The organism is Cedecea sp. NFIX57, from assembly GCF_900177785.1.
GTDB classification, from domain to species: Bacteria; Pseudomonadota; Gammaproteobacteria; order Enterobacterales; family Enterobacteriaceae; genus Cedecea; species Cedecea neteri_C.
In genome coordinates this window covers 1-57,671 of sequence record NZ_FXAS01000022.1, presented here as the reverse complement: position 1 = coordinate 57,671, position 57,671 = coordinate 1, and the positions used below count along the sequence as shown (strand labels likewise).

General features: G+C 53.7%; 43 protein-coding genes (1 of these 43 running past the window's edge). 16 read left to right on the top strand and 27 right to left on the bottom strand.

The genetic code is table 11. From position 1 onward, the window contains the following. Window positions 1–1,727: the 5' portion of a bifunctional 23S rRNA (guanine(2069)-N(7))-methyltransferase RlmK/23S rRNA (guanine(2445)-N(2))-methyltransferase RlmL gene (gene rlmKL, locus B9Y90_RS18145; RefSeq protein ID WP_085542102.1), read on the bottom strand. The gene continues 397 nt to the left of window position 1, outside the view; 1,727 of the gene's 2,124 nt are visible here — the first part of the coding sequence; it begins with the start codon at window positions 1,725–1,727; its stop codon lies beyond the left edge, outside the window. 103 nt (window positions 1,728–1,830) lie between these two features. On the opposite strand from rlmKL, the gene B9Y90_RS18140 reads away from it, so the two are divergent. Then, the gene (locus B9Y90_RS18140; protein WP_085542101.1) at window positions 1,831–2,946 is read left to right on the top strand and encodes a YcbX family protein; all 1,116 of its coding nucleotides are present in this window, start codon (window positions 1,831–1,833) and stop codon (window positions 2,944–2,946) included. Here the strand turns inward: B9Y90_RS18140 and zapC are convergent. Together zapC and pyrD are read right to left on the bottom strand one after the other, a co-directional pair. Further along, window positions 2,943–3,485 carry a cell division protein ZapC gene (zapC, locus tag B9Y90_RS18135; protein ID WP_085542100.1) on the bottom strand — a complete coding sequence of 181 codons (543 nt, stop codon included), beginning with the start codon at window positions 3,483–3,485 and terminating at the stop codon, window positions 2,943–2,945. The two genes, B9Y90_RS18140 and zapC, sit on opposite strands and share 4 nt — an antisense overlap. A 153-nt stretch (window positions 3,486–3,638) precedes the next feature. Next, the gene (gene pyrD, locus B9Y90_RS18130) at window positions 3,639–4,649 is read right to left on the bottom strand and encodes a quinone-dependent dihydroorotate dehydrogenase (RefSeq protein WP_039291554.1); all 1,011 of its coding nucleotides are present in this window, start codon (window positions 4,647–4,649) and stop codon (window positions 3,639–3,641) included. 247 nt (window positions 4,650–4,896) lie between these two features. Between pyrD and ssuE the strand changes: the two genes are divergently transcribed. From ssuE to ssuB, 5 genes are read left to right on the top strand one after another with little or no spacing between them, the layout of a single operon-like run. After that, window positions 4,897–5,472, top strand: coding sequence for an NADPH-dependent FMN reductase (ssuE, locus tag B9Y90_RS18125; protein ID WP_085542099.1), 576 nt, complete (start codon window positions 4,897–4,899; stop codon window positions 5,470–5,472). Then, window positions 5,465–6,442, top strand: coding sequence for a sulfonate ABC transporter substrate-binding protein (locus tag B9Y90_RS18120; protein ID WP_085542098.1), 978 nt, complete (start codon window positions 5,465–5,467; stop codon window positions 6,440–6,442). Before ssuE ends, B9Y90_RS18120 begins: the two co-directional genes overlap by 8 nt. Next, entirely contained in the window at window positions 6,439–7,584 is a 1,146-nt protein-coding gene (gene ssuD, locus B9Y90_RS18115) for an FMNH2-dependent alkanesulfonate monooxygenase (protein ID WP_085542097.1), read from the top strand. Before B9Y90_RS18120 ends, ssuD begins: the two co-directional genes overlap by 4 nt. 9 nt (window positions 7,585–7,593) lie before the next feature. Then, window positions 7,594–8,385 carry an aliphatic sulfonate ABC transporter permease SsuC gene (ssuC, locus tag B9Y90_RS18110; RefSeq protein ID WP_008461221.1) on the top strand — a complete coding sequence of 264 codons (792 nt, stop codon included), beginning with the start codon at window positions 7,594–7,596 and terminating at the stop codon, window positions 8,383–8,385. Continuing rightward, a complete protein-coding gene (gene ssuB, locus B9Y90_RS18105) occupies window positions 8,382–9,152 on the top strand; it encodes an aliphatic sulfonates ABC transporter ATP-binding protein (RefSeq protein ID WP_085542096.1) in 771 nt (256 codons plus the stop codon). Before ssuC ends, ssuB begins: the two co-directional genes overlap by 4 nt. 85 nt (window positions 9,153–9,237) lie before the next feature. Here the strand turns inward: ssuB and pepN are convergent, their stop codons facing one another. Then, window positions 9,238–11,850: an aminopeptidase N gene (gene pepN, locus B9Y90_RS18100; protein WP_085542095.1), complete on the bottom strand. Its 2,613-nt coding sequence runs from the start codon at window positions 11,848–11,850 to the stop codon at window positions 9,238–9,240. A gap of 215 nt (window positions 11,851–12,065) precedes the next feature. Between pepN and B9Y90_RS18095 the strand changes: the two genes are divergently transcribed. From B9Y90_RS18095 to B9Y90_RS18075, 5 genes are all read left to right on the top strand, one after another. Then, on the top strand, window positions 12,066–13,310 hold the full coding sequence (locus tag B9Y90_RS18095) for a hypothetical protein (RefSeq protein ID WP_085542094.1): 1,245 nt from the start codon (window positions 12,066–12,068) through the stop codon (window positions 13,308–13,310). A gap of 263 nt (window positions 13,311–13,573) precedes the next feature. Next, window positions 13,574–14,776, top strand: coding sequence for a nicotinate phosphoribosyltransferase (pncB, locus tag B9Y90_RS18090; protein ID WP_085542111.1), 1,203 nt, complete (start codon window positions 13,574–13,576; stop codon window positions 14,774–14,776). A gap of 177 nt (window positions 14,777–14,953) precedes the next feature. Next, a complete protein-coding gene (gene asnS / locus B9Y90_RS18085; protein WP_085542093.1) occupies window positions 14,954–16,354 on the top strand; it encodes an asparagine--tRNA ligase in 1,401 nt (466 codons plus the stop codon). 596 nt (window positions 16,355–16,950) lie between these two features. After that, a complete protein-coding gene (locus B9Y90_RS18080) occupies window positions 16,951–18,072 on the top strand; it encodes a porin (protein WP_085542092.1) in 1,122 nt (373 codons plus the stop codon). A 185-nt stretch (window positions 18,073–18,257) separates the two neighbouring features. Beyond that, window positions 18,258–19,448, top strand: a complete 1,191-nt coding sequence (locus B9Y90_RS18075; protein WP_039291536.1) for an amino acid aminotransferase — start codon at window positions 18,258–18,260, stop codon at window positions 19,446–19,448. A 58-nt stretch (window positions 19,449–19,506) separates the two neighbouring features. Here B9Y90_RS18075 and B9Y90_RS18070 read toward each other — a convergent pair whose 3' ends face one another. From B9Y90_RS18070 to cmoM, 7 genes are all read right to left on the bottom strand, one after another. Next, complete coding sequence (locus B9Y90_RS18070) at window positions 19,507–20,154, bottom strand: MBL fold metallo-hydrolase (RefSeq protein ID WP_085542091.1); 648 nt, start codon at window positions 20,152–20,154, stop codon at window positions 19,507–19,509. A gap of 39 nt (window positions 20,155–20,193) precedes the next feature. Continuing rightward, window positions 20,194–20,742, bottom strand: coding sequence for a peptidoglycan L,D-endopeptidase MepK (locus B9Y90_RS18065; RefSeq protein WP_038474005.1), 549 nt, complete (start codon window positions 20,740–20,742; stop codon window positions 20,194–20,196). Between the two features lie 184 nt (window positions 20,743–20,926). Beyond that, window positions 20,927–22,765 (bottom strand): L,D-transpeptidase, encoded by a 1,839-nt coding sequence (gene ldtD / locus B9Y90_RS18060; RefSeq protein ID WP_085542090.1) that lies wholly within the window; start codon window positions 22,763–22,765, stop codon window positions 20,927–20,929. 183 nt (window positions 22,766–22,948) lie between these two features. Continuing rightward, window positions 22,949–27,406 carry a chromosome partition protein MukB gene (gene mukB / locus B9Y90_RS18055; protein WP_085542089.1) on the bottom strand — a complete coding sequence of 1,486 codons (4,458 nt, stop codon included), beginning with the start codon at window positions 27,404–27,406 and terminating at the stop codon, window positions 22,949–22,951. Beyond that, window positions 27,403–28,119: a chromosome partition protein MukE gene (gene mukE, locus B9Y90_RS18050; RefSeq protein ID WP_085542088.1), complete on the bottom strand. Its 717-nt coding sequence runs from the start codon at window positions 28,117–28,119 to the stop codon at window positions 27,403–27,405. The genes mukB and mukE overlap by 4 nt, the downstream gene beginning before the upstream one ends. Beyond that, the gene (gene mukF, locus B9Y90_RS18045; RefSeq protein ID WP_039291524.1) at window positions 28,100–29,422 is read right to left on the bottom strand and encodes a chromosome partition protein MukF; all 1,323 of its coding nucleotides are present in this window, start codon (window positions 29,420–29,422) and stop codon (window positions 28,100–28,102) included. The genes mukE and mukF overlap by 20 nt, the downstream gene beginning before the upstream one ends. Before the next feature lie 3 nt (window positions 29,423–29,425). Then, window positions 29,426–30,202 carry a tRNA uridine 5-oxyacetic acid(34) methyltransferase CmoM gene (gene cmoM / locus B9Y90_RS18040; RefSeq protein WP_039301582.1) on the bottom strand — a complete coding sequence of 259 codons (777 nt, stop codon included), beginning with the start codon at window positions 30,200–30,202 and terminating at the stop codon, window positions 29,426–29,428. A gap of 132 nt (window positions 30,203–30,334) precedes the next feature. Here cmoM and elyC point away from each other — a divergent pair, with 132 nt between their 5' ends. Then, entirely contained in the window at window positions 30,335–31,114 is a 780-nt protein-coding gene (gene elyC / locus B9Y90_RS18035; RefSeq protein ID WP_085542087.1) for an envelope biogenesis factor ElyC, read from the top strand. On the opposite strand, the gene B9Y90_RS18030 is transcribed toward elyC, so the two are convergent. The 12 genes from B9Y90_RS18030 to serC form a co-directional block, all read right to left on the bottom strand. After that, window positions 31,091–31,984: a YcbJ family phosphotransferase gene (locus B9Y90_RS18030; RefSeq protein WP_085542086.1), complete on the bottom strand. Its 894-nt coding sequence runs from the start codon at window positions 31,982–31,984 to the stop codon at window positions 31,091–31,093. The genes elyC and B9Y90_RS18030 overlap by 24 nt on opposite strands. Before the next feature lie 137 nt (window positions 31,985–32,121). Further along, window positions 32,122–32,868: a 3-deoxy-manno-octulosonate cytidylyltransferase gene (gene kdsB, locus B9Y90_RS18025; RefSeq protein ID WP_085542085.1), complete on the bottom strand. Its 747-nt coding sequence runs from the start codon at window positions 32,866–32,868 to the stop codon at window positions 32,122–32,124. Further along, a complete protein-coding gene (gene ycaR / locus B9Y90_RS18020; protein ID WP_039291513.1) occupies window positions 32,865–33,047 on the bottom strand; it encodes a protein YcaR in 183 nt (60 codons plus the stop codon). Before ycaR ends, kdsB begins: the two co-directional genes overlap by 4 nt. 48 nt (window positions 33,048–33,095) lie before the next feature. Next, window positions 33,096–34,328 carry a winged helix-turn-helix domain-containing protein gene (locus B9Y90_RS18015; protein WP_085542084.1) on the bottom strand — a complete coding sequence of 411 codons (1,233 nt, stop codon included), beginning with the start codon at window positions 34,326–34,328 and terminating at the stop codon, window positions 33,096–33,098. Between the two features lie 43 nt (window positions 34,329–34,371). Then, window positions 34,372–35,355, bottom strand: a complete 984-nt coding sequence (gene lpxK, locus B9Y90_RS18010; protein WP_085542083.1) for a tetraacyldisaccharide 4'-kinase — start codon at window positions 35,353–35,355, stop codon at window positions 34,372–34,374. Then, on the bottom strand, window positions 35,352–37,100 hold the full coding sequence (gene msbA, locus B9Y90_RS18005) for a lipid A ABC transporter ATP-binding protein/permease MsbA (protein ID WP_039291506.1): 1,749 nt from the start codon (window positions 37,098–37,100) through the stop codon (window positions 35,352–35,354). The genes lpxK and msbA overlap by 4 nt, the downstream gene beginning before the upstream one ends. 37 nt (window positions 37,101–37,137) lie before the next feature. Further along, window positions 37,138–39,405 (bottom strand): ComEC family protein, encoded by a 2,268-nt coding sequence (locus B9Y90_RS18000; protein ID WP_085542082.1) that lies wholly within the window; start codon window positions 39,403–39,405, stop codon window positions 37,138–37,140. 203 nt (window positions 39,406–39,608) lie between these two features. Continuing rightward, window positions 39,609–39,893 carry an integration host factor subunit beta gene (gene ihfB / locus B9Y90_RS17995; protein ID WP_008461182.1) on the bottom strand — a complete coding sequence of 95 codons (285 nt, stop codon included), beginning with the start codon at window positions 39,891–39,893 and terminating at the stop codon, window positions 39,609–39,611. A gap of 115 nt (window positions 39,894–40,008) precedes the next feature. Then, complete coding sequence (gene rpsA, locus B9Y90_RS17990) at window positions 40,009–41,682, bottom strand: 30S ribosomal protein S1 (protein WP_008461180.1); 1,674 nt, start codon at window positions 41,680–41,682, stop codon at window positions 40,009–40,011. Between the two features lie 114 nt (window positions 41,683–41,796). Continuing rightward, on the bottom strand, window positions 41,797–42,480 hold the full coding sequence (gene cmk / locus B9Y90_RS17985) for a (d)CMP kinase (RefSeq protein ID WP_039291501.1): 684 nt from the start codon (window positions 42,478–42,480) through the stop codon (window positions 41,797–41,799). Between the two features lie 192 nt (window positions 42,481–42,672). Continuing rightward, window positions 42,673–43,956, bottom strand: a complete 1,284-nt coding sequence (gene aroA, locus B9Y90_RS17980; protein ID WP_085542110.1) for a 3-phosphoshikimate 1-carboxyvinyltransferase — start codon at window positions 43,954–43,956, stop codon at window positions 42,673–42,675. 77 nt (window positions 43,957–44,033) lie between these two features. After that, complete coding sequence (gene serC, locus B9Y90_RS17975; protein ID WP_039291499.1) at window positions 44,034–45,119, bottom strand: 3-phosphoserine/phosphohydroxythreonine transaminase; 1,086 nt, start codon at window positions 45,117–45,119, stop codon at window positions 44,034–44,036. A gap of 338 nt (window positions 45,120–45,457) precedes the next feature. Here serC and ycaO point away from each other — a divergent pair, with 338 nt between their 5' ends. The 4 genes from ycaO (at window position 45,458) to pflA (ending at window position 51,750) form a co-directional block, all read left to right on the top strand. After that, complete coding sequence (gene ycaO, locus B9Y90_RS17970) at window positions 45,458–47,221, top strand: 30S ribosomal protein S12 methylthiotransferase accessory factor YcaO (protein ID WP_085542109.1); 1,764 nt, start codon at window positions 45,458–45,460, stop codon at window positions 47,219–47,221. 402 nt (window positions 47,222–47,623) lie between these two features. Beyond that, on the top strand, window positions 47,624–48,481 hold the full coding sequence (focA, locus tag B9Y90_RS17965) for a formate transporter FocA (RefSeq protein ID WP_039291494.1): 858 nt from the start codon (window positions 47,624–47,626) through the stop codon (window positions 48,479–48,481). A gap of 51 nt (window positions 48,482–48,532) precedes the next feature. After that, complete coding sequence (gene pflB, locus B9Y90_RS17960; RefSeq protein WP_008461167.1) at window positions 48,533–50,815, top strand: formate C-acetyltransferase; 2,283 nt, start codon at window positions 48,533–48,535, stop codon at window positions 50,813–50,815. Window positions 50,816–51,009: 194 nt separating this feature from the next. After that, window positions 51,010–51,750 (top strand): pyruvate formate lyase 1-activating protein, encoded by a 741-nt coding sequence (gene pflA / locus B9Y90_RS17955; RefSeq protein WP_039291492.1) that lies wholly within the window; start codon window positions 51,010–51,012, stop codon window positions 51,748–51,750. A 120-nt stretch (window positions 51,751–51,870) separates the two neighbouring features. Here pflA and B9Y90_RS17950 read toward each other — a convergent pair whose 3' ends face one another. The 4 genes from B9Y90_RS17950 to dmsA form a co-directional block, all read right to left on the bottom strand. Continuing rightward, window positions 51,871–53,019: an MFS transporter gene (locus tag B9Y90_RS17950; protein WP_008461162.1), complete on the bottom strand. Its 1,149-nt coding sequence runs from the start codon at window positions 53,017–53,019 to the stop codon at window positions 51,871–51,873. Window positions 53,020–53,315: 296 nt separating this feature from the next. Then, entirely contained in the window at window positions 53,316–54,176 is an 861-nt protein-coding gene (locus B9Y90_RS17945) for a dimethyl sulfoxide reductase anchor subunit family protein (RefSeq protein ID WP_085542081.1), read from the bottom strand. Window position 54,177: 1 nt separating this feature from the next. Then, a complete protein-coding gene (locus tag B9Y90_RS17940) occupies window positions 54,178–54,795 on the bottom strand; it encodes a DMSO/selenate family reductase complex B subunit (protein ID WP_085542080.1) in 618 nt (205 codons plus the stop codon). Window positions 54,796–54,805: 10 nt separating this feature from the next. After that, the gene (gene dmsA / locus B9Y90_RS17935) at window positions 54,806–57,247 is read right to left on the bottom strand and encodes a dimethylsulfoxide reductase subunit A (protein WP_085542079.1); all 2,442 of its coding nucleotides are present in this window, start codon (window positions 57,245–57,247) and stop codon (window positions 54,806–54,808) included. Between the last annotated feature and the right edge of the window lie 424 nt (window positions 57,248–57,671).

Below are 57,671 nucleotides of genomic sequence, written 5' to 3'. Positions count from 1 at the left end.
AGATAGGTGCGGGACATATCTACCGTCGTGGTGCTTTTCGCTCCGCCCAGCCCCGCGTGCACCGTGGCACTACCGGTGTAGGAAAAGAGGTTCAGGAAGTCTTTGCCCTTGCTCATCTGCCCCAGCATGCGACGGGCAATACGGTGGTCGAGGAACAGACCGGTATCCAGATAGTCGGTCAGATTGACCCAAAGGCGAGCGTCGTATTCGCTCACTTCCATGAAATCGCCCTTCTCGCCCATCTTCTGGTACTGATTTTTGCCTTTCTGACGCTCGCGGGTTTTTAGCACCAGCTTGTTGGTCGGCAGCTCGAGCACCGCAAGCGTTGCCGCGATGACGTCAAACAGACGCTGGCGGGCTTTGTTTGGGTCGATGGTTTTCGGGGGCGCATACTCCTGCACCACGACCCAGTCGCCGTAGCGGTCAACCGCCACGTTGTAGTCAGGCAGATCGCCGTCGTACAGGCGATAACATTCGATGCCTTCCTGACGCGCCCACTTGTCGAGCTTCTTGACGTTTTTACGCAGGCGGTTGGCGTAATCTTCGGCAATCTGGCCACTGGCCGCGGCAACGCCAGCAGGGTTAGCCGCCAGCTGATAGTTTTTCTGTACGCAATCCAGCGGGCCGTTTTTCGCTTTAAACTGTCGGTCGGCGCGCAGCTGCAGGCAGCTCAGCAGTTCAGGGGAGGCGCTGAACAGCGACAGCTGCCAGCCACCGAACTGGTTTTTCAGGTGACGGCCCAGCAGGCTATGCAGGGCAATCAGCGCTGGCTCGCTTTCCAGACGTTCGCCGTATGGAGGGTTGCTGATAACCGTCCCCGCCGGGCCTTCCGGCAGTGGATTGACCAGGTTCGCCACATCTTTAACGTCGAAGCTAATCACGTCCGCCAGACCCGCACGGCGGGCGTTGGCACGGGCGCGTTCAATCACACGACTGTCGTTATCTGAACCATAGAAACGAGACTGATATTCAGTCAGGCCGCGACGGGCGCGAACCTGCGCTTCGGTTACCACCTCTTTCCAGACGTCAGCATCATGCTTCGCCCAGTTGAGGAAGCCCCAGTGCTTACGGTGCAAGCCTGGCGCACGATCGGTGGCGATCATCGCCCCTTCAATCAGCAGGGTGCCGGAACCGCACATCGGATCCAGCAGCGGGGTGCCGTGCTGCCAGCCGGAACGCATCACGATAGCCGCCGCCAGCGTCTCTTTAATAGGGGCCGCACCGGTTGCATCACGGTAGCCGCGCTGATGCAGGCCTTCGCCGCTGAGATCCAGGGCGATGCTGGCGGTATCTTTATTCAGCCAGACGTTAATGCGCAGGTCCGGCTGCTCGCGATCGACATCCGGACGCGGCAGGTTTTTACGGGTAAAGGAGTCAACAATCGCATCCTTTACCTTTAAGGCTCCATACTGGCTGTTGCGGATGGTTTCGTTCAGGCCACTGAAGTGCACGGCAAAGGTTGCACCCGGCCCGAACAGCGCCGGCCAGTCGATCGCCATCACCCCGAGATAAAGGTCGAGATCGCTGTAAACTTTGCATTCGCTGAGCGGCAGCAAAATGCGCGAAGCCAGGCGGCTCCACATCAGACTTTGATAGAGTAAACGAGTATCCCCCTGGAAATGTACGCCGCCCTGAACCACCTGGCAGCCCTGGGCCCCCAGGTTTTCTAGTTCAGTTTTTAACAGCTCTTCAAGCCCACGCGCCGTACTGGCAAACAGAGAATTCATATCGTCACTTATCAGGTAAAAAGAAAATTGTGGCGCATTATAGCTAATCCGCAACGCATGTCATAAAGTTGCCCTCTTATATTTACTTCCCACGGAGGGCGTCGTGATTACTCTGTCTCAACTTTATGTTCACCCGGTAAAATCCATGCGCGGCCTGGCTCTCTCCCACGCGCAGGCAGCCCCCAGCGGCCTGGCCTTTGACCGCATCTTTATGATTACCGAGCTGGATGGCACCTTTATTACCGCCCGCCAGCATCCGCAGATGGTGCTGTTCACTCCCGCATTCCTGCATGACGGCCTTTATTTATGCGCCCCGGACGGCAGCTCGGCCAGCATTCGCTTTGCTGATTTCGCCGCAACGCCGGAGCCCACCGAAGTCTGGGGCACGCACTTTACCGCGCTTATTGCTCCCGATGAAATTAATCAGTGGCTGAGCGGATTCTTCTCCCGTCCGGTGCAGCTGCGCTGGGTTGGCGAGCAGCCCACTCGCCGGGTGAAACGCCATGAAGAAGTGCCGCTCTCTTTTGCCGACGGTTTCCCTTATTTACTGACCAACGAAGCTTCGCTGCGCGACCTGCAAAACCGCTGCCCCGCCAGCGTTAAAATGACCCAGTTTCGCCCGAACATCGTGGTGACCGGTGCCTCTGCGTGGGCGGAGGATACCTGGAAAGTCGTGCGTATTGGCGGGGTGACTTTCGATGTGGCTAAACCCTGCAGCCGCTGTATTTTCACGACAGTTAGCCCGGAGCGCGGCCTGAAACATCCGAGCGGGGAACCGCTCAAAACGCTGCAGGGGTTCCGCACCGCGCAGGATAATAGTGGTGCAGTAGATTTCGGTCAGAACTTAATTGCCCGTAACAGCGGAGTTATTCGCGTGGGCGACGAACTGGAAGTCCTGGCCCACAGACCGGCGAATGTTTATGGCCCTGGCGAAGTGGTGGAAAACCTCGAACCTCAGAGCCAGCCTGAAAGCAGCGTCAATATTGACTGGGAAGGCACGACGTTCCAGGGCAATAACCAGCAAATTCTTTTGGAACAATTGGAAAACAAAGGGATCCGCGTCCCCTATTCCTGCCGGGCCGGGATCTGCGGAAGCTGTCGGATTCGGTTACTGAATGGCGAAGTGAAGGCATTGAAGAAAGGCGCGATTGGCGCGGACGGCACCATCTTATGCTGCAGCTGCGTGCCCGCAGGGAATGTGAGCGTGGCGCTGCGCTAAACGGCCTGATCGAGGCTGAGGCCACTGCTTAAAGGCTGCGGTTTCAGTCGGTCATTCATGACTTTAATGGCATCCCCTAGCTTCATGGTTCGGCCCGCTAACGTGAGCCCCTGCTGAGCAAGCAGGCAAAGCGCGGCGTTATCACCGGTTTCAACCACCAGCAGGTTAACCTGCTGCATATTTTCGCTTAGCCACACGCAGGCACCATCTCCGATACCCGGCTGCCAACAGTCCCCATGCGAGACAAAATGCCAGCTTTTCGGCATCTGCGGCTTGAGGAAGCGAATCGCGACCAGAGCGTTGAGCACCAGCTCGGCACGCTGTTCTTTCCCTAACGGTAAATCACGGCATTTTTCTTCAAAAGAAAAATAAAGTGCCGCATCATCCACACAAAAGCCTGAATTTTCAAAGGCATCCGGGGTTAGCATTTTGCGAGGAAAGCGCGAACGGAAAAGCATACCATTGGCCAAATCGAGCATCATTCGATCGTGCTCTTCATCGAAATACCAACGCCAGTTATCGTCCGGTTTTATTCGCATAATGCTTACCCTTCATTTATCCCGCTGCTGAATTGCTACTCAAATTCTCACCATATTAATAAAAGACCAATATGTTTAAATAAGCAACAGTAGCGGAATATAAAACAACCAGGGCTGAAAATAAAGCCCTGGTTGTCTGTAAAAGGTAAATGATCAGAGATGGGTAACGATTTCTTTAATCAGCGGTGGGCCTTTAAAAATGAAACCTGAGTATATTTGAACCAGTGAAGCTCCCGCTGCCATCTTCTCGCGAGCGGCGACGACTGAATCAATACCACCGACGCCGATAATCGGTAACCGACCATTTAATTCCTGAGACAGACGACGAATAATTTCCGTGCTTTTTAATTGCACAGGACGCCCGCTCAAGCCCCCGGTTTCATCGCAGTGCTTCATGCCCTGGACAAGGCTACGGTCTAAAGTCGTATTGGTTGCAATGACCCCGTCAATATTATGGCGAACTAAACTATCTGCCACCTGGATCAATTCCTCTTCAGAAAGATCCGGCGCGATCTTCACTGCCACAGGAACATATTTATGGTGGATCGCTTGCAGCGCTTGTTGCTTATTTTTAATGGCGCTTAAAAGATCGTCTAACGCTTCTCCGTATTGCAAGGTACGCAGCCCTGGCGTATTCGGTGATGAGATGTTGATCGCAATATAGCCAGCATATGGATAAATCTTATCCATGCAGATCAGATAATCATCTTTACCCTGTTCAACGGGGGTATCTTTGTTCTTGCCGATATTAATCCCGAGCACGCCGTCGAAATGCGCTTTTTTTACGTTTTCGACCAGGTTATCCACCCCGAGATTATTAAACCCCATGCGGTTAATCAGCCCTTCGGCTTCCACCAGACGGAAGATACGCGGCTTGTCGTTCCCCGGCTGCGGACGCGGCGTGACGGTGCCAATCTCAATGGAGCCAAAGCCCATCGCCCCGAAGGCATCAATGCATTCCCCGTTTTTATCCAGGCCCGCGGCTAAGCCCAGCGGATTCTTGAACGTTAACCCCATGCAGGTCACAGGTTTTGACGGCACGTTCTGACGCACCAGCCACTCAAGTGGCGTTCCGGTGACAAAGCGTAATTGCTGAAAAGTTAACTCATGAGCGCGCTCTGGATCGAGCTGAAAAAGGGCTTTACGAACGAAGGGGTAGTACATGAACTCTCCTGGATTCCCGGTGTGCAGACCGGGGCGTTATTATTCACGATCCCGGGGATGATTGGAATTGACCTGTCGCAAAAAAGCCTGAATAGAAGCAAACGTTTTCTTATCCGCCGCGCAATATGCGCTTTTTCGCAAATCTATCCCGGAAAAATCACTTAGCCACGGAAATCATCTCTGCGAGTATCACGCTAATTGTTATCAATGTTAGATAAAAGCAAACAATTAGTTATAAGGAGTCGTGATGCGTGTGATTACCCTGGCCGGAAGCCCTCGCTACCCGTCCCGTTCCAGCTCGCTGCTGGAGTATGCGCGGGAGAAGCTGAGCGCCCTGGATGTTGAAGTTTATCACTGGCACTTACAGAACTTCGCGCCGGAAGACCTGCTCTACGCCCGATTCGACAGCCCGGCGCTGCTGGCGCTCACCGAACAACTCAGCACCGCCGACGGCCTGATTATCGCCACGCCGGTCTACAAAGCCTCGTTTTCAGGGGCGCTAAAAACGCTGCTCGATTTGCTCCCCGAGCGTGCATTAGAGAAGAAGGTTGTTCTGCCTCTCGCCACCGGAGGTACCGTGGCGCATATGCTCGCCGTGGACTATGCCCTTAAGCCGGTGCTGAATGCGCTCAAAGCGCAAGAGATTCTGCACGGCGTTTTTGCCGACGACAGCCAGATAGCAGATTACCAGCACAAACCTCAGTTCACGCCCAACCTGCAAAAACGTCTGGACGAAGCGCTGGAAACCTTCTGGCAGGCTCTGCACCGCCGTGACTTTGCGGTCCCGTCGCCGTTTGACGCCCGGGGGGTGAGCCATGTTTAATCTGCTCAAACGCCGCTCTCCGTGGCTGGCATTTGCCGGCCTGCTCGCCTTTTCAACCTACAGCAATGCCTCAGACAGCAGCCCGGAACAGCTGCGCATTGGTTACCAAAAAGGCTCCGTCAGTATGGTGTTAGCCAAGAGCCACCAGCTCCTGGAGAAGCAATATCCGAACACCAAAGTCTCGTGGGTTGAGTTTCCCGCCGGGCCACAGATGCTGGAGGCGCTGAACGTCGGCAGCATTGATTTGGGGAGCACAGGTGATATCCCACCTATTTTCGCACAGGCCGCCGGGGCAGATTTGCTGTATGTCGGTGCCGAGCCGCCTAAACCGAAAGCGGAAGTGATCCTGGTCCCCGAAAATAGCCCCCTGAAAACCGTGGCGGATTTAAAAGGCCATAAGATTGCCTTCCAGAAAGGCTCCAGCTCCCACAACCTGGTTTTGCGCGCGCTGCAAAAAGCCGGACTGAAGTTTTCCGATATTCAGCCCGCTTACCTGACCCCCGCCGATGCCCGCGCGGCCTTTCAGCAGGGGAATGTCGATGCCTGGGCTATCTGGGATCCGTACTATTCGGCCGCACTGTTAAACGGCGGCGTTCGCGTCTTAACGGACGGCAGCGAACTGAACCAAACCGGATCGTTCTATTTAGCTTCCCGCCCTTATGCGGAAGCGAATGGCCCGTTTCTTCAACAGGTCCTGAAAACCTTTAGCGATGCCGATGCACTCACCCGCACGCAGCGGGCAGAAAGCGTCGCTCTGCTCGCCAAAACGATGGGCCTGCCGGAGGTGGTGATCGCCACTTATTTCGACCATCGCCCCCCTTCTGAAATTACGCCTGTCAGCGAGGCGACGGCCGCCAAACAACAAAATACCGCCGACCTGTTTTATGATAATCGCCTTGTTCCAAAGAAAGTCGATATCCGAACCCGCATCTGGCAACCCGCTGGCGCGACACAAGGAGCTAAGTCATGAGTCTTAACCTGTTCTGGTTTTTACCCACCCACGGTGATGGTCACTATCTTGGCAGCGATACGGGCGCGCGTCCGGTCGACTACGGCTATCTGCAGCAAATCGCCCAGGCCGCCGACCGCATCGGTTTCACCGGCGTGCTGATCCCGACCGGACGTTCCTGCGAGGATGCCTGGCTGGTCGCCGCCTCAATGATCCCGGTCACTCAACGACTTAAGTTCCTGGTCGCGCTGCGCCCGAGCGTTGTCTCCCCTACTCTTGCCGCTCGCCAGGCCGCCACGCTGGACCGCCTTTCCAACGGGCGGGCATTGTTCAACCTGGTGACCGGAGGTGACGCCGAGGAACTGGCTGCAGAAGGGGTATTTCTTGACCATGAAGAGCGCTATGAGGCCTCGGCAGAGTTTACCCGTATCTGGCGGCGCGTCCTCGAAGGCGAAACAGTCGATTACGACGGCAAGCACATCAAAGTGAAAGGCGCGAAGCTGCTCTATCCTCCGGTGCAGCAACCTCGCCCACCGCTATATTTTGGCGGTTCTTCCGACACCGCCCAGGATCTTGCGGCCGAGCAGGTTGACCTTTATCTGACCTGGGGCGAACCTCCCCATCTGGTAAAAGAAAAGATCGAGCAAGTGCGGGCGAAAGCTGAAGCGCAGGGGCGGCAGATTCGCTTTGGTATCCGTCTGCACGTTATCGTGCGGGAAACCAACGAAGAAGCGTGGCAGGCGGCAAACCGGCTTATTTCTCACCTCGATGACATCACAATAGCCAAAGCACAGGCCGCCTTTGCCCGCAGCGATTCGGTCGGGCAACAGCGTATGGCCGCCCTCCACGGCGGTAAACGAGACAAACTGGAAATCAGCCCGAATCTTTGGGCCGGTGTCGGTCTGGTCCGCGGCGGCGCAGGCACCGCGCTGGTGGGTGATGGACCCACCGTCGCGGCCCGCATAAACGAGTACGCCAACCTGGGTATCGACAGCTTTATTCTTTCCGGCTATCCGCACCTGGAGGAAGCCTACCGCGCAGGCGAGCTGCTGTTCCCCCACCTTGACGTGGCCATCCCTGAAATTCCTCAGCCGCGACAGGTTCAGGAAAAAGGCGAAGTTGTCGCTAACGACTTTATCCCGCGTAAAGTGGCGCAAAGCTAGGGAGGCACCATGCAAGCGTCCGTGCACAAAGTCTTGCTGCGCCTGGCCCCCTGGGCGCTGCCGGTGGCTATCGTTCTTCTCTGGCAATTAGCTTCGTCTGCAGGCTGGCTTTCCACCCGTATTTTGCCCTCTCCCGAGGGCGTAGTGCTGGCTTTCTGGAACCTCTCAGCCAGCGGTGAACTCTGGCAGCATCTGGCTATCAGTTCCTGGCGCGCAGTGATTGGTTTCAGCATCGGCGGATCGTTGGGTCTGATCTTAGGCCTGATCAGCGGCCTGTCGCGATGGGGAGAGCGCCTGCTGGACAGCTCTATTCAGATGCTACGCAACGTCCCACACCTGGCGCTGATCCCGCTGGTGATCCTGTGGTTTGGTATCGATGAGACGGCCAAGATCTTTCTGGTCGCGCTCGGCACGCTATTTCCGATTTACATCAATACCTGGCACGGCATCCGCAATATCGACCGCGGGCTGCTGGAAATGGCCCGCAGCTACGGCCTTTCCGGGTTTAGCCTGTTCGTGCACGTCATTCTGCCGGGCGCGCTGCCGTCCATTATGGTCGGCGTGCGCTTCGCTTTGGGCCTGATGTGGCTGACGCTTATTGTCGCCGAAACGATCTCGGCAAATTCCGGGATTGGCTATCTGGCGATGAATGCCAGGGAGTTTCTGCAAACCGATGTGGTGGTGGTGGCCATCGTGCTGTATGCGCTGCTGGGCAAACTCGCCGATGTCAGCGCCCGCCTGCTGGAACGCGTCTGGCTACGCTGGCATCCGGCTTATCAATTAAAGGAGGAGACGGTATGACAACTGCTCGTCTGAACCAGGGCACGCCGCTGTGGCTCAACGGCGTAAGCAAACGCTACGGCGATAAAATCATTCTCAATCAACTAGAACTGCGTATCCCTGCAGGGCAGTTCGTGGCGGTGGTCGGCCGCAGCGGCGGCGGCAAAAGTACGCTATTACGTCTGCTTGCCGGGCTGGAAAACCCTAATCACGGGGCGCTATTCGCAGGCAGTGCACCGCTGAGAGACAGTCAGGACGATACGCGGCTGATGTTTCAGGACGACAGGCTGCTGCCGTGGAAAACGGTGATAGATAACGTCGGACTCGGGCTTAAAAATAACTGGCGTGACGCGGCACTTCAGGCCCTTACCGCCGTAGGTCTGGAAAATCGGGCCAATGAATGGCCGGCGGCACTGTCCGGCGGGCAAAAGCAGCGTGTGGCGCTGGCGAGGGCGCTCATTCACCGCCCGCGTTTGTTGTTGCTCGACGAACCGCTGGGCGCGCTGGATGCCCTGACGCGTATTGAGATGCAGGAACTGATTGTTTCTTTGTGGCAGGAGCACGGTTTTACCGTACTTTTGGTCACCCACGACGTTAGCGAAGCCGTCGCCATGGCCGACCGCGTGTTGCTTATAGAAGAAGGAAAAATCGGCCTGGATCTCACGGTTGATTTACCGCGCCCGCGCCGCCTGGGATCGGTGAAGCTTGCGGAGCTGGAGGCTGAGGTGCTTGCCAGAGTGATGAAACGAGGTTCAGAGGAGCCGGCGCGCGCGGTGCGCACCGGCTGATTTTATACCCTCACCCCGTCCCTCTCCCTGGGAGGGAGAGGGGGAAACTTGCCGTTCCCTTCTGTCATTGGGAGAGGGACAGAACTTACGCCAGCGCTTTGGCGATTTTCTCGAACAGATCCCCGGACAAATTCTCCAGGCCTTTCAACTGCTCCAGCGCGGCACGCATCTTGGCCTGACGTTCTGCATCATAACGCTTCAGGCGAATCAGCGGCTCAACCAGACGAGAAGCAATTTGCGGGTTGCGGCTGTTCAGTTCGGTCAGCATCTCTACCATAAACTGGTAACCGCTGCCGTCTTTAGCGTGGAACGCGGCCGGGTTGGCTGAGGCAAACGCACCAATCAGAGAACGTACGCGGTTCGGGTTACCCAGACTGAAGGAACGGTGAGTCAGCAGCTCGCGAACCTTAGCCAGCGTGTTGCTGCCCGGGCTGGTTGCCTGCAGCACAAACCATTTGTCCATGACCAGGCCATCTTTGTGCCATTTCTCATCGTACTCAGCCAGCAACGCTTCACGGCATGGCAGTTGCGCGGCCACCGCTGCGGACAGCGCGGCGATAGAATCGGTCATATTGTCCGCCTGCTGATACTGCTCGCGTACCAGTTGCTCAGCAAGTTCAACGTCACCAAACGCCAGATAGCGCAGGCAAGTGTTGCGCAGCGCGCGCTTGCCGATATCACCGTGATCCACACGATAGCTGTCGAGCTTATTGGCGTTATAAATAGCCAGGAACTCATCAGCCAGCTCTGCGGCCAGGGTACGGGTCAGCGCCCCGTGAACCTCAGCAATGGCGATTGGATCGATGGTCTGGAACAGCTCGGCAATTTCATTCTGCGAAGGCAGCGTCAGGATCTCCGCGGCAAGCGCTGGATCGATCTTCTCATCCAGCAGAATGGCGCGGAATGCATCGGCCACGTGCAGCGGCAGAGAAAGCGGCTGCCCTTGCTGGCTGCGGTTCACGTTGATCTTGATGTAGTTGGCCAGCAGGCTCTGCGCCGCATCCCAGCGGGAGAAGTCGTTCCGTGCGTGGCGCATCAGGAACGTCAGCTGCTGGTCGCTCCATTTGTACTCGAGCTTCACCGGCGCAGAGAATTCACGCAGCAAAGATGGCACCGGCTGGAAGTAGACATTGTCGAAAACGAAAGTCTGCTCGGCCTGGGTCACGTTTAGTACGTGGTGCACCGGGTGACCGTCCTTCTGCAGCGGAATGACCTTCCCTTCGTTATCGTAAAGCTCGATATCAAACGGGATATGCAGCGGGTGTTTTTCCAGCTGTTCGGCGGTCGGCGGCGTCATCTGGCTGATAGTCAGCGTATAGTGCTCAGTTTCCGGGTTGTAGTCGTCGCGCACGGTGACAACCGGCGTCCCGGCCTGGCTGTACCAGCGGCGGAAATGAGACAGGTCAACGTTGGACGCGTCTTCCATTGCCTGCACAAAATCATCACAGGTTGCCGCGCTGCCGTCATGGCGTTCAAAGTAAAGCTGCATGCCCTTCTGGAAGTTTTCTTCACCCAGCAGCGTGTGCAGCATACGAATCACTTCTGAGCCCTTCTCATATACCGTCAGGGTATAGAAGTTATTCATTTCAATAACTTTGTCCGGGCGGATCGGATGCGCCATTGGGCTGGCGTCTTCGGCGAACTGCATCGCACGCATGGTGCGCACGTTCTGAATACGGTTAACTGCGCGAGACCCCAGATCGGAGCTGAACTCCTGGTCGCGGAAGACGGTTAGGCCCTCTTTCAGGCTAAGCTGGAACCAGTCACGGCAGGTGACGCGGTTGCCCGTCCAGTTGTGGAAGTATTCGTGGCCGATGACGCGTTCGATGTCGAGGTAGTCTTTGTCAGTCGCGGTTTCGGCTCGGGCCAGGACATACTTCGAGTTGAAGATATTCAGCCCTTTGTTTTCCATCGCGCCCATATTAAAGAAGTCAACGGCGACGATCATATAGATGTCGAGGTCATACTCCAGGCCGAAGCGGGTTTCGTCCCACTTCATAGACGCTTTGAGCGAGGTCATCGCCCAGTCAGCACGATCCAGATTCCCACGGTCAACAAACAGCTCCAGCGCAACGTCACGGCCAGAACGGGTTTTAAAGCTGTCGCGCAAGACGTCAAAATCACCCGCCACCAGCGCAAACAGGTAGCAAGGTTTTGGGAACGGATCCTGCCACTGCACCCAGTGACGGCCATTTTCCAGCTCGCCTTCGGCAATGCGGTTGCCGTTAGCCAGCAAATACGGATATTTGTTTTTGTCAGCGATGACTTTGGTCGTGAAGCGCGCCAGGACGTCCGGGCGGTCCAGGTACCAGGTGATGTGGTGGAAGCCTTCAGCTTCACATTGGGTACATAAGGCTTCGCCGGATTGATACAGTCCTTCAAGCGCGGTGTTGGTTGCCGGGCTGATTTCGTTCACAATCGTCAGCGTAAAGGCGTCAGGGACCTGCTCCAGAATGAGCGCGCCATCTTCCTGGCGATAGTGCGGCCAGGCGCTACCGTTTACGGCAATGGAAACCAGCGTGAGGTCTTCACCATCAAGATGCAGCGGGGCGCCCGCTTCGCCCTGACGGACAATTTTGCTAACTGCGGTGACCTGCGTTTTGGCGGCATCAAGGTCAAAGGTCAAATCGATATCGGTTATCGTATAATCCGCCGCGCGATAGTCGTGGCGATATTTGGCTTGTGGCTGTTGTGTCATAAAAAACCTTATACATCGTCCGTAAGATAACGAACTTCAGTCTATTCCTGTTGCCGGAATGTTGCTACGCAGAATCTTCATCTTTGGCGGCCGATAGCCCAAATTTTTTACCGCTTTATGCGGTATTACGCTTTTCTCTCCTGCACCTTCTGGCACGGAACTCTTCCATTTTCTCCGCCACTCAATGTCGCCCCTTCCTCCTGAGAGAGCTTAATATGCGTATTCCCCCTTCCGGCCCCATGGCTTTTCATCAGGCCGTTGCCCAAAACGATATTGCAACTATCCAAAAGCTAAGACAGCAGGGCTACAAACCTGTCGCCCTGGACCAGCACGGAAACTCGCCGCTGGATGCGCTGGCTAACCGCCGTGATATTGACGGCACTTCGCGGGCGCGGCTTTACCACAGCCTTTTGGCTTCGCTGAATCCCAGTGCGCCGCCGGGCTATATCAAGCCGGAAGCATTTCATGGCTCTCCCTGGGGCTTTGAAATATTACGCAGCGGCGCGCTGAAAGGCGGCGTGAACGATCCTAAAGGCGGTTCACAGTCGCTGGAGGGAAAAGTATTTTTCTCAGACAGGACGCGGGAATCGAGCAACAAATTTGAAACGCGTGAGAATCTTCGCCAGAAACCACGCGTGTACGCCAAAGGACTGGGCATTAAGCCCACCACCGTAGAGACGCGATCAAACCTGTATGTGCTGAGCAAAGCCATTAATCATACTTCTTCTGCCAGCCATTTCCCGGCCTCAACGTTGACGCTAAAAAGCAGCAATAATCTGGAAGAGGCGGTGTATGACAACCTGGTACGTCTTTTGTCGAATAGCGGTTATCGACTAAAAAAGGAAACACCGGAGCAAATCCTGCAGCAAACCGGCGTCCCGGCGCATATCAAATTCGTTGATAACAGCCATCCGCCTTCCGCGGAACAAACGCGGAAACTGATCGGTAGCGCCTTTCAGCGTATTGAAAACGAAATGGTGAGTGGGAAATTACCGTTCCTGAATCTGCTCAACGATGGGCAAACCCTGCCGCTGGTGTTTGGCTTCAGTAAAGTGAATAACCTGAAAACGCATACTATCCATAATTCGTTGAGCAACACCGCCTCGATGTTCAACTATCAGGCTGAAAATCATCCCCTGAGCGGGACGGCCAACGGCGGCAAGCTGAAAGAAATTGAAGTGAAATCCCTGGCCGATCTCGCCACGCTGACGCTTGCCTGTAAGGTACAAAACGTCGCGTTACCGAAAGACGCCCTGATTCGTATCAACCCCACCCCGAATGAAAAAAAACAGCATGGGCTGAAGGCTCTGTATCTGGATACATCCGCACTCGCCAGATTTAGTCACGCGCTGCTGGGGTCAGGCACAACGAATATGGGCAGAATGACGCTCGAACAACTTCAATCTCTGAATCACACCCTGCGTGAAAAAGCGGAGAACGGCAGTCTTCGCATTCGTTAATTGCCAGTACACATCGGCGGCCATTCACCGCCGGTGATTTCACTGAGAAAAGGATGTCGCACGTTTTGTTTAGTACTCTAAACACCATTTAATTCAAAGCATTGAACTACATTCTCGCGCTAAAGAGGCCATAAACCACTCCAGAGGCTGCCCCCCTATTGTTGTGATCCTGCTTCAATAAACAGATAATCAGGGTATACTCCCGCGTCTTAATTTGCCCGGACTGATGGAAACGCTCCTGTGAGAGGATGCTGAAACGCGCCATGACACGACACGCTTCCCCGATTTTGCAAACGCTTCTGGATACTGACGCCTATAAGCTTCATATGCAGCAAGCGGTTTATCGCCGCTATTACGACGTAGATGTCGCAGCGGAATTCCGCTGCCGCGGCGACGATCTGCTGGGCATTCATGCCGAGGCTATTCGTGAGCAGGTTGCGGCTATGCAGCACCTGCGCCTTAGCGACGAAGAATTTCACTGGCTTAAAAGCCTGCCCTTTTTCAAAGCCGATTACCTCGACTGGCTGCGTGATTTCCGCTATGACCCTTCCCAGGTTCAGGTGACCAATAATCATGGTCATCTGGATATCCGCCTCAGCGGCCCCTGGCGCGAAGTCATCATGTGGGAAGTTCCCCTGCTGGCGGTAATCAGTGAAGTCGTTCACCAGCATCGCGCCCCCGGCGTGACGCCAAAAATGGCGCTGGATCACCTGGAAAGTAAGCTGCAGGAATTTAACGCGCTGACTGACGGGCTCGATCTTTCACATTTCCGCCTGATGGACTTTGGCACCCGCCGCCGTTTCTCTCGGGAAGTACAGCAGGCCATTGTAGAGCGCCTCAAGCAGGAGCCGTGGTTTATCGGCACCAGCAACTACGATCTGGCTCGCCGCCTCGACCTTACGCCAATGGGCACTCAGGCCCACGAGTGGTTCCAGGCGCATCAGCAGATAAGCCCGGACCTGGCGAACAGTCAACGTGCGGCACTGCAGGCCTGGCTGGACGAATATCCCGATCAGCTCGGGATTGCTCTGACTGACTGCATCACCATGGATGCTTTCCTGCGCGATTTCGGCAAAGAGTTTGCCACGCTCTATCAGGGGCTGCGCCACGATTCAGGTGATCCCGTTGAGTGGGGAGAAAAAGCCATTGCCCACTACCAAAAGCTTGGTATCGATCCGTTAAGCAAAGTGTTGGTGTTTTCCGACAACCTGGATTTAAACAAAGCCGTGGAGCTATATCGCCGCTTCTCATCCCGGGTGAACCTCAGCTTTGGTATCGGCACCCGCCTTACCTGCGACATTCCGCAGGTTAAGCCGCTGAACATCGTGATTAAGCTCGTAGAGTGCAACGGCAAGCCCGTCGCGAAGCTCTCGGACAGCCCGGGAAAAACCATCTGCCACGATAAAGCCTTTGTGCGAGCCTTACGCAAAGCCTTTGACTTACCGTTGGTTAAAAAAGCCAGCTGATTCCGCGATAATCGGTGAATAGCGACCTCGCTATTCACCGCCCTTCTCTCTTTCCTTTATTTCTTCATAAGTAACGCGAATTCTGCTTGTCTGATGGCGCGCGACAGGTAACATAGATAACCCCCATCTGTGGGTTACTATTTTTTTTGTCATTGACCATTTAATAGAGAGAAAACTATGAGCGTTGTGCCTGTAGCCGACGTACTCCAGGGCCGTGCCGCCGTTGACAGCGAAGTCACCGTGCGCGGGTGGGTACGTACTCGAAGAGATTCAAAAGCTGGTATCTCCTTCCTCGCCGTCTACGACGGTTCCTGCTTTGATCCTGTACAGGCCGTCATTAATAATTCTCTGCCCAATTACAATGAAGACGTTCTGCGCCTGACCACCGGCTGCTCCGTGATTGTTACCGGCGTGGTCGTCGAGTCTCAGGGCCAGGGCCAGGCTTTCGAACTTCAGGCCACCAAAGTGGAAGTGACCGGCTGGGTTGACGATCCGGATACCTATCCGATGGCGGCCAAACGTCATAGCATCGAATACCTCCGCGAAGTCGCTCACCTGCGCCCGCGTACCAACATGATTGGTGCCGTAGCGCGCGTGCGTCACACGCTGGCTCAGGCTCTGCATCGCTTCTTCCACGAAAATGGTTATTTCTGGGTATCTACCCCGCTGATCACCGCTTCCGATACCGAAGGCGCCGGCGAGATGTTCCGCGTTTCAACGCTGGATCTGGAAAACCTGCCTCGCACCGCAGAAGGCAAAGTCGATTTTGATAAAGACTTCTTCGGTAAAGAAGCCTTCCTGACCGTTTCCGGCCAGCTTAACGGCGAAACCTATGCGAGCGCGCTGTCCAAGGTTTATACCTTCGGGCCAACCTTCCGTGCAGAAAACTCCAACACCAGCCGCCACCTGGCGGAGTTCTGGATGCTGGAGCCAGAAGTGGCCTTTGCCGATCTGGACGACGTTGCCGGCCTGGCCGAAGCGATGCTCAAGTACGTCTTTAAAGCCGTCCTGGAAGAACGCATGGACGACATGAAGTTCTTTGCCGAGCGCGTGGACAAAGAGGCCATTGAGCGCCTGGAATGCTTCATCTCTGCAGACTTTGCCCAGGTGAACTACACCGATGCGGTGGAGATCTTGCTGAACTGTGGGCATAAGTTCGAAAACCCGGTTTATTGGGGTGTCGATCTCTCCTCCGAGCACGAACGTTACCTGGCCGAGCAGCACTTCAAGGCACCAGTGGTAGTGAAAAACTACCCGAAAGACATCAAAGCTTTCTATATGCGCCTTAACGAAGACGGTAAAACCGTTGCCGCTATGGACGTTCTGGCTCCGGGCATCGGTGAAATCATCGGTGGTTCCCAGCGTGAAGAGCGCCTGGATGTGCTGGACGCGCGTATGGCTGAAATGGGTCTGAATAAAGAAGATTACTGGTGGTACCGCGACCTGCGCCGCTACGGCACCGTGCCACATTCCGGTTTCGGCCTGGGCTTTGAGCGTCTGATTGCCTATGTCACCGGCGTTCAGAACGTGCGTGATGTTATTCCGTTCCCACGTACGCCGCGTAACGCAAGCTTCTAAGTTAAAGAAAACAAAAGGCCAGCTTCCGCTGGCCTTTTTTACGTATCAGGACAAAAGGTCTATTTTCTTCAACGCTTATTAAACAAACGTCAATTTCAACCCTCATTCCCAACTGCCCCGTTACCAACTATTTCTGTCTCACACTCTTTAACAAAAATTGCGCTTAAGTTTGCTAGCACTTCTAAATAGTGATTGGCATAGCATAATTGCTCACTTCTCACACAGACGTCTGGCCATCCAAAAATAAGTCAAAAAATGAACAATTGTGAACGAAAAATATTCACTTCATAACTTTATGCAAATTAAACATAAGTAATTCATATATATATGCTTAGAAAACACACATTCGAGTTGCACTGAGAGTGAAATTTGAAATGGTTCACAAAGTTCCCTAAAATTAATATTTAGTTACACATATTTTCTTTTTGAAACTCAGTTTAGACATTTGTAGCACTTTCAGGCTAGCGAAACGGTTTCATGGATGGAAAGATGCCTGACAGATACAGAAAGACACCAAACTATCATCAATAGTTCCGTAAAGAATTATTGACGGCAGTGGCAGGTGTCCATAAAAACCACAATGAGGGTAATAAATAATGATGAAGCGCAATATTCTGGCAGTGGTAATCCCTGCTCTGCTGGTAGCCGGTGCAGCTAACGCTGCAGAAATCTACAACAAAAACGGCAACAAACTGGATCTGTACGGTAAAGTTGTTGGTGAGCGTGACTTCACCACCACCGGTGATAAAGGCAATACCGACGTCAACTACGGCCAGATCGGCTTTAAAGGCGAAACTCAGATCAACAGCGATCTGACCGGTTATGGCCAGTGGGAATATCGTGCTCGTGCAAACGGCGGCGAAGGCAACCAGACTAACTCTACCCGTCTGGCATTCGCAGGCTTGAAAATCGCTAACGGTGGTTCCATCGACTACGGCCGTAACTACGGTATCGTTTACGATGTTGAATCCTATACCGATATGGCACCATCATGGTCTGGCGAAACTTGGGGCGGCGGCTATGTAGATAACTACATGACCAGCCGTGCTAACGGTCTGCTGACCTACCGCAACAGCGGTTTCTTCGGTCTGGTTGACGGTCTGAACGTCGGTATTCAGTACCAGGCCAAAAATGAGAATGCAAACCCAGCCCAATCAAACGGCGACGGCGTAGGCTACTCTCTGGGCTATGACTTCGGTGCTGGCTTCTCTGCAATTGGTGCATACAGCAACTCCAACCGCACCACCAAGCAGAAATTAGACGACAACGGCAATAAAGCTGAAGCGTGGGCTCTGGGTACCAAGTACGACGCGAACAACGTTTACCTGGCCGCGGTTTATGCAGAAACGCGTAACATGAGCCGTCTGAGCAACAACGTTTATAACAGCCCAGAAAAGGCTGACAACCCGAACTACTTCAGCGTAGCGAAGAAGACTCAGAACTTTGAAGTTATCGCTCAGTACCAGTTCGACTTCGGCCTGCGTCCATCCCTGGCATACGTTCAGTCCAAAGGCAAAAAGCTGGCTAGCGTAGACGGCGGCAACGCTGATCTGGCTAAATACATCGAAGCTGGTGCGACTTACTACTTCAACAAAAACTTCAACGTTTACTTTGACTACCGCTTCAACCTGCTGAGCGACAGCGAAGCAGCTAAAACTGACGGCGGTTGGGTTGGTTCTGACGACCAGGCAGCAGTTGGCGTGACCTACCAGTTCTAATTTCAGCCATTTGTTTGTCTGAAATGTTTAAAAACAGGGCTTCGGCCCTGTTTTTTTATGGCAAAAAAGTAGAATAAATCCGATGTTATCGCTAACCGTCTCTTTTTGTCGCAAACGGTTGGCAATTCGTAAAACAGCAGTTAACCTGAAAGCGATTTCCCCCGATATCACTAATGGAACCCGTCATGTTTGAGAACATTACCGCTGCCCCTGCCGATCCTATTCTTGGTCTGGCCGACCTGTTTCGCGCCGACGACCGTCCAACCAAAATTAACCTCGGCATCGGGGTCTATAAGGACGAGACAGGTAAGACCCCTGTCCTGACCAGCGTGAAGAAAGCAGAGCTTTATTTGCTGGAAAATGAGACCACCAAAAACTATCTGGGCATTGATGGTATTCCAGAGTTTGGCCGCTGCACACAAGAGCTGCTGTTCGGCAAAAGCAACGCGCTTATCTCTGACAAACGCGCGCGTACGGCACAAACCCCAGGCGGGACCGGTGCGCTGCGCGTCGCCGCTGATTTCCTGGCGAAAAACACCTCGGCAAAACGCGTCTGGGTAAGTAATCCAAGCTGGCCTAACCACAAAAGCGTGTTTAACTCCGCGGGCCTGGAAGTGAAAGAGTACGCCTATTACGATGCGGAAAATCACAGCCTGGACTTTGATGGCCTGGTGGCCAGCCTGCAGGCGGCGGAAGCCGGTGATGTAGTGCTGTTCCACGGCTGCTGCCATAACCCAACCGGGATCGATCCTACCGCTGAACAGTGGAAAACGCTGGCGGAGATGTCGCTGGCCAAAGGCTGGCTGCCGCTGTTTGACTTTGCTTACCAGGGCTTTGCTCGTGGTCTGGAAGAAGATGCCGAAGGCCTACGTATTTTCGCAGCCGGTCACAAAGAACTGCTGGTGGCCAGCTCCTACTCCAAGAACTTCGGTTTGTACAACGAGCGCGTGGGTGCTTTCACGCTGGTTGCCGCCGATGCCGACACCGCTGACCGTTCATTCAGCCAGGTGAAATCGGTTATTCGCGCCAACTACTCCAACCCGCCAGCGCACGGTGCCTCCGTTGTGGCCACTATTCTGAGCAACGACGCACTGCGTACCATGTGGGAACAAGAGCTGACCGATATGCGCCAGCGCATTCACCGCATGCGTCAGCTGTTTGTGAATACCCTGCAGGAAAAAGGCGCCAACCGCGACTTTAGCTTCATCATTAATCAGAACGGGATGTTCTCGTTCAGCGGCCTGACCAAAGAACAGGTGCTGCGCCTGCGTGAAGAGTTTGGCGTTTACGCCGTCGCATCTGGCCGCGTTAACGTGGCGGGCATGACGCCGGATAACATGGCGCCGCTGTGCGAAGCCATCGTTGCCGTGCTGTAACAGCCATGCATAGCAAAAGAGCCGCATAAGCGGCTCTTTTTTTTACTGAAAATCCGTTTTACCAGACCGGCTGCTCGTCCTGCAGAAACGGATTATGCAGGCGCTCGTAACCCAGCGTAGACATTGGACCATGACCGGGGATAAAGGTCACATCATCCCCCAGCGGCAACAGCTTACGTTTGATCGAATTAATCAACGCCGCGTGATCGCCGCGCGGGAAATCACTGCGCCCCACTCCGCCTTTAAAGATGACATCTCCCGAGACCAGCAAACGAGAGGCCGCATCGAAGAAAACGATATGGCCGGGCGTATGCCCCGGACAATGCAACACCTGTAAAGTTACATTCCCTACGGAGACACATTCCCCTTCATTTAGCCAGCGGTCCGGCGTCAAAGGCTTACACTCGTCGAGGCCAAACATTCGGCTTTGCTGCGGCAGTCCCTGCAGCCAGAACTCATCTTCTTTTTCCGGTCCCACAACAGGCACGCCATAATGTGCCGCCAGCTCAGCCGCCGCGCCGACGTGATCGAGATGACCATGCGTCAGCAGGATTTGGCTAATCTGCACGCCTTTCTGCGCCACCTCTTGCTTAATGCGTGCCGCGTCACCGCCGGGATCCACCAGCGCCGCCTGCTGCGTTTCCTCGCACCAAATAAGAGAACAGTTCTGGGCAAAAGCCGTGACCGGAATAATGTGATAGTTCATGCTGCTCCATTACCGACAACAAAGCCGGATTCCGTTGTTTTACCAGTGCCTTACCGGCCCGGTATCAATATGCACAAAGTCGCTGCTGGGGTAGTATCCTACACCACCTGCCCGCATAGATAATGCTGCTTTGCGAATATTGCTTAACGAAACGCCTTCAATGTGGAAATCCATCGCCTGGCCTTTGGTGTGGTAGCTTTTTTTCGCCACACCGCGGCTGTGAGCACGAAGTTCATTGTTGGTGTCAATGGAACGGTAACCGGAAATCAGCTGGACCGGTTTGTTAGTCCCCAAAAGCCCCTGCAGGCGATAGAGTTGGTCGAACAGAGAAGGATCGATGGATTTAATCTTGTTCGCCCGGTAGTCCCGGAAGAAATGATTAAGTCTTGCTAATTCATCCTGAATATAGCCTCTGCCATCAAAAAACTCAGCTTTCAGTGACTCTCCAGTATGCAGGTTATTGAGAGTCAAAATACGCGGGCGTGGTGTCGAGAGGGTGGCAAACGACGGCAAAGGCATGAGAGCGGCACCGAAAGCCACGCCCCCCAAAGCCAGTAGCTTGCGGCGATTAGCGTCAAATTTGTCCATGATATCCAGGTCTACAGGTAATAAAATGATGGTTTAATATGCACTTTTGCGCACAGCCATCGCACCATAACTGCCCGAATCCGGGGAGTCAAGGCACGATAAAACCCAGCAACGGCGGGCCCTGTAGAGGGCCCGGCTGAGTTTTACATTTTCTACGACCACTAATTCATTAGAAATGTTGCGTTTAGCGGATTAATAACCCGGCTTTTGCGAGGTTTTGTGCGCCAGATCGCGCGGTGAGATCATAATTGTAAATATCTGTACGAAACTCGGTGCGGCCATCTTTTCCGACAAAAGCGGTCAAATAGTAGAGGTTAACCGGAATGTTATGGCGGATATTGACGTATTTGGTATTACCTTCCTGCAACGTGCTGGATATCCGGGAATCATTCCACCCGGCATCCTGGAGGAGCATATTTGCAAGTTCGGACGCCTTATTGACGCGCACACAACCTGAACTCAGCGCCCTTGCATCCTTCTGGAAGAGGTTATGATTTGGCGTGTCGTGCAGGTAGATGGCGTCAGAACTCGGCATATTAAACTTATAGCGCCCAAGCGAGTTCTGCGTGCCGGGCTTCTGCTGGAAGCGGAACGGCAGATTATTCTCGGTGATCGTCGACCAGTCTACGCGCCACGGATCGATCATCTCGGCATTGTTGCTCCAGCCGCGGATCACGCTATAGCCGTGCTGCTCGAGGTAACCCGGATTCTGCCGAACCTTTGGCAAAATATCTTTGCGCGCCAGCGTCGGCGGCACGTTCCACGGCGGGTTAACCACGACATTGTTCAGCGCGCTGCTCATCATCGGGGTTTTACGATCCGGCCGCCCAACGATAACGCGAGACGCCAGCGCTTCATTACCGTTAAGGTAATACACCAGCGAATAGTTAGGGATGTTCACCATAATGCCGGTCTCAAGTTTGTCCGGCAGCAGGCGTAAACGCTGAATATTCAATGCAACAAGCGCCGCACGCTGCTGAGGCGTGACGTTAAGCCAGTCGCGCGTCAGTTGGCCAATCGCGCCATCCGAGCCAAGCCCTTGCCATTGCTGGAAGCGTTTAACGCCATCCACCAGATCGCGGCTGTAAACGCCGCGGGCTGCAGCCTGAGATTTCTTCTTGCCAGCCTGAGGAGATGCTTCTTCGACGTCAATCGCGGACGGACTTACGGTGACATCAGCCACGCTGGTCACCCCCGATGACTTGTCCTGGAGCATGCCGGTTCGGGCAAGAATTTCTCTCAGCGCCCCCACGTCGTTGCTCCACTGCCCCGGCCTCAACGTCTCTTTGCCAGCCATCTGCGGCCACGGACGGGTGTCAGCCAGCAGATGAATCAGCGACTGATGCAGCTGGGCGTACTGCGGATGCTGAGGCGCAAGGCTGTCGATAAAGTTCACCAGAGAACCCTGATCAACGGCCACCTGCCACTGGTTAATCACCGACAAAGGCGGCGTTTTTAACTTGTAAGGCGTACTGCTATAAAGCCAGCGATTGCCGTCGATCGGGATCCCTGAAACGAACTGCAGGTAGCCCATCATGGCGTCAGAAAGCACCACATCGCGCGCCATACCGGTCACTGCTGGGTCGGTCAACAGCTCAACCCACTGGTTAAACTGCGGCTGTATTCCGGCAATGGCCACTTCCGCCAGCTGTTGCTGAAAGGCTTTAACCGCATCGCGGTTTTCCCACATCGGCTTCATATCACGCGCGGCATAGAAGGCCGACAGGGCGTTGAGATAAACCGGCGTGTATCCTGCAGGCAGGCCCGCAATAAGCTGCGACCGGCTTTGTGCCGCCGACATCGTGGAGGTGTTTGTTGGCAAAGTCCCGGCCATCGTGGCCGTCGCCGTAGACTGTGCCAAAGGCTGATTGAGTTCCGTGGGCCGATCGGTCTGGAAAGCAGAACTGTCGGAGGGAACGACGGCAGGCTCGTCGGCCTGGGCCACAAACAGCGGAGCGAAACTGAGCGCCAGGCAGTAACCGACTGCCGACAATCGAAAATCTTTAACTTTTCTAAGCAACATCCCTTGCCCCCTGTTTTTTTACTGTGCTCACCGTCAAAGGCGGGAAGTATTCACCACTAGTATATAAACAGTAAAAACCATTTGCCTGACAAAATGTAAAGAAAATTAAAGATTAAGACTGTTCGCGACAAAGAAAAAGCGGGCCGTAGCCCGCTTGGTAATTTCGCATCCCGTCTCGGTGGTTTACGAGGCGTCCGCCGTTTCCGAACCTTGCTGCGGCTCTGGCAGCGCCGGGGCCGCAAAGCCACGCAGGCCAACAACGTGAACGTGCTCGCTGTTCTGGAAGACCTTACGCACCAGCTTATAGGTGGTCCCTTTTTCCGGGCTGATGTTTTCTGGTGCCGCAATAATTAATTGCATTTCCAGGCGTTCACACAGCTCAAACAGCGTGGCGATGGACTTGGCATCCAGTCGCGCTGCTTCGTCAAGGAACAGCAGGCGACAAGGGGAAATGTCTTTCCCACGCAGGCGCTGCGATTCATCTTCCCAGCTCTGAACAACCATCACCAGGATAGACATCCCGGTACCGATAGCTTCCCCGGTGGATAGCGCCCCACTCTCTGCACGCAACCAGCCGTCCGAACCACGGTTTACCTCAACTTCCATTTCCAGGTAGTTACGATAATCCAACAGCTCTTCGCCGATGGTCTGCGGCGTGCGCTGACCCATGTCGATTTGCGGGTTCAGACGCTGATAAAGCTTCGCCAGTGCTTCTGAGAAGGTCAGGCGATTGCTGTTAAACAGATCCTGATGCTGCTCGTGCTGCTCGGAAAGTACGTTCAACAGCGTCGCGTGAGCCTCACGCACGTTGACATTCAGACGAACGCTCTTCACCTGACCGAAGGAGACGCTTTGCAGGCCCTGGTTGAGCATGCGAATACGGTTCTGCTCGCGCTGAATCGTCTTGCGAATGATGTTCGCCACGCTGCGGGAGCTGATCGCCAGCTTCTGCTCGCGTGACGTCAGCTCTTCTGTCAGGCGGCCCAGCTCAATTTCCATCTGCTCGATGGCCTCAACCGGATCGTCAGTACGGATGATGTCCTGGCGAATACGCTCGCGCAGATGCTGATAAACCGCGACGAAGAACTGAATCTTACGTTCAGGGCGTTTCGGATCTTCCGACAGACGCAGCACATCGCGCAGATGTTCATTGTCGGCCACAGCCAGGCGCAGCGCACCCAGCGCCTTATCCGACATGGAGCGCAGATCGTCCCCGGAAAGATAAGCCAGTTCGCGACGATGTAGACGACGCTCGACGCCGTTGTCTTTCACCATACGCATTACAGCGCACCAGCCTGCTTTCGCCGTCACGACCTGTTCGCGCATTTCAAAGTAATTACGCTCCAGCTGCTTCAGTTTGCGGGTCAGGTTGTTCATCTCCGCTTCACAGTAAGTCAGCTGTTTCTCAAGCTGATTACGGCGCGAGCGGTTGTTGCTGAGCGCGGTATGCAGCTCATCGCGACGCGCACGCGCTCTTTCCTCTGCACCGGTATCCGCGCGAACCCCGATATCCTGCAGCTCTTTATGCAGATCGGTCAGCAGCTCTTTCTTGGTATCAAACGAGCTTTTCAGCGACGCCATCAGCTGGCTGTACTGGCCTAACTGCTGAGCATGCTGACGCAGGGCTTCACGGGAACGCGTCCGCTCTATTTCAGCCTGTTCCAGACGCTGACGCAGTTTCTCATTCAGGTCGCTATTGCCGTCCAGCATGGCGGCAGAATCGCTATAGCTGAAGTGGGCGCGACGCTGCACGACTTCGGTCAGCGCAAACGCGCGCTGACGGGCATCACGCTGTATTTGCTGCGCATGAGCATAGTCGTCTTTGAGCTGTTCAAACTGTTCAGGGTCGCTCTGCAGCACGTTGGCAACGCCTTCCAGCTTGATCAACTGGTTGCCGTGCTGGTGAATAAAGCGGGCTGATTCTTCGGCTTCATCCAGGCGCTCCTGGATTTCATCGCAGCGATCGGCCAGCGTTTCGTCATTCAGCAGGCTAATGCGCGGCAGCAGGCGGTTAAGCTGGGCCACGCCCTCTTTCGCCTGCTCAAACTGCTGGCGCTGCTGTTGATTGTCATTTTCGTGGTTATTGATCGCCCGTTCAATCTCGCCGCGACGACTATTGAGGTGGCGAATTTCCGCCTCAGGATCGTCTTCAAAGGCTACGCCCAGGTGCTGGCCGATAAAGCGGCTAAACGATTGGTGCAGGCGCTGGTTTTTCTGCACATCGAAAGAAAGCGTCGCGAAGCGCTCGGCCAGTGACTCGCGTTCGTTATGCAGGGCTTCAAGGCGGTTTTCACGCGCGGCGCGGCCAAACAGCGGCAGCTCTGGCAAACGTGAATAGCGCCACTGGCGTTCAGCGGTTTTGACGAGCACTGCCGTACCCATCTCTTCAACGGTGAAGACGCTGTCATCGAACGAAGACGGGTCCCCTTCAATCAGGTACAGGTCTTCAGGGCAATCGTCCAGATTCTCCAGCTGCTCACGCACCAGAGAAAGATCCGGCACCACAATGGCATGGCGGGACGGGCCGTACAGCGCGGAGAAGTACGGAGCGTCTTCAAGGCCGATGTCGTCATAAATTTCAGACAGCAGCACACCGCCAAAACGCTCGGCCAGCGCGTTGAGGCGCGGGTCTTCGGCACCGCCAGGCTGGCTGAGACGTTCGATTTCGTCATCTACGGCACGCTTACGCGCCCCGACTTCGTCACGCTCAACGGTGGATTCGCGCTCGCGCTCCAGCAGTTGCTGCATGTACTCAGTCACCTGCTGGCTGGCTTCGAACTGCTCCCCGCTCTGCTCGCACAGCTGAGTCAGGCTGGTTTGCGCCGCAATCCATCTTGGCGCGCGCAGGTTCAGCGTTTTGATGCTGGCCTGAATCTGTTCCAGCTCCTGACGCAGCGCCATACGCTGCTCGCTTGCATCAGAAACGGTTTGCTGCAGCGCGCCGATTCGCTCTTCCAGCTCCTCATGCAGCGCTTCGAGCTCTTCCGGATCGAACTGTTTGCCCTGGCGTTTACAGAAGTCAGCGAGCAAACGCTCAGCTTCCTGCTGTTCGCGCAGGCGTTGTTCCAGCTCGTTGAGACGCATACGCAGCGGCTGGACCTGTTCGGCCAGATGGCGCTGGTTGCTGCTGTCGCGCAGTAATTCACGCGCGGTGTCCCAGGCTTCGCTGCGACTCACCGGGCCACTGATCGCCGTCACCAGCTGGTAAGCATGTTCGAACTGGCTATGTGCCGCCTGAGCGACGCTCATTTTCTGCTCGAGCGACAATAGCTTGTCGGTTGCCTCGATCTCTTTCGCTTTGAAAGTGTCCAGCCATTCATCGGCGCTGTCTGCGGTTAAATCCGGCAGGTGGCAAAGCTCTCGAGCGCGCTCCAGCGCCTGTAGCGCCTGCTGATACTGAATCGCGCGGGTCTGCTGCACGTCCAGCGCCTGCTGGTAATCGGCAAGCTGACTTTTCAGCTCATCCACTTCCAGCTCGGCAGCTTCGGCCCGGGCCTCATTTTCTTCCTGTTGTTCGTGCGCTTCAGCAACGATCTCATTTTGCTCTTCAAGACGAATTTGCAGCTCGTCGAGGTCCGCTTCGTAGCGCTCGATCTTTTCCTGCTGGCGAATCGCCGTTTGCACCAGGTTCAGATGATCGCTTGCGGCCTGGTAATCCGTTTCCAGATCGCCTTCCGCACCGCTGTGCTCGCCCAGCTCGCGCGCCATATCAACGTGCTTATATTGTTCGGCGGCCAGTTGTTGCCGGCTGATAAGCAGCTCGCGACGAAATTCCAGCGCTTTATCCAGGTGGATACGGCGTTCGTTGGCGTGACGCATATAGTCCGCCGCCACGTAGTCAGTCGCTTCCGAGATTAAGTGCTTAAACAAATCACGGTCGGACTGGGTGACGCGAATCGCTTCCAGCGTCATGCGGTTTTCACGCAGCGCTGCTTCCATATCCTGGAAGGCTTTACGCACGCCGCCGTTTTCAGGCAGCAGGTAATCACGCAGGGAACGGGTAATCGCGCTGGAGATACCGCCGTACAGCGAGGCTTCAATCAGGCGATAGTATTTGCTACGGTCTGCGGCGCTGCGCAGACGACGAGCCACAATACCCAGATCGAACATCAACGAGTGGTAGTCGGTGATGGAGTTGAACTGCTTGAACTGTACGCCTTCAATGGCTTCAACTTTATCTTTCAGTTCCTGCAGGCTGAGTACGCGAGCCTGACGCTCGTTCAGCGTTTCAGTCAGTAACTGCGTCGGCTGAATAGAGGTCGGCAAGCCCTGAATAGCAAACGGTTTAATATCGACTTTACGGTCGCGCCCGGCGACCTGCTGCAGGCGAACCCCCACCACAACGCGCTGATGGCGCGAGTTGATGACGTCCAGCGTGGAGTAACACACACCCGCTTTCAGCTTACCGTGAAGACCTTTATCGCGAGAGCCTGAGGTAGCACCAGCCTCTGTGGTATTACGGAAGTGCAGCAGGGTTAAATCCGGGATAAGCGCCGTGACGAAAGCCGCCATGGTGGTGGATTTACCCGCCCCGTTACCGCCGGAAAGCGTAGTGACGAGTTCGTCGAGATCGAAGGTGCGTGCGAAGAAACCGTTCCAGTTAACCAGCGTCAGCGAGCGAAATTTTCCGCGTTCAATCATTCCTGTTCATCCTCCGCGTTATCCAGTCCTGGTTGCGATTCATCGCTCTCATCATTGAGCTGCAGGCGGCTTTCGACCGCCATGGCTTCACCGTCGCGAATCATGCGCAGCTGAGCTTCGCGCGGGTCATCGCTGGTACGCACATCAGCACCGAAGCGGAAGACTGATTCTGTGATGCGGAATTTGCTGCTGTCGTGCCCCATAAACCAGATCATGCCGAGGCGGCGCAGGCGCGTCAGTGAAGCACGCACTTTCTCCTGCAGCTTTTGGCGGTCAAGGTCGGACCCGGTGGAGCGGTTGTTCACCAGCTTCAGCAACTTGTTTTCATCCGCTAGCGTTAGCAGCTCGTCGTAAAGTTCCTGCTGGGTGAAGATCCCTTCGTTGGCCAGTCGTTCCGGGCTGAGATAGAGGTAGCACAGGATTTTTCCCACCATCATATCCAGCTCGGAAAGCACTGAGCGCGGGATTAGCGTAGTGGAACGTGGACGCAGATAGAAAAATCCTTCCGGCGCACGAATCAGCTCAACGTTATAACGCGCGTAAAACTCTTCCAGATATTCCTGGAAATCCATCAAAAAGGCGTGGTTGTCCAGTTCCTCGAGGCCAATATGGCGCCCGGCGCGCAGCTGGCTGTCGAGCGCAGGAAAAAGAGGGTTGGCCAGCGCCTGTGCCAGTTTAACCGGCATCACTTGTTCAATATTTGTTGATGACATGCGCCTGTACCTTGGCTCCGTAATCGTTAATGGTTTGCCACTTGGCAGGCAATCCTGTGAAATCCGCTTCCGCTACGCCCAGACGTACCGCCTGGTCTACAACAATACGCGCCACGTCGAAGTGACGCGCGCGCGGGTATTGCACGAGGTAGTCACGTACCACAACGCCCAAATCAAGAGGAGCTTGTTGGGTTTTGTAGACCTGCAGCGCCGCTTCAATCAGCGCCGCCAGCTGTTCGCGAATTTCGTTAAATTCTTCAAACTCGAGCTCACTTGGCAACTCACCGGTGACCTCTTCATCCCGCAGCGCCATCTCTTCGTCACGCATATCCAGCAGGCGATCGGCGCTGGAGTAGGTCAGTGCCCATGGCGCATCGAAGTAGCTTTGCACCGACTGACGCAGACGCTGAGCAAAGACACGGTTTTTATCCATATCGATAGCGGTACGGATAAATTTATGCACGTGGCGGTCGTAGCCAATCCACAGGTCAATAGCCTGCTGGCCCCAGCTGATAATGCGATCGAGTTTGCTTTGCAGGTCGAACACCAGGCGGTCTACAAAGTGAAGATCGTCGCGGCCCAGCGTTGAATCCTGAACGCGCAGCAGGTTGGCCTGCAGCTTATCCCCCGCGGCTTCGAGCGTATCCTGCAGTTCACGTAGCGTGCCAGATGTCTCTGACAGCAGCAGCTCACAGCTTGAAATCGCCGCTCGCCAGTCTTTGTTCAGCAGTTGGGCAATGTCATCTTTTACCTGCTGCTGCTGCTCATCCATGATGCGCTGGGTGAGATCGATACTGTCGAAAATCTCCGCCACGGAATACTTCAGCGGCGCATAAACATTGCGATGCCAGTGGAACTCATCGCCACCTTCATCGGCCGCATCAGCTGCGCGCTTAAGTTCGCCCGCAACAATAGAAAGCTGCATAGACAGACGCAGCGTGGAAAACTCACGCTGGCGAATGTAGTAGTCAGTGATGCCAATCCCCAGAGGCGTCAGGCGATAAATGGCATTGCCTTCGGTTAGCTCACTTACAAAGCGATTTAGCAAACGCTGACGAACCATATCATTGATGGCGTTGTTAGCGCGCACGTTGATGGTTTCGCTCGTTTGCTCAAAACCATCGCTGACGTGACGAAAAGCATCAATCAGCTCTCCCTCGCTCAGCTCGCCATCAAGACGCTCGCCGTTTAAGGTGGCCACGGCCAGCAAAAACGTCAGGCGCTCCGTAGGTAGCGAGATCGAAAAATCATTTTTCCTGGCCCAGGCAACCAGTTCAGGCACTGTCTGGGAAAAATCACTCATAATTTATCCTTGGCTCTGCGGCTTAAACGCGGTTACGTGAATATAGCGGCCGAGACTGATAAACGGCTCCTGCCGACAATAACGCGTCTCCAGCGTCAGCAAATCGTCAAAACCATCTCGTTGTTTGTGTTTATCTCGCAGGTAATCGTGAAACACCCGCACGCCGGTTTTACCGGTAATTTGCCAGCCAATTTGCTCCAGCCAGTGGTAAACCTGTTCTGGCTGCAGCGGATTGTCGGGCGAAAGGGTTTTGCGCTTATTTTTTTTCATCCCCTGCAGTACATATTCGAAGTTTCCGACAAACATGTTTCGCATCAGCAGGCCGTTTGCATTGTAGAACATTAGCGACAAAGTGCCGCCGGGACGCAAACAATCCCAAAGCGCTTTTAGCACGGCCTGAGGATCGGTGACCCATTCAAGCACAGCATGAAACAATATCAGATCAACCGGGCTTTCCAAATGTTGAGCCATATCCTGAGCGGCAGATTGTACAAAATGCATGTTGTCGCTCACACCTTTCTCCTGAGCGAGCATTTTTGCACGTGCAATCATTTCGGCGGATACATCACAAAGCACGACTTCGTGACCCCGTTCAGCAAAACGGGTAGCCGTTTGCCCCTCCCCACCACCGGCATCCAACACCTTTAGGGTTGCGGGCTGTGTTGCCAGGAAAGCATCCAGATCCTGCCAGAGAATCGCCTGCCGCAACTGGCCTTTGGTTGTGCCATAGATATTGTGCGAAAACTTCTCGGCAATATCGTCAAAATTGCGGTCACCCATGGGTACAGCTCCGTGGCAAAAGAGGTCATCTGACAAAACCGCTATTTTGGCACAGGCGGGGCGAGAATGAACCCATCTGGTGTAATATCACGGGGGTTTACCTGCTGGATGGTTAAAAAGGATCCGAATTTCATGCTTTTTATACTGAAAAAAATCATTGGTGGTCTGCTGCTTCCCCTACCATTCCTGCTGTTAACCATGGGCGTGGCTCTGGCACTGCTGTGGTTTACCCGCTGGCAAAAAACAGCCAAAGGGTTACTCACGGCCAGTTGGCTGGTGCTTTTTCTGATTAGCCTGCAGCCCGTCGCGGACTGGATGCTAAAGCCTATCGAGGACACTTACGCCACTCGTCAGCACGGCGACAACGCTCGCTACATCGTTGTGCTGGGGGGCGGTTATACCTGGAACCCGGACTGGGCCCCCAGCTCAAATCTGATCGATAACAGTTTACCTCGGCTCGCCGAAGCGATTCGTCTGAAACAGCTCAATCCGGGGGCAAAACTTATCTTTACCGGAGCCAGAGCAATGACAAACTCCGTCAGTACCGCGGAAGCGGGCGCCAGGGTTGCGGAAAGCCTCGGCGTTGCCAGAGACGACATCATTACGCTGGACTCGCCAAAAGACACAGAAGAGGAGGCACATGCCGTCGCGAAGCTGATAGGCCAGCAGCCGTTTATTCTGGTGACGTCAGCTTCACACCTGCCACGGGCGATGATCTTCTTTACCCGGGCCGGGCTGAATCCTCTTCCCGCCCCGGCTAATCAGTTGGCGATAACCTCTCCGCTAAACCCGTGGGAAAAGGCTATCCCCGACCCGGTGTGGCTGATGCACAGCGAGCGCGTGGGCTATGAAACCCTCGGGCGCCTGTGGCAGTGGCTGAAGGGTCCTTCAGGAGAGCCAGGGCAGCAATGACTTAGAGGCATTGTCAAAAACCGGCCTGTTCAAGCGGCCGGTTTGCAGCAACTGCGCAATCTCATCCCACAGCACATATAGCCAGCGCCGCCAGAGGAAAGATTCGGCGACCGGAGCACGCTGTAAATAATGCCAAAGTAGACTTTCGGCCTGGCCGGGCTCAGCCAGACGAAACAGCTCATATTCTCGCGGTGCCCAAAGCATAACCCCGGGGTTAACCATTGCCAGCAATTGATCGCTTCGGGAATCCTTTAGCATACTGCGAAGGGAAAAATTGCCGTGGATAAGCACGCAGTTATCGCTGAAGTCTTCAAACATACGCGGCAAACATTCGCGAGTGCGGAACAAAATGCGTTTGTCCTGCATTGTTAACCCGGTGTTCTGGTACTGGTTGAGCGTAGTCCAGAGCACTTCAACCCGCTGCCGGTACCAATGCGGCCAGATATTTTCCTGAGTGCTGTCGACGTTCCCCACACAGCCGCTGCTATCCACTCGATGCCAGGCCAGCAGCCCCTCAACAATCTGGTCTTTGAGCTGCTCCCAGCGGTTTGGGGTGCGGGTCGGCGCTTCACCGGGAACCCCTCGCAGGCGCTCCATTAGCAAAACGTCCGGGCCTGGATGTTCTTCATGAGTCAGCACGCCGTAGACCACCGGCATGCGGACTGTGCCTGAACGCGCCAGCATCGACATTTTCCAAGCCAACTGCGTCGCCAGGCCCGGCGAGGTAAAGCTTTTTGCAAGCAGCGGCATCGCATGACCGCCGCTGTCATAGAGCGACCAAAGCGCCGTTTCCGCATGTTCGCTGATGCACTCAATACGGCTTAATTTCTCACCCAGCAGGTGACTTAGCTCCTTACGCAGCAATTCCATACCGATTTCCCCTGGTAATACTGTTGATTTAATAATGAGCGCACCAGGCGAAGTTGTCACCACTCCAGATCAATTGGGTTTCAGAAAAAGAAAAACCGGCCTGGTTAGCCGGTTTTATTCTTCACGCTGCAGGTGAATTAACGCATTGCGAGACGGACGCGTTCAAGATCTTCCGGGGTGTCCACACCGATACTTGGGATGGCTTTCGCCACGGCAACGTGAATTTTTTCGCCGTTCCACAAGACGCGAAGCTGCTCAAGCATTTCGATTTGCTCGAGCTGGCTCGGTGCCCAGCTGACGTAGCGGCGGATGAAGCCAGCACGATAGCCATAGATGCCGATATGGCGTAGGAAGGTATCGCCAATCTCTTCACGTGAAGTGGCAAAACGCTCACGATCCCACGGAATAGTGGCGCGAGAGAAATAGAGCGCATAGCCCTGCGCATCCATAACCACTTTTACCGCATTCGGATTAAACGCTTCTTCCGCAGATTCAATGGGAACTGCGAGGGTCGCCATGCCGGCTTTACTGTTCGCAACGTTGTTAGCAACCTGCTGAATAATCACCGGTGGGATCATTGGCTCATCGCCCTGTACGTTCACGATTACCGTGTCGTCACTGAAACCACATTTCTCAATCACTTCCGCCAGGCGTTCGGTACCGGACTGATGATCGGGGCTGGTCAGGCAAACTTCTCCACCCGCAGCTTCAACGACGCGCGCAACTTCCGGGTGATCGGTCGCGACGATGATACGTTCAGCGCCGGATTCACGTGCACGATCCAGCACATGCAGAACCATTGCTTTGCCGTTAATCTCTTTTAAAGGCTTGCCCGGCAGACGCGTAGACGCATATCGGGCTGGAATAATGGCGACAAAACTCATGGATTGGTCTCGTCTGAAGTCAGCGTACGGGCTTCACTTTCCAGCAGAACCGGAATACCGTCACGCAGCGGGAAGGCCAGGCCATCAGGCTTGCAGATAAGCTCTTGCTTTTCCTGGTTATAGTAGAGCTTGCCGTTACAAACCGGGCAGGCAATGATTTCAAGTAAACGACTTTCCATAATTACTCCAGATGAGTGCCATCAACGGCACCAGAATAGCATAAATGACTAGCCAGCCGGGGCCATTTCCCAACCATCGCCCCAGTTTTCTCTTAGTTCAGCAGGCAAAATACCCAGGGTAAGATGCGTGGCGGATTGCCAGCGAGCAAATTCTGTCAATGCGCCACGAAGCCCTTCCTGCAAAGCCTCGGTGACTTTTACACCCTCTTCCAGATGGAGGCTTATCACCTCCAGTTGCCCCAGCTTGCGATGCATTTTTGCATCTATCCTGCCAACGAGAGTCCCTTTGTGCAGTAGTGGCAAAACAAAATAACCATAGCGGCGCTTTTCCGCCGGGGTATAACATTCCAGCCGATAGGAAAAGTTAAACAACACTTCTGCTCTGCGGCGATCCCAAACGACCGGGTCAAAAGGTGAGAGCACAGCGCTGTGGGTCGCGTTAAGCTGATTTTGTTGCGCTTTTTCAAGCAGCGGGAGCAGCGAATGATGCAACAGCATATCGCCCAGTTTATCGACCTGGACGCGAATGACGTTCCCCGATGAAAGCCAGCTTTCTATCAGGGGTTTTAACGCAATGTTTTTCAGTCGGTAGTAATCAGCGAGCCATTCTGGACGAAAGATCCCCAGGCTACGGGCGCTGTTTTCCAACATGAGTAGCTCAGCCTCGGGCTGCTCAATCAGATGCTGGGCATCGTTCCACTGCGGCATAACGCGATGGGTTAAATCATATACTCGTTGGAAATTACGCCGCTCCGTCACCATCACCTGCCCGGCGGTAAATAACCCCTCAAGATGTTTTTTCTGTGGCTTCCATTCCCACCAACCGCTCGCGCCTTTGCGTGGATGCTCAAAATCAGCGGAGCGGACGGGGCCATTGTCTTTGATATAAGCGAGCAGCTGGCCGATATCTTCCGCATGCTCCTTCATCCATTCAGGCCGATATTTCCAGCCCATGTTTTCAGGGCTCAGCATCCGGTGGCGAATGAGCGCAAAATCTTTTTTCGGCAAAAAACAAGCTTCATGTGCCCAGTATTCGATAAGCTCTCCGCTCGCCAGGGCACCGTCAAGCCAGCCGGATTCATATTGCCCAAGGCGACTGAACAAGACCAGGTAAGGGCTGCGGGCAACAATATTAATGGTGTCAATTTGCAGCAACGACATGCGGGATATCGCGTCGGTGACGTCAGAGGGACGTGCACGACGGCGAGGTTTTTGAAGTAACCCCTGGGCTGCAAGGTGAAGATTTCGGGCTGCTCGTAATGAAAGTTGTGAAACGGCCATGGCACACCTGTAATCAACGAACGAATAACCGGTGCCGCAGAGATTAACGCACCAGCGCCAGTAATTGCTTGAGGAGCGTTTCCGCGAGAGGTGAATCGAGCTGCGCATCTACAGGCAGATACCACCAGTTTGTGTGGCCCCCAGCAAACGCACGGCATTTTACGGCATCTTTTTCCGTCATTAGTACGACTTGTTCCGCCGTCGCGATAGCTGACATGTCCTGCTCGCTAATGGCCTGATGATCGGCCAGTGCAACAGTTTTCACCGGCACAATACCGCACTGCTCCAGCGTGGCAAAGAAACGCGGTGGATGACCAATCCCGGCCATTGCCACAACGTCAGTAAAATCTGTTACCGGGCGACGTTCACCCGTGAGTACGTTAATGGCGAGACCTGGCTTCAGGCGCATGGCGATTTCGCCAGCCTGAGGGTCCCCACCGTTTACGATGACCGCGTCCACGCTGCGTAGACGCCCCGCTCTTTCGCGCATTGGCCCGGCAGGCAACCACCAGCCATTACCGAATCGGCGGGCACCATCAATAACAACAATTTCTTTATCACGCGCCAGGGCGTAATGCTGCAGGCCATCATCGGTAATAATGATTTGCGGAGCTTCAGCCGCGATGAGGGCTTTTACAGCCTCGCTGCGTTTTGGGGCAACGGCAACGGGGGCTCCGGTACGTTGAAAAATAAGTACCGGTTCGTCTCCTGCTTCCGAGGGCGTGGTTTTTGCGTCAAGCAGCAAAGGATAAGCAGCGGCTTTCCCGCCGTAGCCCCGGGACACAACGCCAACTCGCACACCGCGCTGCTGGAGCTGCTCCACAAGCCAGATAACAACAGGCGTTTTCCCGTTTCCCCCCGCCGTCAGGTTTCCAACCACCACCACAGGCACAGGGGCACGCCATGTGGCACGCAGACCAAGACGGTAAGACAGGCGAATAACGCCGCTCACCAGGCCATAAAGCCAGGAAAGCGGCAACAGCAGCAGGTAGAGAGGTGATTTTCCCGACCAGATACGCTCTATCATTCGCCGAATTGCATCTTATGTAGCTGGGCATAGACGCCGCGATGGGCCAGCAGCTCCAGGTGAGGCCCGCGCTCGACGATGCGGCCATCTTCTACCACCACGATTTCATCGGCCTGCTCAATCGTCGACAGACGGTGAGCAATCACCAGTGATGTACGGTTTTTTTGCAGTTCATCCAAAGCGGATTGAATAGCACGCTCTGATTCCGTGTCGAGCGCAGAAGTTGCCTCATCCAGAACCAGGATTGGGCTGTCACGCAGCAGTGCACGAGCAATGGCTATACGCTGACGCTGGCCGCCGGAGAGAAGCACACCATTCTCACCGATCATGGTATCCAACCCGTTGTCCATTTTGCTGATGAAGTCCATCGCATAGGCCATACGCGCGGCCTTTTCGATATCCTCACGGGAATACTCGCCGGTACGAGCGTAGGCAATATTATTCGCTACGGTATCGTTAAAGAGATGAACATTTTGGGACACCAGCCCCACCTGATTGCGCAGAGATGCAAGGGTGTATTCACGTACATCATGCCCGTCAATGAGGATTTCACCTTCCTGCTGCTCGTAGAAACGCGTGATCAGACTGGCAATAGTCGATTTACCCGAACCTGAGCGCCCTACCAGCGCAACGGTTTTTCCGGCAGGAATGGTCAGATTGATGTTACGCAGAGCAGGAACATCACGGCCTGGATAGGTGAAGGTCACGTTGCGGAATTCAACATCACCCTTAGAACGTTCGATAACGAGCTTGCCCTCGTCCTTTTCCTGCTCCGAGTCAAGGATAGAGAACAACGTTTGGCATGCTGCCATCCCGCGCTGGAATTGAGCGTTGACGTTAGTCAGTGACTTAAGCGGACGCATTAGCGCAATCATCGAGGAGAACACCACGGTAATGGTACCGGCAGTCAGGGTTTCCATAACGCTTGGGAAGCTGGCGGCATAAAGCACAAAGGCCAACGCCAGGGAAGCAATGAGCTGAATAATCGGATCGGAGATAGAAGAGGCTGAAACCAGCTTCATCCCCTGATTACGCATGCGGTTACTGACCTTGTCAAAACGATCGGTCTCTACCTGCTGGCCACCGAAAATAAGCACTTCTTTGTGCCCTTTCAGCATCTGCTCTGCGCTGGTCGTCACCTGCCCCATGGTGTTCTGCATGTTTTTGCTGATATTACGGAAGCGCTTAGAAACAAAGCGAATAGCAAAAGACACAATGGGTGCTAACACAATCAGGATCACTGAAAGCTGCCAGCTGTACCAGAACATCAGTACAAACAGGCCAATAATTGATGCCCCTTCACGAACAACGGTGATCAGTGCGCCAGAGGAAGAGGAGGCAACCTGCTCCGAGTCATAGGTAATACGGGAGAGTAACGTTCCGGTAGACTGCTGGTCGAAAAATGAAACCGGCATCCCCATCATGTGGCTGAACAGGCGACGGCGCATGTTCATGACCACCATGCCAGACACCCATGAAATACAGTAGCTTGAAACATAACTGGTCACGCCGCGCAGTAGCATCAACGCAATCACCGCCAGAGGCATCCATAGCAGTACAGAAGAGTCCGTTTTACCAAAACCATCATCCAGTAATGGTTTAAGCAGCGAAAGCATATAGGTATCACTCGCCGCATTAAGGATTAACGCTATCCCAGCCACAATCAGACCCGTTCTAAAGGGGGAAATCATCGGCCAGAGCCGGCGGAAAGTCTGCCATGTGGAGAGATCTTTATCGTTCTGCATTAAGTCGAACCAGCCTTTTATGAAATAGCCGCATATTCTACCCATTATCTCGGGTGACGCCAAACCACTGATGATACCAACGGGGCAATATTTGTTCTCTGAAGCCAGAGATTTGCCATTTATCACCCTTTATTTCAATTGTCAGCTGCCCTGATTGAGCCGTGTCATGCCACTGATAACCGTATTTTCGGTAACGATTGATAATTGTTGAAGACGGTAAACGCCAGGCGTTGAACCTGGAAGCAGAAGCCAACGCCACGCTGCCTGAAATGGCTCTCAGTAAAGGGCCGCTGGACGACGTGCGGCTCCCGTGATGAGGTACCTGCAAGATATTGGCTTCTAGCGTTTGCCACCGTTTTCTCAGCATAGCCAATTCTGCATTTGCCTCCAGGTCCCCCGTAAGCAAAAGGCTGAATCCTCCGTGACTAACTTTAACCACACAAGAGCGATTGTTGCTGCTCCCCTCATACTCTTCGGGTGGCCACAGCACATCGAATTGAATCTCTTGCCATGCCCATTGTTGACCACGAAAGCAAGGCTCATGTCCCTCCCAGCGCAAAGGGCTACGAATATTTAAGGCAGGCCACTGCTGCTTAAGACTTTTCAATCCGCCGATATGATCAAGGTGCTCATGGCTAATAATGACGTGCTCTGGCAGAAGGTTTCGCCATTTTAACCAGGGAATAATCACGGTTTTAGCCGCGTCTCCCCCAGGCCATGCGTTGCCCGTGTCGTAGAGTAACGCTTTCCCTTCACGCTCAATCACCATGGCAAGCCCATGTCCCACATCAAGCATATGGACGGCCCAGCTATTGGCCCCCGGCTTACGCCAAAAGGGAAGCGTCATCATAAGCAACACTGCCGCAGCCGTAGCGGAAGAGCTTCGCCAAAAACCGAATCGCCATATCACTATGGCCCACCAGGCAATGAACGCCAGAAATTGATAACGGCGATCGAGTTCTTTCCACCCTTCCGGCAACCCAGCCAATAACCCGAATACCCCCCCAAGTGATTTATCGGCCAGTGCCCAAAGCACCTCGCCAGTGACAGGGACTTCTCCGAACGCCATGCCGGCTAAAATTAGGGGTACGCTAACGAAGGTAATCCACGGCACAGCGAAGAGATTAGCGGCCAACGAAGTCAAACTGATGCCATGAAAGAGGACCACCTGCAGTGGGATAAGCAGTAACGTGATTCCAATTTGCAAATAAAGCAGATCGGCAAAAGGCCGGAACCAACGATTTACCGTCATACGTGGCAGCGGCACCCACTGGTACCAAAAAATAAGCCCACAGACCGCAAGCGCGGAAAGCCAAAGACTTTCAGACAAAATCGTCATCGGTTCACTAAACACGATGCCCGCGACACAACACAACAACACATCCCAGGATGACCACTTTCTGCCGCTCAAACGTAGTATTGCCCAAATGCCCATCCCAACCTGGGTTCTGACCGCTGGCGGATTCATCCCCGATAGCCAGGTGTAAAAGAGCGCAACGCTAAAGCTCATCAATAAAGGGAAACGAAACCCTATCATCGAGGCGGGTAGACAAAATTGCACAGCCCGGGCGAACAGCCAGCCAATCCCACCGGCTAACGCAATATGCAGTCCAGAAATAGCCATCAGATGCGCTGTGCCGGTGTCACGCATGATTTTTTTGACGTCTGCGCTGACATCTATTCGCTCCCCAAAACCCAGCGCGATAAGCACTCCCTGCCATGGGAGATGTGCAGTGGCATGTTGAGCTTGCTGGAGCCATTTGCCTCTAATATTGCAGCTATCTGATAGTAAGTTTGCCTTCAATACTCTGCCACTAAACGGCAGCATCTGCGAAAGTGCATAGCGCTGCCCGTCAAAAATACCCTCATTAAGACGCCCATGCACCGGGCGAAGACGTAGCGTCATTAACCACGTTTGCCCTTCACAAACGGGCTCTGGCAATACGCTGTTTTGCAACACAACACCTGGAGCAGGAAACAGGTAACGATCATCCCGTTTGACTATTCGCAGCTCATGCCGTTTTTCGCCATCACTTCTCATAATTTTCACCTGCACGGTCAGCGGTTTCTCCCCGAATTCAGAGAACATATCCAGCATTTGCCGCGCACTCAGCAGGTTCCAGATTAATAACAAAAGACACAACACCAGATAACGGATCCAGGCGGTACGGCCTAAAATGCTTGCCAGTACCAGCGTAGCCGCCAGAAGTAGCAAAATACTCTTTTGCTCCGGGATAACGGGCAACCATAGCAATGGAAAAGCGCTAATCAGAACGGCGCCAGCAACGGCAGGAATAGAAAACACATCCACCTCCTTGGTGCAGGAAGTGTGCGGGAATCTTGAGATTAAATCAGAAAGTGATCGGGGAAATACGTGATGGGATGGGGTGCACTGAGCCTGACTTCACAATGTTGCGTTAGCCTGCGGGAAGGCGCTCGCAAAAATAGTAAAATCAGTAAAAAAAATGGCACCTCATTTGAGATGCCATTTTTGCTAACTCTAAGGAATTAGCCGTAAATATTGGCGCGGTCACGCAACTCTTTGCCTGGCTTAAAGTGTGGAACGTATTTGCCTTCCAGATCCACTTTGTCGCCGGTTTTTGGGTTACGTCCGGTGCGAGGAGCGCGATAGTGTAAGGAGAAACTGCCGAAACCCCGGATTTCAATACGTTCACCCTCGGCGAGCGTAGAGGCCATATGCTCCAGCATTTCCTTCACCGCATCTTCTACTGCTTTCGCAGGGATGTGAGATTGCTGGGTTGCAAGTCTTTCAATCAATTCTGACTTGGTCATGATTCCTCCGGTTTCCTTTCAGGAAAATTAGCTTACAGCTATCAATCGAACAAGGGCGGCCGAAGCCGCCCTGATTTTATACCCTGGCAGAAGCCGGGATACAACGCTCGGACGATTACTCGCCTTTAGCTGCTTTGAATGCTTCAGCCATTGCGTTAGAGAAGTTGCCTTCTTCCTGTTTGTTGTTAACAGTCGCAATTGCATCTTTCTCGTCAGCTTCGTCTTTAGCACGAACAGACAGGCTTACAACACGGTTTTTACGATCAACGCCGGTGAATTTAGCTTCAACATCGTCGCCAACGTTCAGAACCAGAGTTGCATCTTCAACGCGGTCACGTGAAGCTTCAGAAGCACGCAGGTAGCCTTCTACGCCATCTGCTAATTCAACTGTAGCACCTTTCGCGTCAACTGCCGTTACTTTACCAGTAACGATAGTACCTTTCTTGTTCAGCGCAACGTAGTTGTTGAACGGATCTTCTGCGAGCTGTTTAACGCCCAGGGAGATACGCTCACGCTCTGCGTCAACCTGCAGAACAACGGCTGCAATTTCGTCGCCTTTTTTGTATTCACGTACTGCTTCTTCGCCTGCAACGTTCCAGGAGATGTCAGACAGGTGAACCAGGCCGTCGATGCCACCGTCCAGGCCGATGAAGATACCGAAGTCAGTGATAGACTTGATTTTACCTTCAACGCGATCGCCTTTGTTGTGGGTCTCAGCGAACTGCTGCCATGGGTTGTTTTTGCACTGCTTCAGACCCAGGGAGATACGACGACGTTCTTCGTCGATATCCAGAACCATAACTTCCACTACATCACCAACGTTAACAACTTTGGATGGGTGGATGTTTTTGTTGGTCCAATCCATTTCGGAAACGTGAACCAGGCCTTCAACGCCTTCTTCGATTTCAACGAAGCAGCCGTAGTCAGTCAGGTTGGTCACGCGACCAGTCAGTTTGGTACCTTCTGGATAACGCTTAGCGATAGCTACCCATGGATCTTCGCCCAGCTGTTTCAGGCCGAGGGAAACACGGGTACGTTCGCGGTCGAACTTCAGCACTTTAACAGTGATTTCGTCGCCAACGTTCACGATTTCGCTTGGATGCTTAACGCGTTTCCATGCCATATCGGTGATGTGCAGCAGGCCATCAACGCCACCCAGGTCAACGAATGCACCGTAGTCAGTGAGGTTCTTAACGATACCTTTAACTTCCATGCCTTCTTGCAGGTTTTCGAGCAGCTGATCGCGCTCTGCGCTGTTCTCAGACTCGATAACCGCACGACGGGAAACAACAACGTTGTTGCGTTTCTGGTCCAGCTTGATCACTTTGAACTCAAGCTCTTTGCCTTCGAGGTGCAGAGTGTCACGAACTGGACGAACGTCAACCAGGGAACCTGGCAGGAACGCACGAATACCGTTCAGCTCAACAGTGAAGCCACCTTTAACTTTGCCGTTGATAACACCGACCACAGTTTCAGCTTCTTCGTAAGCTTTTTCCAGCGTGATCCAAGCTTCGTGACGTTTAGCTTTCTCACGGGACAGCAGGGTTTCACCGAAGCCGTCTTCTACTGCGTCCAGCGCAACGTCAACTTCGTCGCCAACCTGAATTTCCAGTTCGCCAGCTGCGTTTTTGAACTGCTCTGCAGGGATTGCAGATTCAGATTTCAGGCCCGCATCAACCAGAACGACGTCTTTGTCGATAGCAACAACAACGCCACGAACGATGGAACCCGGACGGGTTTCGATTGTTTTAAGGGATTCTTCAAATAGTTGAGCAAAAGATTCAGTCATGTTTAATCTTCAAAAGTTAGATTAACGTCCATCTGGCGTCATGCCGGATGGGGTTGTTTTACATACCCGCTCACACTCCGTTGCAGCGGGGGTACTACAAAATGGGTCGCTATCTCAAGCGAGCGCCAGCTTTTCACGGGCGTATTGTAGCGCTTTTTCAATTACTTGCTCAATGCTCATACTGGTTGAATCCAGTACTAAAGCATCGGCAGCAGGCACTAACGGCGCTACAGACCGATTGCGGTCGCGATCGTCGCGTTCCTTTATCTCGGCCAAAAGGCGCTCAAAGTTAACACTAAAGCCTTTCCCCTGCAACTGTAGCATGCGCCTGTGGGCGCGCTCTTCAGAGGAGGCATCAAGGAAAATTTTCACCGGCGCATCTGGGAATACAACGGTTCCCATATCCCGTCCGTCGGCAATCAGGCCCGGCGCTTCACGGAAAGCACGCTGACGGCGCAGCAAGGCTTCCCGCACGCGAGGGAACGCCGCCACCTGAGAAGCCGCATTTGCCACTTCCTGAGTGCGGATTTCAGCGCTAACGTCTTCCCCTTCCAGGACCACTTCCAGATTGCCTTCGGTAGAAATAAACCGAACGTCCAGGTGGGCCGCAAGAGGCACCAGGGCGTCTTCGGAAGCCACATCAACATGGTGATGTAACGCAGCGAGCGCCAGAACGCGATAAATCGCACCAGAGTCCAGCAGATGCCACTGCAGCGCTTCGGCCATGGCCTTACAAAGCGTGCCTTTACCGGCGCCACTTGGGCCATCAATCGTTATTACCGGGGCGGATGCCGTCATCGTTTTCTCCTCTATCGCTGGATTCGCGGGTGGTAAACGCCGCGCATTATACGCCGCAACCGCCAGGACTGTTATCTTTCCAGGCAAATATCCACGGGAATCAGGCTGAGTGTAGAAGAATTGCGCAACGGGCGTTGTAAGGAATCGTAGAGAGAAAGAAAAACCGCATCAGACGATGCGGTTTTACAAACATTATGCTGGGGTACTGATGCGTGCTAGCTGCTCGAAATAATCAGGGAAAGTTTTCGCCGTGCAGCCTGGATCAAGAATTGTCACTGGCGTATCAGACAACGCCACCAACGAGAAACACATCGCCATACGGTGATCGTTGTAAGTGCCAATCTCAGCAAACGTCAGTTTAGCCGGTGGCGTAACGCGAATATAGTCTTCGCCCTCTTCAACTTCTGCGCCAACTTTCCGTAACTCCGTCGCCATTGCGCTCAGACGATCGGTCTCTTTTACACGCCAGTTATAGATATTGCGCAGCGTGGTCGTGCCTTTAGCAAACAGGGCCGCTGTCGCGATAGTCATTGCCGCATCCGGGATATGGTTCATGTCCATGTCGATAGCGTTTAGTTCACCACGTTCACAGCTAATGAAGTCATCGCCCCAGATCACTTTGGCGCCCATTTTCTCAAGCACATCAGCAAAGCGGATATCGCCCTGCACGCTGTTACGCCCGATGCCGGTGACCTTTACCACACCGCCTTTAATTGCCCCTGCGGCCAGGAAGTAAGAAGCTGAGGATGCATCACCTTCTACGAGGTATGCTCCTGGAGATTGATACTGCTGTGCACCGCGAATCAGGAAGCTGCGATAGTCACGGTTTTCAACTTCCACGCCGAAGGTTTTCATCAGATGCAGCGTGATATCGATATAAGGCTTGGAAACCAGCTCACCTTTAATGGTGATTTCAGTGTCATGTGCAGCCAGAGGCGCGGTCATCAGTAGTGCGGTCAGGAACTGGCTGGATACGCTGCCGTCCACTTCAACCTTGCCACCACCAAAGCCACCACGCAGACGCAGCGGCGGGTAATTCTCTTGCTCAAGATACTCAATGTTCGCCCCGCCCTGGCGCAGCGCATCGACAAGATGGCCGATTGGACGCTCTTTCATGCGCGGCTCGCCGGTCAGCACAATATTGTTACTACCAAGACACAACGCTGCAGCCAGCGGACGCATAGCGGTGCCAGCATTCCCTAAAAAGAGTTCCAGCTCACCTTGTGCCTCCAGAGGCCCGGCCACGCCGGTGACTTCACAACGGGTACGATCCGCCGAAAGCGTATAGCTCACGCCCAGCGCCTTAAGCGCGTTAAGCATATGGCGGACATCATCGCTATCCAGCAGATTGGTCAGCACCGTGGTGCCTTTGGCCAGCGCGGCCAGCAGCAGCGCGCGGTTAGACACGCTTTTTGAACCCGGCAGATTAATGGTGCCGTCGACCAGCGCGATGGGTTGTAACGTCAGGGATTCCAGCATGGGAAAAATACTCTCAACTCAAACAGAATAAAAACCCCGCAGACGGGCCGCGGGGCGAATTGCTAATGCATTAATTAACCGTGGCGACGCTCGAAGTCCACCATGAAGTCAGTCAACGCTTTGACGCCATCAAGTGGCATCGCGTTATAAATCGACGCGCGCATGCCACCGACAACGCGGTGGCCTTTTAGAGAATGCAGGCCAGCAGCGAAGGACTCCTCAAGGAACACTTTGTCCAGCGCACTATCCGCCAGTTGGAAAGGAACGTTCATGCGTGAACGGTTGGAAGCCGCAACATCGTTACGATAGAAATCGCTGTTATCAATGACGCCGTACAGCAATTCAGCCTTGGCCTGATTGATACGATCCATCGAGGCAACGCCGCCCTGCTCTTTCAGCCATTTAAAGACCAGGCCTGCCAGATACCAGGCAAAAGTCGGCGGCGTGTTAAACATTGAGTCATTGTCGTTCAGCACGGTGTAATCGATAATCGACGGGCACGCTTTATGCGCTTTGCCCAGCAGATCCTCACGAACAACGACCAGAGTCAGGCCCGCAGGGCCGATGTTTTTCTGTGCACCTGCATAGATCACACCGAAACGGCTGACGTCGATAGGGCGAGACAGAATAGTAGAAGAGAAATCAGCGGCAACGACGGTATCACCAAAATCAGGGGTTTCGTCTATCGAAATACCGTCAATTGTCTCGTTCGGGCAATAATGCAGAAACGCGCTGTTATCAGACACCTGCCATTCGCTCATCGGCTTGATAGCGCGCTTACCGTCCACGGTGATTTTTACGTCATGGGCAACCGGCTGACAGTATTTTTTCGCTTCTTTAATTGCGCTATTTGCCCAGTAGCCGCCGTCAATGTAGTCGGCGGTGGTTTTGTCACCGAGAATATTCAGCGGCACGCCTGCAAACTGACCGCGCCCGCCGCCGTGGCAGAATAAAACTTTATAGTTGGAGGGGATTTGCAGCAGATCGCGAAAATCTTTTTCCGCCTCTTCAGCGACCTGAATAAACTCTTTACCACGGTGGCTAATTTCCATTACGGAAGTGCCCAGACCGTGCCAGTCGCACAGCTCCTGTTGTGCACGACGAAGTACTTCAGCCGGCAGCATCGCCGGGCCAGAACTAAAATTGTATACCTGTGTCATTTCCCCTCACCACGCCTCGAGCAATAAGTTTTTATTACATTATCGGTTTTATCATTCAGCGACGCAGTGTTGCAACGGTTAATCCCTCGCGGAAGACCAATGTGAGCAAAATCACACAACACAATCTTCCGGCAAGCGAAAAAACTGCCCGATTTCCGACGGTAACGCGATATGACGGACATGCCCAATAACGGCCAGTCATTTTACTACCATAACAGCGAGTTACTGTAAGCAGGCATAGCCTGTTATGCTAGCGTCGCCTGCACCGGGCTGAAGATAGCGTCTGCCCGGTAAAACCCGTATCATTGCGCGTTTTGCGTACCATTAAAGTGAACCCCATGACCCAGACATTTATCCCTGGCAAAGATGCCGCCCTGGAAGACTCCATCGCTCGCTTCCAGAAAAAGCTGACCGATCTCGGTTTTAATATCGAAGAAGCCTCCTGGCTTAACCCGGTACCAAACGTTTGGTCAGTGCATATCCGTGACAAAGACAGCGCCCTGTGCTTCACCAACGGTAAAGGCGCGACCAAAAAAGCGGCGCTGGCATCCGCGCTGGGTGAATATTTTGAACGTCTGTCGACCAACTACTTCTTCGCTGACTTCTGGCTGGGCGATACGATTGCAAACGGCCCGTTCGTGCATTACCCGAACGAGAAATGGTTCCCGCTGCCGGAAGATGACCAACTGCCTGAAGGCATCCTCGACGATCGTCTGCGCGCTTTCTACGACCCGGAAAACGAAGTCGGCGCCGGGATGCTGATCGATCTGCAGTCCGGGAATGACGAGCGCGGTATTTGCGCTCTGCCGTTCACCCGCCAGTCAGACCTGCAGACCGTTTATATCCCGATGAACATCATTGGTAACCTGTATGTTTCCAACGGCATGTCTGCGGGCAACACCGCTAATGAAGCGCGGGTACAAGGCCTGTCTGAAGTCTTCGAACGCCATATCAAAAACCGCATCATCGCTGAAAGCATCAGCCTGCCAGAGATCCCACAAGATGTGCTGGCCCGCTATCCGGGCGTCGTGGAGTCCATTAAAACGCTTGAAGCTGAAGGCTTCCCTATTTTTGCGTATGACGGTTCTCTGGGCGGTAAGTACCCGGTTATCTGCGTCGTACTGTTCAACCCGGCCAACGGAACCTGTTTCGCCTCCTTCGGCGCACACCCTGATTTTGGCGTTGCGTTGGAACGTACCGTCACCGAGTTGCTCCAGGGGCGCGGTCTGAAAGATCTGGATGTCTTTACGCCGCCAAGCTTCGACGATGAAGAAGTTGCTGAACACGCAAATCTGGAAACACACTTCATCGATTCAAGCGGCCTGATTTCCTGGGATATGTTCAAGCAGGATGCGGACTACCCGTTCGCCGACTGGAGCTTTGCAGGCACAACGGAAGAAGAGTTCGCCACACTGATGGCTATCTTCAAGTCGGAAGATCAAGAAGTGTATATCGCCGACTACGAGCATCTGGACGTCTACGCCTGCCGTATTATCGTCCCGGGCATGTCTGATATTTACCCTGCCGACGACCTGCTGCTGGCCAACAACAGCATGGGCAGCCACCTGCGTGAAACGATTCTTGCTCTGCCGGACAGCGAATGGGAGCAGCAGGATTACCTGGATCTGATTGCCCAACTGGACGATGAAGGCCATGATGATTTCACCCGCGTGCGTGAGTTACTGGGCCTGGCAACCGGGAAAGATAACGGCTGGTACACGCTGCGCATTGGCGAGCTGAAAGCCATGCTGGCGCTAGCGGGCGGCGATCTTGAGCAGGCGCTGATCTGGACCGAATGGACCATGGAGTTCAACGCCTCTATCTTTAGCCCGGAACGTGCCAACTACTACCGCTGCCTGCAAACTCTGCTTCTGTTGTCTCAGGAAGAAGAGCGCGAGCCTCTGCAATACCTGAATGCATTCGTGCGTATGTACGGGGCTGAAGCCGTGGATGCCGCCAGTGCGGCAATGAGCGGTGAAGCTGCATTCTACGGGCTGCAGTCAGTGGATAAGGATCTGAAAGCTTTCCCGGCGCATCAGGCTCTGCTGGCCGCATACGAAAAATTACAGCGTGCTAAAGCCAAATATTGGCAGGTAAAGTAATTTCCTGACAACTTCCAGGTGCGCACAGCACCTTGTCTGAGCTATATTACGGGGCGCTTTTTTGCGCCCCTTTTTATTATTGCAACAATAATAATTTATTATGTAATTTTTTGGTTAACTTCAGGTAAATGGTTATTTTTTGACAACGGTAATAATGTTATCAAAATATAAAAATACCCCATTATAATTAACCAATCTCGCGTAAGGGAGAAGCTAAATTCAATTTTATTTATAATAATTAAAATTTATTTTTTCTTTTAAAATCAATAAAATAAGATGAAAAACAGGAAAAGACCTGCTTTTTCAGTGCCTATTAGCTTGGCGAGATATGATCCACATCAATTTTTACTCTATAATGCTTTGTTAGTATCTCCTCGCCGAATTAAATAAGAGAGAGTTAGTGTGAAAGCTGACAACCCTTTTGATCTAGTACTTCCACCAGCGATGGCGAAAATTGCCGAAGATGCTGGCGTCTATAAAGCAACGAAACAACCGCTAACGACCTTTTACTTAGCGATTACCGCCGGCGTCTTCATTTCGATTGCCTTCGTGTTCTACATCACCGCCACCACCGGCACATCCACGATTCCTTTTGGAATCGCCAAGCTGATTGGCGGCACATGCTTCTCATTAGGTTTAATTCTTTGCGTTATCTGCGGTGCAGACCTCTTTACCTCCACCGTGCTGATTGTCGTTGCCAAAGCCAGCGGCCGTATCACCTGGGGCCAGCTACTGCGTAACTGGGCTAACGTCTACATCGGTAACCTGGTCGGTGCTCTACTCTTTGTGCTGCTGATCTGGCTGTCTGGCATGTATATGACCGCCAACGGCGCATGGGGGCTGAATGTCCTGCAAACCGCCGACCATAAAATGCATCACACATTTGTTGAGGCCGTCTGCCTTGGCATCCTGGCAAATCTGATGGTGTGTCTCGCCGTCTGGATGAGCTACTCCGGCCGCAGCCTGATGGACAAAATGTTTGCTATGATCCTTCCGGTTGCCATGTTTGTTGCCAGCGGCTTTGAGCACAGCATCGCAAATATGTTCATGATCCCGATGGCTATCGTGGTTCGTGACTTTGCCAGCCCGGAATTCTGGACCGCAGTAGGGTCTTCTCCGGAAAGTTTCTCGCATCTGACCGTGTTGAACTTCATCACCGATAACCTGATTCCAGTCACCATCGGAAACATCATCGGCGGAGGTTTACTGGTTGGGTTGACATACTGGGTAATTTATCTGCGCGGTGGCGACAAGCACTAAGCTAAGTCAGTACGCAGGTTTAAGAACTCCACATTAGAAGGTAGGTGTTACATGTCCGAGCAAAATGAAAAGTTAGCCACAGCCTGGGAAGGTTTTGCTAAAGGCGACTGGCAGAATGAAGTTAACGTCCGTGACTTCATTCAGAAAAACTACACCCCGTACGAGGGTGACGAGTCCTTCCTGGCAGGTGCTACCGACGCAACTACCAAACTGTGGGACAGCGTGATGGAAGGCATCAAACTGGAAAACAGCACTCACGCGCCAGTTGACTTCGATACCGACCTCGCGTCTACCATCACCGCTCACGATGCGGGCTACATCAACAAGTCCCTCGAAACCATCGTGGGTCTGCAGACCGATGCTCCTCTGAAACGCGCCATCATTCCTTTCGGCGGCATCAAAATGGTCGAAGGCTCTTGCAAAGTATACGGTCGTGAACTTGACCCGATGCTGAAAAAGATCTTCACCGAATACCGTAAAACCCATAACCAGGGCGTGTTTGACGTTTACACCAAAGACATCCTGAACTGCCGTAAATCCGGCGTTATTACCGGTCTGCCAGATGCCTATGGCCGTGGCCGTATCATCGGTGACTACCGTCGCGTTGCGCTGTACGGTATCGACTATCTGATGAAAGACAAGTTCGCTCAGTTCAACTCACTGCAAACCAAACTGGAAAACGGTGAAGATCTGGAAGCGACTATCCGTCTGCGTGAAGAAATCTCCGAACAGCACCGCGCGCTGGGTCAGATCAAAGAGATGGCTGCTAAATATGGCTACGACATCTCCGGTCCTGCGACCAACGCTCAGGAAGCTATTCAGTGGACTTACTTCGGCTACCTGGCTGCAGTTAAATCTCAGAACGGCGCTGCAATGTCCTTCGGTCGCGTATCCACCTTCCTGGATGCTTACATCGAGCGCGACATCAAAGCAGGCAAAATCAACGAGCAAGACGCTCAGGAAATGATTGACCATCTGGTCATGAAACTGCGTATGGTTCGTTTCCTGCGTACCCCTGAATATGATGAGCTGTTCTCCGGCGACCCAATCTGGGCAACCGAATCTATCGGCGGGATGGGCGTTGATGGCCGTACTCTGGTGACCAAAAACAGCTTCCGCTTCCTGAACACCCTGTACACCATGGGGCCGTCTCCGGAGCCAAACATCACCATTCTGTGGTCTGAAAAACTGCCACTGAACTTCAAAAAATACGCGGCTAAAGTCTCCATCGATACCTCTTCTCTGCAGTACGAGAATGACGATCTGATGCGTCCTGACTTCAACAACGATGACTACGCTATCGCATGCTGCGTAAGCCCGATGATCGTTGGTAAGCAAATGCAGTTCTTCGGTGCTCGTGCAAACCTGGCGAAAACCATGCTGTACGCTATCAACGGCGGCGTTGATGAAAAACTGAAAATGCAGGTTGGTCCTAAAGAAGCACCAATCACTGCCGACGTTCTGGACTACGACAATGTGTTGGATCGTCTGGATCACTTCATGGACTGGCTGGCTAAACAGTACGTTACCGCGCTGAATATCATTCACTACATGCATGATAAATACAGCTACGAAGCGTCTCTGATGGCTCTGCACGACCGTGACGTTGTTCGTACCATGGCTTGTGGTATCGCGGGTCTGTCCGTTGCGGCTGACTCCCTGTCTGCAATCAAATACGCGAAAGTAAAACCTATCCGTGACGAAGACGGCCTGGCTATCGACTTCGAAATCGAAGGTGAATATCCACAGTTCGGTAACAACGATCCTCGCGTAGATGACATCGCCGTTGATCTGGTTGAACGTTTCATGAAGAAAATTCAGAAACTGACCACCTACCGTGGCGCTATCGCGACCCAGTCTGTTCTGACCATCACCTCTAACGTGGTTTATGGTAAGAAAACCGGTAACACCCCAGACGGTCGTCGTGCAGGTACTCCGTTCGGCCCAGGCGCTAACCCAATGCACGGTCGTGACCAGAAAGGTGCTGTTGCCTCCCTGACTTCCGTTGCTAAACTGCCGTTTGCCTACGCGAAAGATGGTATCTCTTATACCTTCTCCATCGTGCCAAACGCGCTGGGTAAAGACGATGACGTGCGTAAAACCAACCTTGCAGGCCTGATGGACGGTTACTTCCACCACGAAGCAAACATCGAAGGTGGTCAGCACCTGAACGTCAACGTGATGAACCGTGAAATGCTGCTGGATGCGATGGAAAACCCTGAGAAATATCCTCAGCTGACCATCCGTGTATCCGGTTATGCCGTTCGCTTCAACTCGCTGACTAAAGAGCAGCAGCAGGACGTTATTACCCGTACCTTCACTCAGTCCATCTAATTCCTTGTCAGACTGAAGAAGCGTACTATATAAAGGCTCCACTCCCGTGGGGCCTTTTTACTCACCTCCCTACCCTCAGCCTGCTTTGCCAGCTATCTATACTCTGGGTATCTGTCAAAACAGACTTAACACAGCCGGCTTGAGCTGTGCACGACACAGGCCCTGGACGGGCCACATCTGGAGAGATCACCGCAATGTCAGCAATCGGACGAATTCACTCTTTTGAATCCTGTGGTACCGTGGATGGCCCCGGTATCCGCTTTATCACCTTCTTCCAGGGCTGCCTGATGCGCTGCCTGTACTGCCACAACCGCGACACCTGGGACACCCACGGTGGCAAAGAAGTGACAGTAGAAGATCTGATGAAAGAAGTTGTCACCTATCGCCACTTCATGAATGCCTCCGGCGGTGGCGTCACCGCGTCCGGCGGCGAGGCTATCCTGCAGGCCGAATTTGTACGTGATTGGTTCCGCGCCTGCCACAAAGAAGGAATTCATACCTGCCTGGACACCAACGGCTTTGTTCGCCGCTACGATCCTGTGATTGATGAGTTGCTAGAAGTCACCGACCTGGTGATGCTCGATCTCAAGCAAATGAATGATGAAATCCACCAGAATCTGGTCGGGGTTTCCAACCACCGCACGCTTGAATTTGCACAATATCTGTCGAAGAAAGACATTAAAGTGTGGATCCGCTACGTGGTCGTGCCGGGCTGGTCTGACGATGATGATTCTGCGCATCGCCTGGGTGAGTTCACCCGCGACATGGGCAACGTTGAAAAAATCGAGCTACTGCCGTACCACGAGCTGGGCAAACACAAGTGGGTGGCGATGGGCGAAGAATACAAGCTGGATGGCGTACATCCGCCGAAGAAAGAAACAATGGAGCGGGTGAAAGGTATTCTGGAGCAGTACGGCCATAAAGTGATGTACTGATTCGAACCGTGCTCCCCTCTGTGGGAGCACGTATATTTCCGTTACGGCCTGTTTACTTCTCAGTAAGACTGTACCAGTCACAAATTTCGGTGTTATTGAATCCTGGACACAATAAACGGATTAAGCGTGAGCCACCGGGGTTGGATGATGACCCGCCTTACGCAGCAGCATCATCAGATAAACAAATGACACTGCGGCCATCATGATAAACAGCACGTTATCAGAATAATTTTGCATCAGTAGCGCAGTAACCGTCGGCCCAATCAGGCTCCCGATGGTGTAGCTCAGCAACAGAGCCTGATTCATCGCCACCAACTGATGACGTTCAATTCTTTCGCAAGCCCAGGCCATCGCCACTGGGTAGAGCGTGAAACCGAAAGCCCCAAGCACGAATAGCGCAGGCCCCATGGCGGCGTTGCTGAGCATTGCCAGACAGCCGAGAATCACCACGAACACCTGCACACGCAGCACCAACAGACGGCCATATTTATCCGCCAGACGCCCCATCGGCCACTGACCAACAATACCCGCGCTGATCATTAGCGCCATCCAAAAGCCAATACCGGAGTCACTCACGCCCTGATGGTTCAAATACAACGGCATCAGGCCATACAGAGAGCCAAGTACGATACCTGACATAATGCAGCCGTTCACGCCCAGCCGGGCCTGACGCAGGCGCAGCATCGGCCAGACCGGAGTGTTATCCCGATGCTCATCGCCGTCGCTGACGATATGGGTAAACAGCAGCGGAAGGATAGCGGCCAGCACCAGCGCGGTAGCCCACGGTAGAACGTTCATCAGCTCAGTCGAAAGCTTACTGACCATCAGTTGGCCGACAACCATCCCGATGTAGTAAACGGTCATATAAGCCGCCAGCAGACGGCCGCGGTTGCGGGAAGTCCCGCTGCACATCAGCGCGCTTTCAACCACAACCCAAATCATTGCGCAGCCAACACCTGCCACAAACCGCCAAACCATCCAGCTCCAGAAACCAACCATCAGCCCGAGGCCAATACAACCCACGGCAAATATAATGGAGGCAAGATAGTAGCTGCGGTTAAACCCGTGACGCTTAATCACCCATCCGGTAATCAATGTCCCGACCAGGTTGCCGGTAAAGTAGGCGGAGCCCACCATCCCAACCTGCCAGGTAGGAAGATTATCGTGAGCCAGCCAAAGCGGGACGAGCGTGTTTAAAACCGCCATCGCCAGAGTCAGCAGCAAAAGCCCGCAAAGCAGGAGCAATACGGGACGGGTATAGGTGGTCATGGGTATCAAACCGTGAGGAAATCAGGAAATTTGTGCGCATCATGCCACCGGCAAATTGATTGTCAATCCAGCAATAATGGGGGGTGAGAGGGGTTTTGACGGGAACGATTTGAAAAACTTATCCTGCTAATAAGTGACCGGGGTCACGTAAATTGTATCTCCCTGTTTTTGATGCGATATAGCGGGAAGCAGGCAAAAATGAGCAATGAAAAATTTCATGGATATTCAGGTGAGATTTTCTTATCTGAAAGCATGAAAAAGCGCGCCCACAGACGCGCTTATAACTCGATGAAATGTTAGCTCGCGATCGCCATACCAACCGTCATATGCAGCCCATAGAAAACGCCACGACCGATAAGTTCGCCTGCAATCACCAATACCATCGCCAGCGTCATCAAGCCGACGCCAGGCCGATAACCTTTCAACTGTGGAACAATCCAGCCGACCAGAGCAATCACCAGCAAGACCATCCGCCACGCCATCAACGAGCCGTACTCCGGCACCAGCGCAGATGCCTGCTGAACAGAATTATGCAGCGTGGCCAGCTCCATGCCCTGCATCAGCACAACGCCCATGCTAACCAGCAAGGCAAGCAGCGAGACGACAGGCAATATACGCATCCCCCAGCCGCTGACTCCGGCGGCAGAAAGCAGTAAATAGCCCAGCAGTGGGCCACCGATGAACATCGTCAGGAAGAAGCTCAGCGGCGTCCAGACGCTAAACCAGGTAGGGACAGTGTCGATCAAATAAACCCGACTCATCATCCAGACAAACACCACACCCAGAATCATGGTGACTACGGCCCAAACTTTGCTGAGCGTCTGAGGCATTTTGCCAAGCACGGTCAAAAGCCACCAGAAACCACCCACCGCAAAAAATACCGATCCACTGGCAATTTCATTACTCAGCGCCGAGCTACCGAGACGGTTCAATGAGTTGAAAGCTCGCAGCGGCGACCCGAGATGCAAAATAGAGGCAATAAAGCCGATGCCCATCAGGATCCACAGCACCACCATCAGCAACTCGGCGCGCTTGCGAACCGCCCTGTCCTTCATGCCATACAACAGCGCCAGGGCCATAACAATAAACCCACCTGCAACGCACTGGCCTAACACCGTAAAGACCATCAGCGGCCATTCATGCCATCCGTTTCCCATCTCACACCTCCTTCGGGTTGGCCAGATAACCGCTGGTATCCCCACTTGGGCGGCTGTTGGCGTTAGGTTTAATCACGATATTTGGTTTTGTGAAGTGCGCTGCAGGCAGCGGAGCAATGGCGGCCTGAGTCCCGTACTTTTTGCGTAACTCATCGATAGGCGCTAAATCCAGCGCGCGCAACGGGCAGGATTCTACACAAATCGGCTTTTCCCCCTCAGCTACGCGCTCATAACAGCCGTCACACTTGGTCATGTGGCCTTTCTCTTCGTTGTACTGCGGAGCACCGTACGGACACGCCATATGGCAGTAGCGGCAGCCGATGCAAACCTCTTCGTTCACCACCACAAACCCATCTTCCCGCTTGTGCATCGCGCCGCTCGGGCAGACCTTAGTACAGGCCGGATCTTCACAGTGGTTACAGGAGATAGAAAGGTAGTAGGCGAAAACATCCTGGTGGAAAACACCGTTATCTTCCTGCCAGTTACCGCCCGCATATTCATAAATGCGGCGATAGCTGACTTCCGGACTCAGGTTCTTAAAATCCTTGCACGCCAGTTCGCAGGTTTTGCAGCCGGTGCAGCGGCTGGAGTCGATATAAAAGCCATATTGGGTTGTCATTTACTGCTCCTTACGCCTTTTCAACCTGAACCAGGTTACTGTGGGATGGATTGCCTTTTGCCAGCGGTGACGGGCGCTGAGTGGTCAGCACGTTGATGCTTCCCGCGCGGTCTACCTTGTTGGCATCCGGGCTATACCAGGCTCCTTCTCCTAAAGCGACAACGCCAGGAATGATGCGTGGCGTGACTTTGGCGTTAATGCGTACTTCCCCACGATCGTTAAAAATACGGACCTCATCACCATTGGCGATGCCGCGCTGTTTTGCATCCAGCGGGTTGATCCACATCTCCTGACGACAGGCCGCCTTCAGCACGTCAACGTTGCCATAGGTTGAATGCGTCCGCGCTTTGTAATGGAAGCCGGTCAGCTGCAGCGGCCATTTTTCCGCCAACGGATCGCCAACGTTCTCAAAACCAGCGCTATACACCGGCAGCGGGTCGATGACATCGCCTTCCGGCAGTTCCCAGGTGGCGGCAATATCTGCAAGCTGAGCGGAATAGATCTCAATTTTCCCCGACGGTGTCGTTAGTGGGTTGGCATGGGGATCTTCACGGAAGGCTTTGTAGGCGACGTGATGTCCTTCCGGGTCACGCTTTTTAAACATCCCCAACCGGCGGAATTCATCAAAGCCAGGTAGCTCAGGGATCGCAGCCTGAGATTGAGCATACAGGTGACGCATCCAGCCTTCCTGCGTCCGTCCTTCCGTGAAACGCTGCTCCACTCCCATACGTTTCGCCAGTTCAGTCGTCATTTCATAGATGGTTTTGCATTCAAAACGCGGCTTGATGGCCTGTTCGGCAAAAATCACATACGACATGTTGCCGCAGGAAGCATCGAGGCAGAAATCCATCTGCTCAGAGGCCGTGCAATCTGGCAGAAGAATATCGGCGTATTTCGCAGAGGACGTCATGTGGTTGTCGATCACCACGATCATTTCGCATTTTTTATCATCCTGCAGAATGTCGTGCGTGCGGTTGATCTGAGAGTGCTGGTTAATCAGGCAATTCCCGGCATAGTTCCAGACCATTTTAATCGGTACATCCAGTTTCTCTTTACCACGCACGCCGTCGCGGGTGGCTGTCATCTCCGCGCCTCGCTCAATGGCATCCGTCCACATAAACATGGAGATGCTGGTTTGAACCGGATTTTCCAGCGTAGGCATTCGCACAAACGGCAGGCTATAAGAGCCTTCACGCGCCCCGCTGTTGCCCCCATGAATACCGACGTTACCGGTCAGGATAGAAAGCATGGCGATTGCGCGGGAAACCAGTTCGCCGTTGGAGTGACGCTGCGGCCCCCAACCCTGGCTGATAAAGGCCGGTTTAGCACTGCCAATTTCCCGGGCAAGTTTGATAATACGATCGGTCGGAATACCGGTTATCTGCGAAGCCCATTCAGGCGTTTTAACAACGCCGTCTGTCCCCTGGCCGAGTATGTAAGCTTTGTAGTGGCCATTGCGCGGCGCACCTGCCGGGAGCGTTTTTTCATCATAGCCCACGCAGTATTTGTCGAGAAAAGCCTGATCCACGAGATTTTCATCGATCATTACCCACGCCAGCGCGGAAATCAGTGCCGCATCGGTGCCAGGGCGAATAGGGATCCACTCGTCTTCCCGACCTGCGCCAGTATCGGTGTAACGTGGATCGATAATAATCATTCGGGCATTGGATTTTTGGCGAGCCTGCTCGAGGTAATAAGTCACCCCGCCACCGCTCATCCGCGTTTCGCCCGGATTATTGCCGAACAGTACCACCAGCTTGCTGTTTTCAATATCGGATGGGCTGTTGCCGTCCGCCCAGCCGCCGTAGGTATAATTCAGACCAGCGGCAATCTGTGCAGTGGAATAGTCCCCGTAATGATTGAGGTAGCCACCACAGCAGTTCATCAGGCGGGCAATCAGCGTGGAGCCCGGCGGCCAGGAACGCGTCATGGTGCCGCCCAACGTACCGGTACCGTAGTTCAGATAAATAGCTTCGTTACCATGCTCTTTAATGATGCCCTTCATGCTGTGGGCGATGGTATCAAACGCTTCATCCCAGCTGATGCGCTCGAACTTCCCTTCGCCGCGCGCGCCAACACGCTTCATCGGATATTTCAGGCGATCAGCATTGTAGACTCGGCGACGCATAGAGCGACCACGCAGGCAGGCCCGAACCTGGTGTAAACCTTCATAATCGTCATCGCCGGTGTTATCGGTTTCGACATATTTAATTTCGCCATCCACCACATGCATACGCAACGGGCAGCGGCTGCCGCAGTTGACCGTACAGGCGCTCCAGGCCACTTTCTCATCACCACCAGGGTTATCCGGTTGGGAGGCAAAAGCAAGCCTGGAAAAAGGAAGTGAGAAGGCGCTAGTTGCAGCAGCTAAACCACCGATTGCCGTGGTTTGGACCAGCTTACGACGGCTGACCTCTGCCGCGAGGATCGCGTTAGGGGTTTTATCAGTCATAGTGACCTACTTGTTTTGCTCACAGTTAAAATAAGCCGACAGCGGTCACGCGGGTTGAGAGCCCACATTCCGTTGCGCAGCTAAAGAGTGAAAGGGGTGTCCGGTTTATTTTTATTGAAGGATTGACCTGGCCGCGTCACGCCTTGTGAAGCACGGCCGTCAAATGATGATTAGATTGAAGTTTTAATTGAACAATCATCACCCGCTTCCGGTGAGCAATAATACTTCTTTGGGAGTAGGGGTTATTGTCTGGTATCAAGAAAGGCGGTGTTGACGTAAAAGCTCGGAATTACGGTATAAAAAAAGCGCCCTGAGGCGCTTCAGATTGATGACAAAGTCCTGGCCGTGAGGCCGGGACTTTGATCTAATAAGGTCAGTGCAAAAAACGGACTGACCGCCATGCTCAGAGAACTTTCCCCGCAGC

Bases quoted from the DNA above. Each gene is read 5' to 3' on its own strand.
- B9Y90_RS18080 (WP_085542092.1), top strand. From the start codon at position 16,951: ATGATGAAGCGCAATATTCTGGCAGTGGTAATCCCTGCTCTGCTGGTA.
- B9Y90_RS18075 (WP_039291536.1), top strand. From the start codon at position 18,258: ATGTTTGAGAACATTACCGCTGCCCCTGCCGATCCTATTCTTGGTCTG.
- B9Y90_RS17950 (WP_008461162.1), bottom strand. From the start codon at position 53,019: ATGACCACCTATACCCGTCCCGTATTGCTCCTGCTTTGCGGGCTTTTG.
- msbA (WP_039291506.1), bottom strand. From the start codon at position 37,100: ATGCAGAACGATAAAGATCTCTCCACATGGCAGACTTTCCGCCGGCTC.
- mukF (WP_039291524.1), bottom strand. From the start codon at position 29,422: ATGAGTGATTTTTCCCAGACAGTGCCTGAACTGGTTGCCTGGGCCAGG.
- B9Y90_RS18030 (WP_085542086.1), bottom strand. From the start codon at position 31,984: ATGGAATTGCTGCGTAAGGAGCTAAGTCACCTGCTGGGTGAGAAATTA.
- dmsA (WP_085542079.1), bottom strand. From the start codon at position 57,247: ATGACTGATAAAACCCCTAACGCGATCCTCGCGGCAGAGGTCAGCCGT.
- B9Y90_RS18065 (WP_038474005.1), bottom strand. From the start codon at position 20,742: ATGGACAAATTTGACGCTAATCGCCGCAAGCTACTGGCTTTGGGGGGC.
- B9Y90_RS17945 (WP_085542081.1), bottom strand. From the start codon at position 54,176: ATGGGAAACGGATGGCATGAATGGCCGCTGATGGTCTTTACGGTGTTA.
- B9Y90_RS18120 (WP_085542098.1), top strand. From the start codon at position 5,465: ATGTTTAATCTGCTCAAACGCCGCTCTCCGTGGCTGGCATTTGCCGGC.
- B9Y90_RS18070 (WP_085542091.1), bottom strand. From the start codon at position 20,154: ATGAACTATCACATTATTCCGGTCACGGCTTTTGCCCAGAACTGTTCT.
- cmk (WP_039291501.1), bottom strand. From the start codon at position 42,480: ATGACGGCATCCGCCCCGGTAATAACGATTGATGGCCCAAGTGGCGCC.
- ssuD (WP_085542097.1), top strand. From the start codon at position 6,439: ATGAGTCTTAACCTGTTCTGGTTTTTACCCACCCACGGTGATGGTCAC.
- ssuC (WP_008461221.1), top strand. From the start codon at position 7,594: ATGCAAGCGTCCGTGCACAAAGTCTTGCTGCGCCTGGCCCCCTGGGCG.
- serC (WP_039291499.1), bottom strand. From the start codon at position 45,119: ATGACACAGGTATACAATTTTAGTTCTGGCCCGGCGATGCTGCCGGCT.
- ssuB (WP_085542096.1), top strand. From the start codon at position 8,382: ATGACAACTGCTCGTCTGAACCAGGGCACGCCGCTGTGGCTCAACGGC.
- ycaR (WP_039291513.1), bottom strand. From the start codon at position 33,047: ATGGAAAGTCGTTTACTTGAAATCATTGCCTGCCCGGTTTGTAACGGC.
- pncB (WP_085542111.1), top strand. From the start codon at position 13,574: ATGACACGACACGCTTCCCCGATTTTGCAAACGCTTCTGGATACTGAC.
- pyrD (WP_039291554.1), bottom strand. From the start codon at position 4,649: ATGTACTACCCCTTCGTTCGTAAAGCCCTTTTTCAGCTCGATCCAGAG.
- B9Y90_RS17940 (WP_085542080.1), bottom strand. From the start codon at position 54,795: ATGACAACCCAATATGGCTTTTATATCGACTCCAGCCGCTGCACCGGC.
- lpxK (WP_085542083.1), bottom strand. From the start codon at position 35,355: ATGATAGAGCGTATCTGGTCGGGAAAATCACCTCTCTACCTGCTGCTG.
- mukE (WP_085542088.1), bottom strand. From the start codon at position 28,119: ATGTCATCAACAAATATTGAACAAGTGATGCCGGTTAAACTGGCACAG.
- mukB (WP_085542089.1), bottom strand. From the start codon at position 27,406: ATGATTGAACGCGGAAAATTTCGCTCGCTGACGCTGGTTAACTGGAAC.
- ssuE (WP_085542099.1), top strand. From the start codon at position 4,897: ATGCGTGTGATTACCCTGGCCGGAAGCCCTCGCTACCCGTCCCGTTCC.
- ihfB (WP_008461182.1), bottom strand. From the start codon at position 39,893: ATGACCAAGTCAGAATTGATTGAAAGACTTGCAACCCAGCAATCTCAC.
- elyC (WP_085542087.1), top strand. From the start codon at position 30,335: ATGCTTTTTATACTGAAAAAAATCATTGGTGGTCTGCTGCTTCCCCTA.
- rpsA (WP_008461180.1), bottom strand. From the start codon at position 41,682: ATGACTGAATCTTTTGCTCAACTATTTGAAGAATCCCTTAAAACAATC.
- cmoM (WP_039301582.1), bottom strand. From the start codon at position 30,202: ATGGGTGACCGCAATTTTGACGATATTGCCGAGAAGTTTTCGCACAAT.
- zapC (WP_085542100.1), bottom strand. From the start codon at position 3,485: ATGCGAATAAAACCGGACGATAACTGGCGTTGGTATTTCGATGAAGAG.
- ycaO (WP_085542109.1), top strand. From the start codon at position 45,458: ATGACCCAGACATTTATCCCTGGCAAAGATGCCGCCCTGGAAGACTCC.
- asnS (WP_085542093.1), top strand. From the start codon at position 14,954: ATGAGCGTTGTGCCTGTAGCCGACGTACTCCAGGGCCGTGCCGCCGTT.
- ldtD (WP_085542090.1), bottom strand. From the start codon at position 22,765: ATGTTGCTTAGAAAAGTTAAAGATTTTCGATTGTCGGCAGTCGGTTAC.
- pepN (WP_085542095.1), bottom strand. From the start codon at position 11,850: ATGACACAACAGCCACAAGCCAAATATCGCCACGACTATCGCGCGGCG.
- kdsB (WP_085542085.1), bottom strand. From the start codon at position 32,868: ATGAGTTTTGTCGCCATTATTCCAGCCCGATATGCGTCTACGCGTCTG.
- B9Y90_RS18015 (WP_085542084.1), bottom strand. From the start codon at position 34,328: ATGGCCGTTTCACAACTTTCATTACGAGCAGCCCGAAATCTTCACCTT.
- pflA (WP_039291492.1), top strand. From the start codon at position 51,010: ATGTCAGCAATCGGACGAATTCACTCTTTTGAATCCTGTGGTACCGTG.
- B9Y90_RS18095 (WP_085542094.1), top strand. From the start codon at position 12,066: ATGCGTATTCCCCCTTCCGGCCCCATGGCTTTTCATCAGGCCGTTGCC.
- pflB (WP_008461167.1), top strand. From the start codon at position 48,533: ATGTCCGAGCAAAATGAAAAGTTAGCCACAGCCTGGGAAGGTTTTGCT.